This window comes from Synechococcus sp. JA-2-3B'a(2-13) (assembly GCF_000013225.1).
Lineage (GTDB): Bacteria > Cyanobacteriota > Cyanobacteriia > Thermostichales > Thermostichaceae > Thermostichus.
This window is the reverse complement of the sequence record NC_007776.1, coordinates 340,989-395,964: the sequence shown is the minus strand read 5'-3', so window position 1 is coordinate 395,964 and position 54,976 is coordinate 340,989. Positions and strand designations below refer to the sequence as shown.

The window sequence follows — 54,976 nt, the reverse complement described above, 5'->3', positions numbered from 1 at the left end:
TAAGGGACGCTGTTCAAACCTGAAGAGAGGGGATCCGAGGGGGCATACCTCTGTCGCCAGCGCTGGTAGGGGCTGACCGGTTCGGGAAAATGTTGCGTAGCGATAACCTCTGCCTTGTCGAGTGCAGTAGCAGTGTGGAGCACTTTCTGGGCTGTCGAGAGAGTAGAGGCAAGTGTTGACGATTCTGACAACTGCAACTGTGAAGAGGGCGAAAGGACGACCACCGGGCATGGCTCAGCTTGTGCCCAAGCCCCCGGCGCAAAAACCCAGGCAAGCCAGCAAAAGAAGATGGCACACCGCATGGGAAGATCCCTCCATAGGCCCAACCCAGTCGTCTCTCAGGCCATTTTCTGAAGAGGCAGGACTGAGAGCGCAGCTCCCATCTTGCCGATGCCGACTTGAAGGCCGGGTGCTCGGGATCCCCTTGGCTGGGTGATCTGGATCAGCAGACCCACTCTTGACCCAAAAGTGCTGCGAGGCCCCCAGCTCATCCGCACCGCTAGAGCAACTGACTATAGGGGTGTATGGTCATTTCAATTCAAACTTCGATTCAAACTAGGACATTGCACCCACACCTCAAACAGTGAATGATTGAATGCACGAGGCCAGAAGGCTTTTCAAGGACTCCGTCCCGCTGGCGCGATCGGTAGTCCAGGCGTCTCACCCTAAACTGAAACGACCATAAAGCGCGGTGTCCCAAGCGAGATTTCAGCGGCAGGGCAGTCAACTGCTGAAAAAATGTGCTTTGAGTGCCAAAGTTTTGGCTTGTTTCCGCGAACGGTGCCCAAGGGCAAGGAGCATGTCATGAAACCGCGGATTTGCCAGGATAGTCTGCGCTGCTGACCCGTATATAGGCGTGCCAAGCCAAGTCCAGCAGGCCATCCAACACCGCTGCAGCCACTGCCGGGCCTCCTTTGCGTCCCTCAGTGCGGATGTGGGGCACCATGGAATCGGCTAGCTCCTGCTTGGCTTGCACCACGTTCACAAACCCAGCCGGCGTGGCGATGACCAGAGCAGGGGCCACCTCCTTCTTTCTAATCAGCTGCACCAAGGTGGAGAGGGCAGTCTGGGATTGGCCAATCACAAAGATCGCCTCAGGGTAGCGTTGGGCCAGAGTTTCCAAGCCCCAAGCGGAGCGGGTCTTGTCCCTTTGGGGGCGGGTAATGGCTTCGCTGCTGCAATAGATGGGGTTGGAAAAGGTGTTCTGAACAGCCCAGGCAATGCCCACCTGCACCATCGGCTCATCGACCACAATGGTGGTACGCGCTGCCAAGGCCGCCGCCCCAGCCTGTAAGGCTTCGTTACCAAAACGGATGAGGTTCAAGTACTCAAAGTCGGCAGTAGCATAAATAACCCGACGAACCACCTCATACTCAGCAGGAGAAAGCTCGTGCTTGCCCACCTCCTGGTCGATGATCATCAAACTCTCTGCATCGGTTACGTGCCACTCCATCGATCCCAGACCCCGCCCGCTGTTTACCTCCGTAATGACAGGATTGTACCTGCAGAGGCTCCAATGGGTGGGAAAAACCATCGCTCAACCTGGGGGCCAGCCCATCCCCCGACCGCCCAGAACGTGAATGTGGAGATGAAAGACGGTTTGCCCGCCGTCTTCTCCTTCGTTGATCACCAATCGGTAGCCTTTATTTAAACCTGCCTCGGCAGCCACCCGCTGAGCGGTCAGCAGGAGATGTCCCAGCAATGCCTCATGTTCGGGCTTGGCCTGGGAAATGCCGGGGATGGGCTCTTTGGGCACCACCAAAATGTGGACAGGGGCTTGGGGGGCAATATCTTTGAAGGCCAGGGCTCTATCGTCTTCGTAAACGATTTGTGCAGGGATCTCCCTGCGGATGATCTTGCCGAAAACTGTGTCGCTCATGGGTGCTCACAAACCAGTTCTGCCCCTAGCCTACCTGCTAACCGCGCCTTCTCCTACCCAGGTGGCGAGAGTGGCGCTCGGCATCTACTGCTTCAGCAGCCATTCAAATTCCTGCCGCAGTGATTGAATATGCCCCACTCGCGAGACCAACAGCGCATCTCGCCCGGCATCGCGAAAACGAGAGCGCCACATACTGACCAAATCGGGGTTGCTGCACCAAAAGCGGATAACAGCGTCGACCAACTGATCCAAGTCCCAGCCGCGCCGGGCCGGCACTTCCTCCACGGATCCCAGCAACGCATCGAGGGTGCAGGAGCTGGTACCCAGGTATTCCACCCCACAGGGCCGCTGGGCCAGCTTCTGTTGCTGATGAAAGAACTGTAGAGCAGGGGCAATGCCGATGATCTCGAAGGTGTAAACCATGTTGCTGATACATTTATGCTGAACACTGCTGAACATCACTGTTCAACTATGCAGCGATAGCATTCTGTTTGTTTCCAACCAGAATGGCGGTATCCCGCAAAGCTTTGAGTAGAATACCCAAAGCGCAGTTTCCGTGTCGTCTTACTACCAATTTTCTGCTTTGCTTTGGCTACCATGTTGGCAGACTCGAAAGTAAACAGAAAGATCAACTGGTAGTAATCCGTACTGAACATATTATACATTATTTTCAGTATAGTTGAGCTTATTATTGACTAGAGTCATGCTCCGCAACGCTGACGCGACTGGGCTCAGTCCTAACTTTTTGCGAAAATAAGGGTTCTCAAAAAATGGGGTTCAGCAGTCTCTCGACCGGTTTGAAGTCGGGATCCCTTCCCAACTGCCGTCGATCTCTGATTAGGCATTGATTATACCCAACTTGGGCAAGCTGCCAAGCCGGAAAAAACGCTGCCCTGCTGACGCGAGCGGCAGATAGAGACCTTATTGAGGGATCACGGCGACAGCGCTATTGCCTTGGTGTCCGGTGCATTTAGCTAGACCGCCGGGGAGCCCCGCCCTCTGTGCATCAGCGTGAGTGCGGGAGTATGTCACTGCTGCAGGGATCCTACCCAAGTCGGTATTGCGTCTTGGGTCTTTTCTTGAGTGGGGGGGAGTTGAAACTGGATGCGCGGCTGCCCTACCCCATAGGTGAGGGTGTAGCTCCACTGCAGGCAGCGCAGCCACAGGCGGGGGTAACGCGCTTCTAGCCAGGGCTGCAGGCGACGCAGCAGATTTGGAAGCCAGCCCCTGAGCAAAGCAGAGGTCAAGGCCAGGCCGGTATAGCTGAGGTAGGTGGGTAGCCACTGGGCAAAGCCTTTGGCCCCTACGGCCTCCCAGATCCACAGCAGCAGCCGTGGGTTTTGCAGGGCAGCTTTGATGGCCATGCGGTTAAAGGCCAGCCAGCCAGCCCGGTCTTTGATGAAATCGTCCACCACCTCCGGCGGCTCGGTGGCGAGAATGCCGAAAAAGCTGTTGAGAGTGGCATTGATGCGCTCGGGGGGCAGCACCTTGCCGGTGGGCACCATCATCCCCCGCGAGAAGAGCCAGGTGACGGCGGAGTTGCCCTGGTAGGCCCGGATCTGGGCTAAGTCTGCAGCCCTGAGCAGGTCGTGGCGCAGCGCCGTATCCAGCAGATCGCACAGGCGGGGGCAGTTGCGCACCAGGGATCCAAAGCCGGTAAAGCTAAGGGGCGATTGCATAGCCGCCGCATCCCCTATGAGCAGTATCCGGTCAAAGGGTTCCGAAGACTCCGCCCCGCTGCCGCGAACAGGGTGCCGGGGCTGGCCAAATCGTCCGGGGATATAGCCGAAGGTCGCTTTTTTCCACTGCAGGCGCTCCGGGTCGCAGCGGCGGTATTCCGGCAGAATGGTGAAAAAATCTTCGTACAGTTCCAGCAGGGATCCGGGGTTTTCCGGATGCACCTGGTGGTAGTGGAACAGATAAAAGGTAAGATCTTCGCCTGGGCCGGGGAACAGCTCCCAAATGAGTTGCCGACCGCGGCTGATGTCCCCGTGGCTGGCCAGAATGTCCCCAAACTGGGGATCCCATACCCCTGGCTCAAACCCCCCCGCAATGGTAGCCCCCACCGTGGGGCAGACGCTATCAAAAGCCCGATGGCGGTAAAGCTGCTGGGCAATGGGAGAGACTGTTCCCATAGCATCCACCACAAGGCGGGATCCCAGCCGAAACTCCTCGCCGGTGGGCAAATCCTTCAAAACCAGCGTGACGCCTTGTTCGCCAACATAGGCCCGCTGAAACTCGGTGCGCTCGTAGATAGCTCCCCCGCAGGAAGTGAGAATTTGGCCACAGAGCTGCAATAGCTTTTCCGCGTCAATGGCCAGATTGAGTACCGTCGGCGTGTGCAAAACGGGAGCGCGAACCGGGCTATTGCCGTCAAAAAACTTGTTGAACCCATCCGTGTATTCCCGCAGGATCAAGCTCTCCATCTGCTCGGCGCTCAAAAGGCCCAAATCCACCAGGGTTTGCAGCTCCCGCCGGGAGATGTTCCACTCGCGGTTCATGCGGCCAAAAGGGAGTCGCTCCACCAAGGCCACGCGGTAGCCCAAGCGAGCCATGGCCGCTCCATAGATGGCTCCCAGCGCTCCTCCCACGATGGCCAGATCCCACTCCACCGGGGCCGGCTCAGGGCCAGGCTGGCGAAACAAGACCGGCTGAGCAGGGCGGTGGGCTGCGTGGCAATGTTGCACTTCTTCCCGCCAGCGCTTTTCCCACCAGTACACCCGCTGCAGGTCAAATTCTCCATTGGGGATCCGCCGAAAATACTTCACCGTTTGCGGGTAGAAAGGCTCAAGCTGATCGAAGATGGATCCCCGGTTCAGGTCGATCTGGGGCAACTGCGGGTAGCGGTGGGGAAATTGGCTTTGGATGGCCTGTTCCAGCTCTCCCAGCCAGCGAGCTTGGCGGGGGAAGGGCTGTTCCGACCACTGGAACACCTTGAGATAGGTAGTGTTCAGCCCCGACCACAAGAAAAGGGCCAGCTCAGCGCCGGATCCCTGTAGGCGCAGGCCCGTGGGGGTAAGAACCTTCTGGCTGCCTTGGGGCAGGGGGATACACTCCTGTAGCCAGCGCAGCACTTGAGCACTATCGGGGCAAGGGATCTCGCGGTAGTAAAGGGAAGTAAGCACGGCGCCGAGATAAGAAACCGAGCAAATCTTTACCCATTGTGACATGAGGGGATCCCTCCCTTTGCCGATCCCAGGGATCACCCCCTACCCAGGTTTCCCCCCAGCTGCAGATCTGCAGGGGTGTTGCAATTGGTGAGCATCCTCTCAAGGGACTCCGTCCCGCTGTCGGGAACGGTCAGGGGCAGGATGGCTGTTGGCACCTGGGACAACCAGCCCTGAAAGGATCTTCCTCCTGCCTGCAAGAAACTCTCCAGAGAACCTAGCTGCGCCAGGCGATAGAAGCCACACAGGGGCTCCCAGCCCCGCTGACTTTTGGGCAGGGCGGCCACCGTCTGAGGGGGCAGGGTGGCAAGGCGCTGTCGCCAATCCCCAAGAACCTGCTCCTGCAAGCAGGGCAGATCGCAGGCCAGCAGCAGGATCCACTCCGGGGGAGCAGCCAAGGTTTGTAGCCGCCGGATCCCCTCTTGAAAGGCCAGCAGCGGGCCTCGGTGTTGCTCTGCAACGCTGTCGCGGCTGTGAACGTTTTCCCGCCAGAGGTGCCAACCGGGATCCACCACCGGCGCATAGCGCTCCGGCCAGGGGGTGAGGATGTAAACCGCGTCGGCGCAGGCTGCTGCCACCTGAGCCACCCGTCGCAGCAGGGGGATCCCATCCCAAAGCACCAGGGCTTTGTCGGATCCCATGCGGCGGCTGTTGCCCCCGGCCAAGATCAGAGCCACGACCGCAGGCGGGGAATCTTCAGGCATTTTGGACATCCAGTTTTCCACAACGAGCAGCAGGTATTTGTGGAGGAATAGGATAGGGATCCCATCCTCTCCTCACTTTGGCCGCTATGTCTGAGCCCTCTGGTCGTCTGGTTTGGAACCACTCTACCCATATCTCAGGGTTGATCCCTGTTTTGGAACGCCTGACCCGGCAGGCGGGCATTAAAACCGTGACGCCGGGCGCTCTGTCCTGCAGCCGTGGGCGGATCCCCCAGTTGCAGTTGCGGGTTTCGGTGCCGATCCGGGGCGGGTACAAGCTGGTGGCCCGCAAGGGAAGCAGCGTGCAAGAGGTGTTTGTGGTAACGGATCTCAGCCAAACCGAGCTAGAGGCGGCTATTCTCCGCTGTTTGTAGTCAACTGTTTGTAGTCAACCGAGCCTCGTTATTGCTCCGCAACGCTGTCCCGACCCAGAACTTCGTCCTGCTGGGGCAAATGGCACATCAGTTGAGGATGAGTTAGCTATGTCTCGTGCTAGTCTCAAGCCCGCCCGTATCAGCGCTGTTTTGCCGGGATCCCTGGCAGCAGAAGTGGGCATCCAACCTGGAGAGGCCCTGGTCAGCATCAACGGCGAACGCCCCCGCGATCTCATCGACTACCGCTTCCTGATCGCTGAGGAGTGTGTAAGCCTGGAGATCTTGAATAGCCAAGGGATCCCGCGCACAGTTGAGCTGGAGAAGGGGATCGACGAGGATCTGGGGCTGGAGTTTGAAACGGCCCTGTTCGATGGCCTGATCCAATGCGCCAACGCTTGTCCCTTTTGCTTCATCGACCAACAACCTCCGGAAATGCGGGCAACGCTGCACCTCAAGGACGACGACTACCGCCTCAGCTTTCTCTACGGCAGCTACCTCACCCTCACCAACTTGCCTGCTGCCGAATGGGAGCGCATCGCTCGCCTGCGCCTTTCTCCCCTCTACGTGTCAGTGCATGCTACCGACCCGGAGCTGCGCAGCCGCTTGCTCAAAAACCCGCGGGCTGGCCTGATTTTGGAGCAGTTGGCCTGGTTTCGCCAGCATCGCTTGCAACTGCACGCACAGGTGGTGGTCTGCCCAGGCTGGAACGATGGGGATCACCTCACCCGCACACTCCTCGATTTGGCCGCCTTTCGCCGGCCCGTAGACGGGATCCCCACCGTCCTCTCGGCAGCAGTGGTGCCGGTGGGGTTGACGCGCTTTCGCCCCCCTGGTGATGAGCTGGTTCCTGTCGATGCGGCCAAGGCCCGAGAAGTGATCCGGCAGGTGGAAACTTTGCAGGTCGGGTTTCGGCAAACATTGGGATCCACCTTTGCCTGGCTGGCCGATGAGTGGTATCTGCTGGCCGGGCGGGAACTGCCACCGGCAGAGCACTATGAAGATTACCCGCAGCTGGGGAACGGGGTAGGCTCCCTGCGGCTTTTCCTCAGCCAGTTCGAGCAGCTCAAACTGCCGCCTGAGCTCCCTTCTCCCCTCAAGGTTCTGTGGGTGGTGGGCAATGCCGTAGAGCAAGCCTTCCAGCCTGTGGTGGAGCAGATGAACCGCATCCGCGGGCTGCAGTTGGATCTTTTGCCTATTGCCAGCCAATTTTGGGGACAAACCCTGACGGTAACCGGGCTGCTGACGGGGCAGGATATCTTGGATGCCCTGAAGTCTGTGGAAAACTTGGCGGACTATGATGGGCTATTGCTACCCCAGATCGCCCTCAAGGACGGGGAGCGCTTTTTGGACGATCTGACCTGGCAAGAGGTGCAGGCCCAGGTGGGGATCCCGGTGGTGCGGGTGGACGGCGGGCCGGCAGGCTTGGTGCAGGCGGTGCAACAGCTAGAACAGGGCTATGCCTACGGCACCCTGTGTTGTTCCGCAACGCTCGGGCGAAGGGAAACTGCACCGCTGACGCGACCAAGAACAGCTTTGAGCCGAGGATCCTGAGGCGATGCAGAGGTTGCGGCGAGGATTGTTTCTGCTGCTGGGGGTGGGGCTGGGGATCCTGGCCATCACGGGCTTGGCGGCTTTCTACGTAGATCTGGCTTGGTTTGCCGAGCTGCATGCTCTGCCGGTACTGTGGACGCGGGTAATTGCCCGCTGGGGGCTGGGCCTGGGCGCTTTCCTCTTTGCCCTGGCGGTGACGGGATCCAACATCTGCTCCTGCTGGCGGGGGGCAACCTTGGCTGGGGCCTGGGCGATTGCCACAGGTTTGAGTGTTTTCTTTGCTGGGTCTCTTTCCAATCACTGGTTCACGCTGTTGCTCTGGCTGAACCAGGGGCCCGTCGGGGAGTCGGATCCCATTTTCAACCGCGATCTCGGCTTTTTTCTCTTCAGCCTGCCTTTCTGGGAGACGCTGCAGCATTGGTGCTTCAACCTGGTGCTGCTCACCTTGATTGCCGTTGTCCTCATCTACTTGGTAGAGCTGGGGCTTTCCGAGCAACGGCTGACCTTGGCCCTTTCTCTCTATGCCCAGCGGCACTTGCTGATCCTGGGGGGATCCCTGTTTCTCATTCGCGCCTGGGGCCATTGGCTGGAGCGCTACGAGCTGCTCTATTCCACCCGCGGCGTTGTGTTTGGGGCCGGTTTTGCCGATGTGCATGCAACCTTGCCGGCCACGACCTTGATGAGCGGGGTGGCAGGCCTGACGGCGGTGGGATTCTGGGCTTTGGCTCGCCAGGGGATCCGCCTCAACCTTCCTTTCCTCAAGTCCTGGTGCCCTTCCTGGGCCAGCTCTCTCCTGGCGCCGGCCATCCTCTGGGGGGCCTACCTGGGGTTTGGGCTGCTAACCACCCAACTTTATCCCCAACTGGTGCAAACTTTCTTGGTCACCCCCAACGAGCTGGAGCTGGAGCGCCCCTACATCGAGGACAACATCCGTTTTACCCGTGCTGGCTTTGGCCTGGCCGATGTCGAAGTCCAACCCTTCCCGGAAGGGGGAGCCCTCACCTGGGAGATCCTGCAGCAGAATCAATCCACCCTGAGCAACGTGCGCCTCTGGGATGCGGATCCCCTATTGGCCACCTACCGCCAACTGCAAGAAATCCGCCCCTACTACCAATTTCCCTATGTGAATGTGGATCGCTACCGCATTGGGGGAGAATTGCGCCAAGTTATGCATGCCGCCCGCGAGCTGGACTTTGCCCAGGTACCCCCCGCCGCCCAAACCTGGGTTAACCGGCGGTTTTTCTACACCCACGGCTATGGCCTCACCCTCAGCCCGGTGAATGTGGTGACCCCTGAAGGCCTGCCGGATTTTTTCCTATCGGATATCCCGCCGCGGGTTTCTCCCCGCTACCCTGAGGTGGCCTCCGTCTTGCGGGTGGAGCAGCCGGCCCTCTACTATGGCGAGCTGACCACCACCGATGTTTTCGTGGGCGCTGAGGCGCGGGAGTTGGACTACCCTGCAGCAGAGCGCTATGTGTACAGCAGCTACCGGGGCAGCGGTGGCGTGCCCATTCCCCACCTCTGGCAGCGGTTTCTCTACGCCTGGCATTTTGGCGATCTGCGCATCCTTCTCAGCCGCGAGCTATCTTCTGCCACCCGCTTTCTCTATCGCCGCCAAATCCGCGAGCGCATCCGTCGGGTGATGCCCTTTTTGCTCTACGACCGGGATCCCTACCTGGTCATTCAAGGCGGCAAGCTCTACTGGTTTTTCGATGCCTATACCACCAGCAGCCGCTACCCCTACTCGGAGCACCTGCCCGGCTTTCCCTTCAACTACATCCGCAACTCGGTCAAGGCGGTGATGGACGCCTACAACGGCAGCATCGATTGGTACATTGCCGACCCTCGGGATCCCCTCATCCAAGCCTACGCCCGCATCTACCCCACCCTCTTCAAGCCTCTGGAGGCAATGCCGGAGCCGCTGCGGCAACACATCCGCTATCCCCAAGACCTCTTCCGCCTGCAAGCGCAGCAGTTTGCCACCTACCACATGACGGATCCCCGCCTCTTCTACAACCGCGAGGATCAATGGCAGATCCCCGGCCAGTTCCGCAATCGACGGCGCATTCCCATGCAGCCGCAGTATCTCATTCTCACCTTGCCGAGGGATCCCCAAGGGGTTGCAAACCACACTCCTGAGTTCGTCCTCCTCTCCCCCTATGCCCCTGTTAACAAGCAGAACATGGTGGCTTGGATAGCGGCCCGCTGCGACGGGGAAAACTACGGCAAGCTCCTGGTGTACGAGTTTTCCAAGCAACGGCTCATCTATGGCCCGGAACAGGTGGAAGCACGGGTCAATCAGGATCCCTTAATCTCCGAGCAAATTTCCCTCTGGAACCAGCATGGGTCGCGGGTGAACCTGGGCACGCTGCTGGTCATTCCTATCGAGACTTCTTTGCTCTATGTTCAGCCCCTTTACATCGAAGCAGAACAGGGCCGCTTGCCTCAGCTCACCCGGGTGATCGCTGCCTACGAAGACCGGGTGGTGATGGAACCGACTCTCGGCCAGGCCTTAGAAGCCCTCTTTCTGCCGAGGGGCAGCCGATAGAGAAAGGGATCCCCTCCTCATTTTTGAGGCAGGTAGTTGACGAAACTTAACGGATGTTTTAAGTTTAGGTTGTCAATCTTCGCGCTTCCTTAGGGAAGTTTGTCCTCATGACTACTGTTATCCAACGTCGCTCAACCAGCAACGTGTGGGAGCAGTTCTGCGAGTGGGTCACCTCCACCGATAACCGCCTTTACATTGGCTGGTTTGGGGTGCTGATGATTCCCACCCTCCTGACTGCCACCACCTGCTTTATCATCGCCTTCATTGGGGCTCCGCCGGTGGACATCGACGGCATCCGCGAGCCCGTTTCCGGTTCCTTGCTGTACGGGAACAACATCATTTCTGGGGCTGTAGTGCCCTCTTCGGCAGCCATTGGCCTGCACTTTTACCCGATTTGGGAAGCCGCCTCACTGGACGAGTGGCTGTACAACGGCGGTCCGTACCAGCTGATTGTGCTGCACTTTTTGATTGGGGTGTTCTGCTACATGGGACGCGAATGGGAGCTGAGCTACCGTTTGGGGATGCGGCCCTGGATTGCGGTGGCTTACTCGGCGCCCGTGGCAGCGGCCACAGCAGTGTTTTTGATTTACCCGATTGGGCAGGGGTCGTTCTCGGATGGGATGCCCCTGGGGATTTCGGGGACCTTCAACTTCATGCTGGTGTTCCAGGCAGAGCACAACATCCTGATGCACCCGTTCCACCAGCTGGGCGTGGCTGGCGTGTTTGGGGGTGCGCTGTTTAGTGCCATGCACGGGTCGTTGGTGACCTCGAGCCTGATTCGGGAGACCTCGGAAGAGGAGTCTCAGAACCTGGGGTACAAGTTTGGGCAAGAGGAAGAGACCTACAACATTGTGGCGGCGCACGGGTATTTTGGCCGGTTGATTTTCCAGTATGCGTCGTTCAACAACAGCCGGAGCCTGCACTTTTTCCTGGCGGCTTGGCCGGTGATTGGGATTTGGTTTACGGCGCTGGGGATCAGCATCATGGCGTTCAACCTGAACGGGTTCAACTTCAACCAGTCGATTGTGGACAGCAACGGTCGAGTGGTTGGGACGTGGGCTGATGTGCTGAACCGTGCCAACCTGGGGATGGAAGTGATGCACGAGCGGAATGCGCACAACTTCCCGCTGGATTTGGCGGCGGTGGAGGTAGCGCCTGCGGTGCGTGGCTGATGGCCTGACCTGACGCTTCAACAGCATTGGTGGATCCCCCAGCTTGGTCTGGGGGATTTTTTTGTGGTTTCCCTAGCAACAAGAATGAAGTTTCGCCTACCCTCCAAGTGAAGAGCATGCCTCTAACCCCCAAAACCCTGAACTTTGCTGAATTTACTGAGCTTTAGGCGGTTTGGCAAAAGTCATTGAGAGGGATATAGTAGACCAAGTTTCCCCCTGATCCTTGAGTCCACCGCAACGGTTGCCGGGAAGTGAAGGGGGAAAGCGCTCGGGGGGTATTCCTCAGGGCTTTGCGGGATACCGCCTTCCTGCTCAGAGATAGGCAGGATGCGATCGCTTCTTTCCTGAACCATGTTCAGGAGAGTTCAGCGTGAATGTATCAGGAACGGTTCGAGCCGCAGGGATCAGTGGGTGGCGCTCAGTTCCTTGGTTGGGCAGCATTGCAGAGCAGCAGGGCATCTGGATCCCAAAGGATCTGCCCATCAAGAGCCATTCTCCCCAACACCGGCATTCCTACTTGGGCTTCCAGGCGCGGGATCAAAGTTGCATCCAGCTTTTCCAAGGCTTGGGGATCCCTAGTTTCGGTCAGGGATCCAACCAGCACCCATCCCAAACCACGGGCCCTGGCTTGGCGTAACAGGGCGGCAAAAGCAGCAGCTTGGCTCAGAGCGGTCTCCCGCTGCAGCGTCAGCAGCAAGCTCAACCCCCACGCATGGGCCAGATCCGCCCAAGTTTGGCCTGGCCCTATGGGATCGGCAACGCTGCCCGGCAAAACCAGTAGGGGATCTCTCTCTCCTGCCCACTCGGAGATCTGTTGCCAGAGAGCCTTGAGCTGAGCTTCCGAAGGGGTGGGATCCACACTGAGCCGGCCCCAAGGGCGTTGAACCACCTGCTGCCAAGCGTCGGCCACTGCCGTAGCTCCTGGGATCCCCGGCCAGGTGTTGGCCACCATCACCTTCATGGCTCTGCCTCCCATAGGGCGAGAAACTCCGGCTGGATCTCGAAGCCAAACACCAAAGCCATATCCCGCAGCATGGAAACGGATCCCAGGTTCTGCTGCTTAAACCACCGCATCAACACAAAGATCTTCTGATAGACAAAGATCTCCAACGCTTCTGGGTTGTAAACAATACCCTCCCGAGGGTTGAATTGGTGGGGCACCATCATAGCCGCGTAACGGGCGAGTTCTCCTTGGCGCCAATTGAGAAAGTAGGGCATCCAGGGGTAGACTGTATCCCAACGAATAAACCACAGGCGCACCTCCGGGATCTCGGACAGCTCCCGTGGATCCTCAGGGCTGCGCGGCCAATCGATGGCGCATTGCACCTGCTGGGCAGCACGCACGGGATCGGCCATCAAGGTTTTCACCAGCTCATGGCCGGGGGTGAGATCCAGAGTTTGAATGGCCTTGGCAGGAAGGTAGAGGGTAATCGGCACGGCAACACAGCTATCTGGCTTGCAAATGCAGCTTATCTCAGCTCTGTTCCATCTTGCCTGCCACCGGGATCCCCAGGCGGGTGAGATCGAGGGCAAAACCTGCCGTTACCAAAAACACTTGGTCGGCCAGGGGAGCCAGCCTTTGGGTCAGTTCCCCCATCCGATCCCGAAACCGCCGCCCCAGTGGGTAAGCGGGCACCACCCCCCAGCCCACTTCTTCAGACACCAGGAGGATCTCCCCTCTATGGCTTTGCAAGGTTGCCAAGAAGGATTGCACCAAGGGATCCCATTCTGAAGAGGGACAGTCTAGGCCCTGCGCCACCCATCCCCCCAGCGAATCCACCAGCGCACAACAGGGCTGGGGCAACTTTTGCAGTTCTGCCCCCAAGTCCCTCCCGGTTTCCCAAGTTTGCCAACTGGAAGGCCGCCGTTGCCGGTGCTGTTGAACGCGCTCTGCCCATTCTGGATCCGTCTTGGGATCGGGTTTCGGCCCGGTAGCCAGGTAGATAACCGGCAAGCCCGAAGCCGCAGCCAAACCCTCTGCCAGCCGGCTTTTGCCAGAGCGCACAGGGCCACAGATCAGCACAATCGACATTACGCTGGAAATCCACTGACGCTTGAGATTAACCTAACAACAGCGCACTTGAACTTCAGGCTCAAAAGCTCGACCATGACAGATCCCAAGCCGATATCTCCGCCTGAACAAAAGGCTGCTTCGGCCTCTTTTCGATCTGCTCAACCGCTCTGGCTCAGCCTAGCGCTGGGGATCACCACTGCTCCCGTTTTGTTGGGCTTGGTCTTGGCAGATCGGGCCGGGAAATGGCTGGGATCCCTGAGCTGGGAAGATCCGGGTTGGTGGCTGGGGGAGCGGCTGCCCAACTTAGACAGCGCCCCGCTACAGGCCCATGAGCAACAACGCAAAAACTCTGCCCCGGTCGAGAACCCCTAGCTTCTCTGTCACTTTCGTATCATAGGAAAGCGAACTAGCAGCAGGAGTTAACAGCCTTTGCGTAGACCGGCCAAACCGTCTCAGGAGTTCGCCTCCACATTCTCGGGGGTGCTGTTCTGGCTGAGCGCGTTTCTCTTCACAACGGTGTTGAGTGCTTGTCTGGGCTACCTATTTGGTCAGCGAGCTCTATCGGGGGTTTCTTCTCCCGCCACCGGCGCCGGTCGGGCTTCTCCTTCCCGCGAAGTTCGGGATCCCCGTACTGTGCCTTTGCTGAACGAGGCTGAGGTAATTGCAGCAGCCGAAGCCAGCCTTCGTCCGTCCCCAACTCCCACCCCCCTCTTTACCCCAGCACCCACGCCGGTTGCAACTCCCACTCCAACACCCACCCCCAGATTGTCTCCTGAATTGGCGGCGGCCCCGTCGCCAACTCCTCGCCCCGCCACTCCATCTCCTCCAGCTCCCCGTCCGCGTCAGCAGGACGGAGTTCCTGCCCCGCCGGCGCCCACACCACCTCCGCCCCCCCTACCAATTGCCGCCAGTGGACAGGTCTCTATGCAGGTGCTTTCGGTTCGTCGCGAGGGAAGCCAAGTGGTTCTGAATGTAGCTATGCAAAACAACTCGGCAGAGACGGTGCGCTTTCTCTATAGCTTCCTGAACATTACTGACGACAATGGACGGTCAATCAACGCGCTCACCCAAGGTTTGCCGGGGGAGCTGCCCCCCAATAGCCAAGTCTTCCAGGGAACCATCCGCATCCCAGCCTCGAGCCTAGCCGGATCCCGATCCCTGTCCCTGAGTTTGGCTGATTACCCCAGCCGCCGCCACCGAGTGGGAGCCAGTGGGATCCCAGTGCCGCCGTAACACCCCTCTTCCTTTAGCTTCAGACCACAGATCCGGTCACGTAGCGTTGCGGAGCAACAGGAGCAACAAAGTTTGTACGGGGAACATGAGGTGGAGTTGAGAAGAGGTGCCTAGCCCAACCTTTGAACAGCCTGAGGAAATCCGAGCGCTTTTTGACCGCATTGCTCCCCACTATGACTCCCTCAACCAAACCTTGAGCCTGGGCCTCCATCAGGTTTGGAAGCGTATGGCCGTGCGTTGGTCGGGCGCCAGCTCAGGAGGATATGTGCTGGATCTGTGCTGTGGAACCGGTGATCTGGCTCTGCAGTTGGCCCGCCGAGTAGGACGAAGGGGACATGTGGTGGGCCTAGATTTCTCTCCCGCCATGCTGGCGATTGCCCGGCGTCGCTCCCGGCTCTTCCCTGGCTACTCCCTGGAGTGGGTTTTGGGAGATGCCTTGGCCTTACCTTTTCCCGACAGTAGCTTCGATGCCATTACCATGGGCTACGGCTTGCGCAATGTAACCGATATTCCCCAAGCCTTGCGAGAGATTAGGCGAGTACTGAAGCCAGGACGTCGTGCCGCCATTTTGGATTTTCACCGCCCCACAGGGATCCCTCTTTGCGAACAATTTCAGCGCTGGTACTTGAACACTCAGGTGGTCGCCCAGGCCAAAACTTTGGGACTGGGATCCGAATATGCCTACATTGATCCCAGCCTAGATCGCTTTCCCTCTGGAGAAGAGCAACGACAAATGGCCCTGCAGGCAGGGTTTGCCAGTGCCAAGTTCTACCCCCTAGCGTGGGGCATGATGGGGGTACTGGTGATTGAGAAGTTTCGTATTGTTTCCATTAATTCCATTAATTCCACTTCCCCGAAGGGAAGCGACTCTCCCCGATTATAACCCTTGTCCAGAGCGGGATCCAGGGGCCTAGATCGACAGGGTCTCGTTTAAGGACTCCGTCCCGCTGGCGCGAACGGCTGCAATTTCCCCTTATTTTTCTCCGCCGAGGGGCCTGAAACCCTTGTCCAGAGCGGGATCCAGGGGCCTAGATCGACAGGGTCTCGTTTAAGGACTCCGTCCCGCTGGCGCGAACGGCTGCAATTTCCCCTTATTTTTCTCCGCCGAGGGGCCTGAAACCCTTGCCCAGAGCGGGATCGACCGGGTCAACGGAAGAATCAGGGTTTGAGGCTTGTCGCCGACCCTGTCGCTAACTGGGTTGGTGTAGAAATTGATATGGATCCTCCTGCCCCCCTTGAGGTTGCTGGGGAGCTGCCTCTGAGAAGCGGAAGCAGGGGGCCAATGAGGGCAAGATGAGAGGCTAGGGAGCGACGACATAGCAATCTTGGGAGAGGCGCTCGTTGCCTCCCCACTTTGCCAGCTTGCTTCCGCCGCAGGCAGGTATGAAGACCGGGCTTGAGACCCGGTTTTTAGGTAAAACTCCCTGAGTAAAAGTTCTCAATAGAAACTACCAAAGTTACTGCAGGAGCTGGGATCCCAATTTGGGAAGCTTGCGAACCCTAAATGCCTGGGGACTTGCTGGGTGGGCTTTCTTCGGCTACTGCTTGCCTGCGTCGATCCCCGATGCCGCAATCACCACAGCATTCCGGTCGCTTGAAGTCGTCCCAATGGATGCAAGCCCGGCAGCCTTTCAGCATTTCCGGCCAGCGCTCCCGAATCAACAGTTGCCGCAGTTTGACTTCCCGTGACTCCTGAAAGGGGTGTTGGAATTGATCCATAGCTATTGGGTTTCCCAGCTCTCTTATCTGGTATAAAAGCAGATTTGAGTTTGGGATCGAGAAATATCAGTATAGCTTAAGGTTTGGGTGACCCAATCTTTTCTGCTGGTTCTAAGACAGCCGAGATAAATCAATCCACTTTTATCCATCACCTTAGGAAAAGATTTACCAAAAAATGTAAACAGTTTACACAAAACTTAGCCCATTTTTTCTCCGCTCAAAACAAAGGTGGGATCCAGTGCCAGCAGCATTTGAGTCCGACCGCGGTGTTCCAGGCGGTTCACCGCCGATTGAATCACCTCCACATGATGAGCCCGCACAGCGGCCAGGCCGGCAGAAAGGCCGTAGAGCCCATCCAAAGAGTTGGTCGTCGCCACGACCCGCCCGTTGGGGCTGAGATGGCTCCAGCAGGCTTCCAAGATCTCGCGTAGGGGGTGGCCTCCCTCAATGCAGATGCGATCCGGTGCCGGAGAAAGGTGTTGCAGACAATCGGGGGCAGTACCTTGAATCACCTGCACGTTGGTGAGGCCAAATTTCTCGCAATTGCTCTCGATTAGGCTGACTACCTCGGCATCTCGCTCGATGGCAATCACGCGAGCTTTGGGGCATAGAACAGCCGCTTCAATGGCAATTGTGCCGGTTCCGGCGCCGATATCCCACAGGCAGTGGTTCTCTCCCAGGCGCAACTGGCTTAGCACCAACACGCGCACCTCACGAGGGCTCATCGGGATCCCTGGGATGCGTTCAAAGGCAGAGTCTGGGATCCCTGGGGTGCGGTAGGGCCAAGAGAAGGCGGCTGACATGGGTAAAGTACCGTTGCAGAGGAAGTTTGTCTATACATATCCCTCAGCATAGAGCGAATGCTCAACAGGCCATCTCCAACCTGATAGGGGTGCCGCTTCTCCCGCCCAGTCATTGCCCAGATGGGCACCACAAACGCCCTCTGAGCTCAACGGAGTGGTTGGAGCAATTCCCAACCGGCAAAGCTGCAGTCCAAAACCAAAATGATCCTGCCCCCTTGAGGAATCGAGTTGGACACTAGGGAAGTTCTGGAGACAAGCGGGATCCCTGTTACCCGAGAGCTAGTTTTGCACTGGATGTAGCTGGCGCTGCCGAAAAAAGCTGTGGTTGGGATAATGATCGCTATAGGAGGATCTTAAGGAGGTTTGCTTGAACTGGAGCTTATCAAACCATTCATCCAAAGAATAAACCTTGCTCGCAGATACAGCCAAGTCTCATCGTTTGCTCGCAACAGGAATAGGACGTATAGGCTCAATGCGAATAAGACACACAGGTTTCCTAAAAAAGTGTAGGTTTGGATGATTTGATCGGTGCTCCAGCCAAAGTCGTAGTTTAGGCGGTTCATATCCCCCCTGGCATCTCCTTGGCCGCCCAACAAAGTTCCCCAGGGAACCTCGGCCAATCCCAGTCTGATGCTGTGCCATTCCCAAAAGCTTCTCCACAGGTTGCTGCTCGCGATCCCCAGCACGACAAATCGCAAAGAGTCCCATCGCCAACGATCTGGCAGGGGAAAATAAAAGCTGGCCATCAAAAAGGTGCTGAGATAAAATTCTCCTCCAACGCCGCTAAAGACAAACAACATCTCCCAGGTGCGATTGGGCATCAGCCAGGTCATGTAAAACTGCAATAGAGCAAGAAAGATGGCCAGCACCTGCAGCCACCCAATCCGCTCCTTGCGGGCTGACCAGAAGAGTAGAATCAGTAAAAAGAGGATTCCAAAATACACAAAGGGATCCCTCTGCGAGCTAACGCTTGTCCAGCCGATGGGCAGAGGCAAAGCCCGATACCCGCTCCACCAGGCGACGGTGGCATGGCCAAATTCGTGGATCCAAATGTGAAGAGGCAAATGCAACAACTGCAACAAGCCTATGTTGTTCACCATCAGGGCCACCGCAAACGCAGCCGGGTAAGCCCAGGCGTTGACTGCCCAGTTATCGAAGGAAAACCGATCCCAACGCTGCCGGGATCCCAGCTTTAGGCTCTGCCGCCAGAGCAAGCGTGAGCCGCGGAAAGCGCAAATCTCCACTTGATCCAGCCGTGGGATCCGCAGTTGCTTCAAGATCAGAAACAGTTGGGCAGCAGCAACTTGGGGGGAGAGCGCAGGCTGGTACAGGGATCCCAGCAGGTGGACGTGCAGGGTCTCGTCGGCAAAGTCTACTCGGGCACACCAGCGACGCCGCAGCAGCTCCATCCGCACAACCTGCACAATCGACTGGGCGTGTCCAGCTCGGGCCAGGGTTAGGAGATCCGGTGGCCTGGGCATCCCAAGATACCTCGCCGGAGAACAAGCAGGAAGAAGAAGGGGCGAGCCTCTACCCATCATCCCCCAGCCCTGCAGGCAAGAGCGGAATTGCGCTCCTTCCCAGGCTGCTCCGAAAGCAGGTTGGTATAGTTGCAGGTGTGGGGAGTGGATGGAAGGTCATGCCCGAATTTGGCAAGCCGGGGTCAAGGCAGATATGGGGGGCGATGCTGCTGTTGAGCTTGGCGGGGGCAGGGCTGTTTCCCCCGGAATCTGTCCAGGCTCAGGCGATTACAGCCCCAGGTTTATCGCGCATTGAGCGTTGGTACTACGACCCCCAGCAGGGGCGGCTGGAAGTTAACACCCAGGGCGAGGTGCGGCCTTTTCTGTTCGTGCTGCAGAATCCGCCTCGGGTTGTGCTGGATTTTCCCAACACCCGCTTCGGACGGGAGCCCCAGACCCAGACCTTTGCAGGCCGTGTCACCTCTCTGCAGATTAGCCAGCTTACGGATACCATTACCCGCTTTGTGCTGTATCTGCAGCCGGATCAGCCTCTCAGCCTCAACCAACTGCAACTGCTCACTGCCGGCCCCTCCCGCTGGGCTGTTCAACTCACCCAGGCCGGATCTCTCTCTTCTTCTCCCCCTTCATCTGTCGGCTTATTGGGAGGTTCCAGGGATCCCTTCCCGCCGTCCCCGCCTTTGCCGACACTGCCTCCCCGACGCCCGGCACCCACCCCATCTCCTCGCTCCGGCCATCAAATTTTAGAGGTATCCCCGCAAGCAGAAGGCTTTTTTATCCGTACCCAAGGCAGCCCCTCCACTACGGTGCGGCGCATCCTCGATCCGGATCGGGTAGTGGTGGATTTTCTCAACACCACCCTCAGCCCTGCCCTCACCCAGCGAGCTTATGTCATCAACCGTCTGGGGGTTTCGCGGCTGCGTATCGGGCAGTTTGAGCCCACCGTTGCTCGGGTAGTGCTGGATGTGGATTCCTCCGGTGGCGACTGGGAAGCCCGCTACGACCCACAGCGAGGTGGGATCTGGATCCAGCCTGCCGGGGGTGCTGCCCAGGCCAGCCTTTTGCCCGAGGTCAGCTCTGTCAACAGCAGTGGGCCGCTGGCCACGTTGCAATCGGTTCAGCTCCAGGGCAACCAGTTGATCATCAGCGCCGATGGATTCATGTTCTACCGGGCCGGCTGGGATCCCGAGAGTGGCGGCTACCGCATCAATGTGGCGCCGGCGCGCCTGCCCCAGTCTATGCCGGATCCCGGCTTGCCGGTTGGAGGGCCGGTGGAGCGGATCCGCTTTGTCCAGGAAGATGCCCGCACGGTCAGCATTCTGGTGCAGCCCGCCGAGGAGTTCAATGTCTTCGAGCCCAACCCCGGCCAGGGATCCCGCCGCATTACCTTGGAGCTGCGACCTCTGAATGCTCCTCCACCAATACCTCAGCCGCAGACGCCCGGCCCTGCCTCCCCTTCCACCCCCCAATCTCTGAACCGGACGGTCATTGCCATCGACCCCGGCCACGGGGGACGGGATCCCGGTGCCATCGGGGTAGATGGGATCCAGGAGAAGGACATCGTGCTCTCCGTTGCCCACCAGGTGCAACGACTGCTGCAGGAGCGGGGGTACGGGGTGGTGATGACCCGCACCGATGACCGGGAAGTGCTGCTGCAACCGCGGGTGGATATGGCCGTTCAGGCCAATGCTGCCCTGCTGGTGAGCATTCATGCCAACGCCCTGGATCGCTCCGGCATTCACGGCATCGAGACCTATTACCTGCGACCCGATAGCGCCGAGCTGGCCGCCATCTTGCACCGCAGCTTGGTCAGGGCCACCGGTGCTGCTGACCGGGGGGTGAGACGAGCCCGCTTTTTTGTGGTGCGGGAAACACCTGTGGGTATGCCCTCCGTGCTGCTGGAGTTGGGATACGTAACCAACCCAACCGAAGGGCGAAAATTGGCTACTGCCGAATATCAGGCTCTCTTGGCGCGGGCCATTGCCGATGGCATTGAGACTTTCTTGCGCAGTCGCTAGCCGTTGGCTGAGCTTGTTCATGTCTATCGGATCTCTCAATTGATCCTTAATTGAAATTGATCGAATTGACGATCCAGTTGGCCCAGTTGATCTCAGAGGGAAGGCAGGGAATCTGTCGCCGAGATTCTCGAAAGCAGGGTAGGATACAGCAGCTTAGGCCAAGGTGTTGAGGAGAACGGAGCATGCAGTGGGAGTGGAAATCAGAGCCAGATCCCAGTTGGCCAATTGGGGTGTTTGACAGCGGCTTGGGCGGGCTGACGGTTTGGCGAGCCTTACGCCGCCGGCTCCCCCAGGAACGGCTCATCTACTTCGGCGACACAGCGCGGTTGCCCTATGGGGAACGCTCGCCAGAGGAGATCCTGGCCTTTGTGCGGCAAATTCTGACATGGATGCAGGCACAGCCGGTGAAGCTGGTGGTGATGGCCTGCAATACCAGCTCGGCCTTGGCTCTGGACCACGTGCGGCAGGAGTTTGCCCTGCCCGTTCTGGGGTTGATCCTACCCGGCGCCCAGGCAGCACTGGCCCAAGGATCCCGCATTGGGGTGCTCGCCACGGTGGCCACGGTCAAGAGTCGCGCTTACTCAAGAGCCATTCAAGAGTACAGCGCTCTGGATCCCAAACGTTTTCCGTACCCCGTTTACTGTTGGGAGCAGGCCTGCCCTGAGTTCGTCCCTCTCATTGAAGCCGGATGGCTGGATAGCCCTGCTCTGCGACAGGCGGCTGAACGCTACCTGCAACCGCTGTTGCAACAGGGGATCGATACTCTTGTCTATGGCTGTACTCACTACCCCCTGCTGGATCCAATCCTGAAGCCTTTGCTGCCGTCCTCGGTCAAACGGGTAGATCCAGGGATGGCGCTGGTGGGATCCCTGGCCCGCGAATTGAGCTTATGGGGCTTGCGCCGCCCCTCGACCGCTGCCCAGGAGGAACCCCACCGTTTCTGTGTGAGCGGGGATCCAGAGCGATTTGCCCAGTTGGCCACTCCTTGGTTGGGCTTTCGGCCCCAGGTAGAGCGGGTGGAATTGCCGGCTTTCCTCCGTCCCTGAACGCCTCTCTTCTTGGGGAAAAGATTGGGGGCCCCTCAACGGGTCATCACCTGCAAGGGGAAGCGCTCCGCCAGCTCCCCCTCCACTTTGGGAAGCCATTCCTCTTGGAACACCCACACCTGCCCCTGCTGCACGCGGCCATCGGGGTTTTGCGTCAGCTCCAGCCAGTACATAAATTGGTTTCCCCGCAGCACCACCCCTTGGATGGCAAGGGCCAAGGTATAGCCCGGACTGCTTGCCAGAGCTTCTGGGGACGGGTAGCGAATCACCTCCACCGCCTGATCCAGATCGGCGGCGATCTCCGGCCCATAAACGTCGCGAATGGCTCGAAAGAGATCCTCTGCTGTCAGTCCTTGGGGGCGAAAGAACGTCATCCGCTCCGAGCGAATCGTCTCCCGATCCAGCGGGTTGATGATCCGTCCTGGCGGAGCCACCGAGGCCAAGAACGTAAAACGGGATCCATCCGGCTCCACTCGGTTGATGTTCAGGGTTTCGCCCGGACGGGGCCGCAGCACAGGATTGTCCCTCACCCAGGCCGCCACCTGATCCGGAGATTGCCCAGGGATCCCCCAAGCTGCCAACTGAAGGCCCGTCGCCCAACAGGCCATTGCCAAACCGGTTCCTTGCACCCAACTACCCCAGAGAGCCCTTGTTGGCTTTACACCCAAGACCGGCCAGCGATTGCAACGCACGTTCCCATTCCTCCGGGCAAACAACACAAAAACACCACAGTAGAATTAGAGAGACTAAGAGATAAATTGAGCGGGCATGGGCAGAACCATCCTCGATGCAAGCGCCCAACAGTCTTGCCCTTCCCCACTGTATCTGAAGATGTCGGTGCGCCTGTTGCGCCTGAGCGCGAGCATCACGGCCAATAGCTGCAAGGATCCCTCGGCAAGATACGCAGATCCCCGGCGGCTTATCCGCCAAAACGTAAAAAGTATCTTAAGATCAACGGTAAGCAAATCTCATACCCACTAGGTCAGCACCTCAGGAGGTAACCGATGGCTCTCGTTGCAATGCGGACGCTACTGGATCATGCCGCCGAACATGGCTACGGCATTCCTGCCTTCAACGTCAACAACATGGAGCAGATCCAAGCAATCATGCAGGCAGCCCATGAAACCAACAGCCCCGTTATCCTGCAAGCCTCTCGAGGGGCACGCAAGTATGCGGGCGAGAACTTTCTGCGGCACCTGATCCTGGCGGCAGTGGAGACCTACCCCCACATCCCCGTCGCCATGCACCAAGACCACGGCAATAGCCCGGCTACCTGCTATTCCGCCATCCGCAACGGCTTCACCAGCGTCATGATGGATGGATCCCTCAAGGAAGATGCCAAAACCCCGGCCAGCTACGAGTACAACGTGGCCGTTACCTCCGAGGTGGTGAAAGTGGCTCATGCAATCGGGGTGAGTGTGGAAGGGGAACTGGGCTGCCTGGGATCCCTGGAGACGGGCCGTGGGGAAGCGGAAGATGGCCACGGCGCGGAAGAGGCGCTCAGCCATGACCAACTCCTCACCGACCCCGACCAAGCGGTGGACTTTGTGGAGCGAACTCAGGTGGATGCGCTGGCCGTAGCCATTGGTACCAGCCATGGCGCCTACAAGTTCTCCCGGAAGCCCACTGGTGACATCCTCGACATGGAGCGCATTGCTGAGATCCACCGCCGCCTGCCCAACACGCACCTGGTGATGCACGGTTCCTCCTCGGTGCCCAAGGAGCTGATCGACATCATCAACGAATACGGCGGCTCCATTCCCGAGACTTACGGTGTGCCGCTGGAAGAAATTCAGCGGGGCATCCAAAATGGAGTGCGCAAAGTAAACATCGACACCGACAACCGCCTGGCCATCACAGCTGCCGTGCGCCGCGCTCTGGCCGAGAATCCGAAAGAGTTTGACCCCCGCCACTTCCTCAAGCCTTCCATCAAGGAAATGCAAAAAGTCTGTGCTGAGCGCTACATTGCCTTCGGCTGTGCTGGCCATGGCACCAAAGTTCCGGTGGTTACCTTGGATGAGATGGCAGCCAAGTATGCTTCTGGAGCTTTGGCGGCTCAGGTGAAGAAGACCGTTGCGGTCTAGTCCCCACATCCTGCAAGAACTCTAGAATGCTTGCCGGGGCGCTTCCAGGGTTTTCCTTGGAGATCAGCTAGGTCACTGGACTCAGATTGGACAAATAAGGGGATCCAGCTGGGATCCCCTTTTGCTTTGGAGGAACTTGATGCGTTTTGGGGGTCAGGCAGCTTTTGCCGCAGAACGTTTTTCCGTCTCAATTTGATGGTTCAGCAACGCCAAGCTTAGGCAGTCCAACAGTTCCAGGTCAGCCTCAGAGTAGCGCCGCTGAAAGAGCAGCTCATTGATGCGGTTCTCTTGGCCCAAGCTGAGGAAGCTGCTGCGGAACACCTGCTCCACGATTTCTTGGATGCTGGAGGGCAGAGTAACAGAGTCAAGACTTGTATTCATGGCTGGTTCTGTTTGAGAGATGGTTTTTGAAGGGAGAAGACTATCTTTGCCAAGAGGTGAGGTAGCGCTGCTCGATGTCCTGCAGGGAAAGATGGGAAGCCCTGGGCCGCGGCTCATTCACGGAGGAGACATCGTTCTGCCACTTGAGGGATACTCCCAGCAGTGCTCCCAAAGAGAAGCTCTCGCTCAATAGGGCTGCTATGCGGTAAGTACGGTAGTCCAGGGTTAGATCTTCACTGACTTGCATCTGTTTTTCCTCCGTATTTCTAACGTTCATGCCCCTATCATAGCCTCGAGATCAGTGGAAGTACAGAGAAACATCGAGGATTTGCGTAGGCAATTTGTACGTTTCTTCTACGCGATTTGGCGGATATCGGTGGGATCCCAGGGGTCTTTGGGGCGGGTTCAGGGTTGAGTCAGGGATCCCAGCCCAGCAGAGCACAGATGTCCGCAGCCAGGGTGGCGGCGTTGAAGGGTTTGCCGATGAGGCCATTGGCTCCAAGCTGAGCCAGAGAGGAGGGTGAAACTGGGAAATTGACATCCTCCCCGGCCTTTAGGCCGGAGATTCCTACCACGCTACGCATGGATGGCTCCTTGCGCAGTCGTCTCGGCGGGTTCCTGCTTCCGACCGCCCGTGCAGTTCGATCCACAGGCCATCCGGGCTGACACGGGTGGTTGATCCACCCGCATCCCGACCGCAGCGTCGGCCGTGTCCTGCCCTTCGTCTCGCAACAGCTGTATCCCGCGAGCAAGGATGTTGATGGCACCGACCAGAAAGGCCTCCGGCCCGCTGCCGCGAAAGGCCTCCGGCCCGCTGCCGCGAAAGGCCTCCGGCCCGCTGCCGCGATCGGCGTTATTCTCATAGCCGCACGCCACGCACTCGAACCAGGCTTGGGTCTGGCGGTTGTCTGATGAAACATGGCCGCAACATGGACAGGTGCGGCTCGGGTTCTGCGGCGGCACGACAATGAGCCTGCCGCCTTTCCAGGCCAGCTTGTACTCCAGCATGCAGCGGAACTCATACCACCCCTGGTCGAGAATGGCTTTGTTTAACGCTGACTTGGCGCGGACGTTCTTCCCAGGAGCATCTGCCGTCCCTGCCGCCAACTTGGACATATTCCGCACCCGCAAGTCCTCGATGCACACGATTGCCTGGCTTTTGCTAATCGCGGTCGAGACCTTGTGCAGGAAGTCGCGGCGGGCGTTGGCCATCTGAGAATGAATACGCTGGAGGCGGGCTTTTGCCTTCTTCCAGTTGTTGCTGAACTTGACTTTGCGGGAGAGCGCTTGCTGGGCCTTGCGCAAGCGCGCCTCGTGCCGCTTGAAGCTGTTGAGGGGCGCGTAGAACGTGCCGTCCGAGAGGGTAGCCAAGCGGGCAATGCCCATGTCCATGCCCACTGCGCCCCCCTGCGGAATAGGCCAATTAACCTCCTGCTCGGTCTGGATCGACACGAACCACTTGCCAGCGTGCTTGGATACGGTGACGTTCTTGACCTTGCCCACCACGTCGCGGCTGTTGCGATAACGCAGCCAGCCAAGTTTGGGCAGAAAGATGCGGCTGTTGGCCTGGTCCAGCTGGATTTGCTTGGGGTCGGGATAACGGAAACTGTCCGACCGGCCTTTTTTCTTGAACTTCGGGAAGCCGGCGCGCTGGGCGAAGAAGTGGCTGTGGGCTCGCTCCAAATCCTGGAGCGCCTGTTGCAGCGGATGCACCGGCGCATCCGCCAGCCACGCCGTATCTGCGCTGTGGCGCCACGCGGTGAGCAGCTGGCACAAGCCCGCATAGCCTAGCTTTTTCTGGCCTTGCTCGTGACGCTCCTTCTGCAACGCCAGTGCTTTGTTGTAGACGAACCGGCAGGAGCCAGCAAAGCGGCGCATCTGCCGTTCCTGCTGGCTGTTGGGCAGCAATTCGTACTTGAAGGCTTGAAGTCGTTGCACCGCTCAATCGTATTCTTGACCTATGCGTGATGACAACGATATTCACATGGCCGGCACTGCGTTTTTAAAGGGCGTCGGCTATGGTCGGCGCTATCCTTCCCTGCCCTGAAGGACGGGGCTTGCCGCGCCTTTTGGTCAACTCAAGACAATTGGGCAGCAACGGCTTTCAGCAGGCGTTTCTGGTCAACGGGCTTCGTCAGATAGGCATCGGAGCCAAAACATAGCCCCTGTTCAATCTCTTCGGGAGAGATTTTCGAGGAGAGAAAGACGAAGGGGATGTGAGCTGTAGACTGATCCCATCTCAGGGCATCCAGCACCCCATAGCCGTTCAGCTTGGGCATCACCACATCGCACAACACCAAGTCGGGCATCAGGGTGCGCACCATCTGCAAGCCCTCTTCTCCATCGGTGGCCGCCACCGTGTCGTACCCCGCTCTTTGCAACACCTTCTGCAGGTAGGTACGGATGGAGGGTTCGTCTTCAATCACCAGGATGCGTTTGGACATAACTTTGTAAAAAATTAAACAAAGACCTGGCCCAACCTGTCGGGCCTACTGTCCGCCTTCCCGGAGCCAGAGAGATCCGAGTTGATGCAAGAACAAGTCGAAGAACTACAGCTGCAGCATAGGGAAACTCTGGAAAAAAAAACTCCGCCAAATCGCTCATTCTGGGATCTCCCTGCTCTGCAAAAATCCTGATAGAGTGCGGAACAACTTTCCTCATCCGCAGATTTGCGGTTATGCCAGAAACCCCCCTCCTCCTTTGGGAGAAGTGAAGGCAGCCTATTCCGAAGTCAGTTGACGTTCCATCAGGCGGGTGAGGGCGGCGGTGGGGGTGGTCTGCCCTTGCAACAACAGATGCACTTCCTGGGTGATGGGCACCTGAATGCCGTGCTGGGCAGCGATCTCGACCACGACGGGAGCGGTGTAAACCCCTTCGGCGGTGCCCTCGATCTCCGCCAAAATCTGCGACAAGGGTTGGCCCTGGCCTAGCCCGTAGCCCACTCGGTAGTTGCGGCTCAAGCGGCTGTGGCAGGTGGCCAGCAGATCCCCCAACCCCGACAGGCCGTTGAAGGTTTCTGCCCGTGCCCCCAGCTTGGATCCCACCCGGATCATCTCTGCCAGGCCGCGGGTAACCAGAGCCGCACGGGCATTGGCCCCCAGTTGCAAGCCATCACACACGCCAACAGCGATGGCGATAACATTTTTCAGGGTGCCGCCTAGCTCCACTCCCAGCGGATCGCTGCTGGTATAGAGGCGGAACCGCTCCGAGGAAAGGGCATACTGCACCTGCACAGCGGCCCAGGGATCCCGGCTGGCCACCACTGCCGCTGCCGGCAAGCCTTGGCGGATCTCCGCCGAAAGATTAGGCCCCGAAAGCACTACCAGAGGCTGCTCCGGGAAAGTGGCCCCCCAGATTTGGGTAGGGGTCAGAAGCTGCAGTGGATCCAACCCTTTGGTGGCCGAGACCAAAATTGCCTGCGGTGGGATCCCCACCTGGCGCACCGCTTCCACCACAGGGCGTACCCCCGCCATAGAGACGGCTGAGATGAGGATTTGGGATCCCTGGAGCACTTCTGCCAAATCCAGGCCCTTGCGGCGATTCCAAACCCGCACCCGGTGCCCTTGCCCCTGAGCCAGCATCGCCAGGGTACTTCCCCAAGCCCCGGCTCCCAAAATGGCAACGCTTTGCGGGGATGTTGGGCTTTGGCCTTCTGCGCTAGTGTTCATCTAATCTGTTCACCCGCAGACTTTCTCTTAAGCTTTCTTCGTAGGATGCCTCTCAAAAAGCCTGCGCCGGCAAAGGGAAGACCGGCGACAAAGGTTAGTATGGGTGGATACCAAATCATGGGTTAGCTCGAGAGCAGACGACATGGCAGAAGCAGGGATCCCCCGCCTTCCTCCTGAGGTAGCCGCCAAGATGGGAACCTGGCAGCACGGGTATGCCCTTACCAATGGCATTCAACTGCACTACGTCACCCAAGGGGAAGGGGAGCTGGCGATCTTGTTGCACGGTTTCCCGGAGTTTTGGTACTCCTGGCGGCATCAGATTCCGGTGTTGGCGCAGCGGTTTCGCGTGGTGGCACCCGATATGCGCGGCTACAACGATTCCGACAAACCGGATCACGGCTATGACCTGGATACCCTTACCGAGGATATTCGCGGCTTGCTGAGCCACTTTGGGGCCCGAAGAGCGGTGGTCGTAGCCCACGATTGGGGGGGAGCCATTGCCTGGCACTGGGCGCAATTTTTTCCTGAGGAGATTCGCAAGCTGGCCGTCCTCAATTCTCCCCATCCGGCCTGCTTTCGCCGTGAATTCTTGAGCAACTTGGATCAACTGCGCCGCAGTTGGTACCTGTTCTTTTTTCAATTGCCTTGGCTGCCAGAGTGGGTGCTGCAGTGGGATTTGGGAGATTGGGTGCGCCGCATTTTCCAGGAAACCTCGGTGCGCAAAAGCGCCTTCACCCGCCACGACCTCAAGCTCTACCAAGAGGCCCTCTCCAAACCCAAGGTTCTCACCTCTGCCCTCAACTACTACCGCCAGCTGTTTAACCTGCCCACCTTGCAGAACCTGTTTTTGCAGCCCATGCGGCAGATCCTCGCCCCCACCCTGCTGATTTGGGGAGAAGAAGACTTTGCCCTCAGCCGCGAGCTAACCGAGGGGATGGATCCCTTTTTCCCCAACGGCCTGCGCAAGGAGTACATCCCCGAATGCGGCCATTGGGCGCAGCAGGAAGCTCCGCAAACGGTCAATCGGCTGCTGATGGAGTTTCTCTAGCGGGCCGGGCTTGGGATCCGCTCTTTACCATCTTCAAGGGTTGACCCTAGAATAATCCACTGAGTTTATGGGAGAACCGGCATGGCCCTGGAGTATCCATCCCATCTGCGCTACGTGGACACCCACGAGTACATCCATGTTGAGGATGATATTGCGGTGATTGGGATCACGGCTTATGCCGTCGATCAACTGGGGGATATCGTTTTCGTGGGCTTGCCCGAAGAAGGGACAGAGATTGAAAAAGGGGAAAGCTTTGGCTCGGTGGAATCGGTCAAAGCCGTCGAAGATCTCTATGCCCCTCTTTCTGGAGAGGTGGTGGCCGTGAATACAGCGGTGGTGGAGAGCCCCGAAAGCCTTGCCGACGATCCCTATGGCGATGGCTGGCTGATCAAGGTGCGCATTGCCAACCCCGAAGACTTGGAAGACACCATGAGTGCCGAAGCCTATGCCAGCTTGGTAGAGGGATCCTAAACTCCAGCAGTTGGCCCTGAACTACAGCAAAGTCTCTCGGTTACCCCCCTCAGCTTTGGCTTGGTAGAGGGCCTTGTCGGCAGCAGCCAGCAGACTTTGTGGGTCAGTTCCCTCTCCCAGCTCCAGCAGAGAGGCGATGCCCACACTGCAGCTTAGGGAGATGGTCTCCGTCCCCGCCTGCACCAACAGGGTCTGGACAGCCTGCCGCAAGCGTTCTGCCAGCCCTAGGATCTGCGAGTTCGGGATCCCGCGCACCAGCAGGGCAAACTCATCGCCCCCCAAGCGGGCCACCAGATCGTCTTGGCGAACGTGAGCTTGCAATCGCCGCGCCACCTGGATTAAGGTTTGATCCCCAGCCCAGTGCCCCCAGCGGTCGTTGATTTGCTTAAACCCATCCAAATCCAGATAGAGCACGTGGAGGGGAATGCGATGGCGAAGGGCAAAGGGGATCTCCAGCTCCAGTTGCTTCAGGAAAAAACGTCGGTTATACAGACCGGTTAGCGGGTCATAGAGGGCAGCAGTGGCCATTTGCAAAAAGAAGGCTTCTTCTGCCGCGTCGTAGTAGGCAAACTTGAGGGTGCTGGCCCCCACTTGAATGCGATCTCCATCCTTCAGGAGAACGCGGCTGACGCGCTCGCCGTTAACATATGTGCCGTTGAGGCTCTCCAGGTCGGTGAGGACATAACCCTCACTTTCTCTTTCCAGCCGACAGTGCTGCCGGGAGACGGCGTGATCCAAGAGCTGAATGTCCGCGCGGTGGCTGCGCCCCAAAACTCCACCCCTCGCCAAGGGAAACGTCATGCCCACATTGGCGCCGCTGAGCACCGTCAGAAAGGCCGCAGTTGCCTCAGGCTGGGGTCTGCGCTCGTAAAACTCCAAGGGGATCTGAGTGGTTGGCTCCTCTGGCAACTGAGAGAGAGGGTCGAGAGGCATGGAGAGGCCCAACGAATTGTGCGGGTTAGCAGTAAGCACTCGTTATATCCGTATTATGTCGGTTTTCCCCAGGCCGTGTTTGGGTGAGCGAGGGATGTCTCGCCGGTTCTGATCTGTAAACTTGCGGAACTCTGGAGTTTATCGTATACCATCGCACGCGGTGAGGCCCTCAGTTGAGAGCTACGCGAGGATTCCATCCCGCCTGCGCGGTTGTATCGGCCAGCTGTGGGAAGAAGCTCAATGGCAAACCCCAATTTCCCCAGGATCCCAAGTATTTTTCGGGATAACTCAAAAAACGGGTTCGGTTTGCCCCTCGTTCCCTGATTTCGAGAAGAGGCTCTCTCCTCTATGTCCTACAGATCCTCTGACTTCTGAAGAGTTGCCGAGGCGGCCTAGAATGGGTCTGGGATCCCTGAGAGGAGGAGTGGGGCATGATCAGGCCCAATTCTGCCCATCTATTGACTCCGGATTTTCGCCTCAGCCTGTCGGTGTTGGCTTTGGCGGTGCCGCTGTTCTGGCTTTCGTTTTGGGCGGGGCTAGGGGTGGGCCTGTTTGGCCTGTTTTTGATGGTGCAGACCTCTCTGATCGGTCTGGCCTTTACCAGGACGGCGCTGCAGGTCTACAGCGGCTCCAAGCGCATCCGCGAGTTTCCCTACAGCGAGTGGCAGGATTGGCAAATTTTCTGGCCGCCGCTGCCGGTGTTGTTCTTTTTCCGAGAAACCAAAAGCATTCATTTTTTGCCGATGCTGTTTAACCCTGCCGAGCTAAAGATGTGTTTGGAAGAGCGGGTGGGTCATCTCCACGCCCAACATCGGTCTCAAGGATCCCCGCCGATTGCTGGTCCGGGTAGCTCCCGCCGATGAGTGGCTCCGCCTTGTGGGTTTGGCAGCAGGCAGAGAGATGGCGCTGGCTGGAGTGTCAGCTTTTGGCGGAGTGGCCTCACGCTTTTGGCTCTCGCCAAGGTCATCCCCATCCCCCGTCTCAGTTGGCCGCCCGGCTGCAACTGCCCCCTGAACAGGCCGCGTGGGGCCATCAGGTGCATGGCTGCAACTGGGTTTGGGCAGATGGGATCACCGAAACCTTTGGACACAAACGAGAGCAGGACTGCTCTGTTGGTCAAGAGATCTCTACCCGTTCTCAGGCAGATGCGGTCATTGCCCGCCGCCAAGGAGATTCTGCCTGGGTCTGCACCGCTGACTGTGTGCCGATTTTGGTGGCCAGTCGAGAATGGGTGGCGGCCATTCACGCCGGGTGGAGAGGCACTGCTGCGGGGATCTTGTCCAAGGTGCTGCAGGAGTTTTTACAGGCGGGGATCCCTGCTGCTGGGATCCGCGTGGCCATCGGGCCTTCCATTTCGGGGTCGGTCTATCAGGTGTCAGAAGCGGTGGCGGAGCTGGTGCTGAACAGTTTACCCCCGGGGCTGGATGCCCGCGCCGCCCTGTTGCCCGATCCTCTGCCTGGCAAGGTTCGCCTGGATCTGCGCTGGGTCAACGGTGCCCAAGCCCAAGCCAAAGGGATCCCCCCTGAACACATTGCCGTCAGCCCCCATTGCACCCTCAGCCAACCCCAAGATTTCTTTTCCTACCGCCGCGATGGATCCCTGAAGGATGAGCAGGGCCGTCATTGCGTGCAGTGGTCGGGAATCGGCCTGCGGTCGTAGGCAGACTTGACCCAGTTCTGCCCGGAGGAACGGGAAGTAGTGGCTATAATTGCGCTCAAGACAGGGCTGATACATTTACGCTGAACACTGCTGAACATCACCGTTCAACTATGCAGCGATAGCATTCTGTTTGTTTCCAAACAGAATGGCGGTATCCCGCAAAGCTTTGAGTAGAACACCCAAAGCGCAGTTTCCGTGTCATCTTACTACCAATTTTCTGCTTTGCTTTGGCTACCATGTTGGCAGACTCGAAAGTAAACAGAAAGATCAACTGGTAGTAATCCGTACTGAACATATTATACATTATTTTCAGTATAGTTGAGCTTATTATTGACTAGAGTCATGCTCTATCTAACTACTGGAGATCCCATGGTTTACCGCGCTGTTTTCTGGGGATTAGCTGGGATGGCTTTGGCTTTCTCTCTCGCTTTCCTTGAGGAGGCTAACGCTCAAACCTCGCTGACTGGCATCAACCGTGACAGCGTACTGCAACTGAACCTTGGGTCGGGACGCAGCCTCCCTCGGGTACCTGTGGGCGGTTCAGGTTCTGAGGAGGGCCGGGATCCTGCTGCTCCTTCGGCGCAAATGTGGGCAGAGTGGCATATTCGCGCCAATGTCTGCACCGGAAACCTCTCCACAGAAGAACTGGCGGAGCTGTTTCCATTGGTGAATCAAGCTCTAGTGGATGCCGTTTGCCGGGGAGGAAGTTAAAGGTTGCCCAGGCTGGCGGTAAGGTGAAGAAGGAGCCTCTAGGTCGCTGCTGCATGGATTTTGAGAAACTTTTGGAGGAATGGGTTGCAGCCTTTGCCCAAGTGGCCGAAGAAAGTTTGGCCTCTTTGGAGACTGCCCTGATGGAGCTGGCAGAGCACTTGGCTGTGCCTTTACAGGAAACCCTTAGGCAGTGGGAAGCCCTCTGGAATCTGGAGGAGGAAGTGGAGCTGGAGCCTGAGCCAGAACCCTTTGAGGAAACCCTCAACCCTTCTGGCGAATCTTTCACCACCAGTCGTTTCTTCGTCAGCCCGATAGGATTTGGGGGTGTGGTTGTTTACACTTACGTGGCTTCGCCGCCAGAATACATCGGGGATCCCACCTGCCGCTACAATGCCCATTCTCCAGAGTTGCGCTGCGCCGTCAACCCCTGCGGCCCCTGTGAGGGCTGTCCCCACTACGAGCCTCGGAATGAGCCCCGATGAAGGGTGACCGCCTGATTGTTGCGCTGGATACTCCTTCTCAAGAGCAGGCTTTGGAGTGGGTGGACTCCTTGCCGCAGGTGCTGTGGTGGAAGGTGGGTCTGGAGTTGTTCACTGCTGCGGGTTCTTCCATCCTGCAGGCTCTCAAGGAAAGGGGCAAGCGCATTTTCCTGGATTTGAAGCTGCACGACATTCCCCACACGGTGGGGAGGGCTACGGAGGTGGCCGTCGGCTATGGAGTGGATCTGCTCACCGTCCATGCCGCCGGTGGCAGTGCTATGTTGCGCTCAGCCGTGGCAGCCGCCCAGGGCAGTTCTTGTCGGCTGTTGGCGGTTACCCTCTTAACCAGCATCAGCCCCCCGCAGGTGCGACAGGAACTGGGCATCGAGATGGATCCCGCCGACTATGTGTTGCATTTGGCCCGGCTGGCTCAAGCTCAAGGCTTTACTGGACTGGTTTGCTCTCCTCAGGAGGTCTCGCGGTTGCGCCAAGCTTTGGGGCCGGAGGTTTTGCTGGTTACTCCCGGGATCCGTCTGGGCCAAGCCAAGGCGGGGGATGGAGACGAGGATCAACAGCGCATCTGCACGCCCGACGAAGCTCTGCGGGCAGGAGCCGATTATCTGGTGGTGGGCCGCCCCATCACCGCTTCTCCCGATCCCGTGGCCGCCTTGCGGCGCTTCCAAGCCTTGTGGGATGCTGCTAGCTGAGAGGGTGGGGAGATGGTTTGGCCTGATGTTGTCCTGGTGGTTCTGTGATGCAACGATACCATAGGCTTGTCCGGTGGATCCCTGAAAAAAGGCCGGCTGGATCCGGCAGGAGGCGTTGGCTAGGAGTCGGTTTGTCGGTGGTTTTGGGCCTGGTCAGCACTCCTGGGCGCGTTAGGGGTGCGGAGCATTTCGTTCCGGCAAGAGGGGAAACTTGCCTGGCTGCTCCTCAGGTTTGGGCTGAGGCTCTAACGGAGCAGTTGCCTTTGTTTCTCAATCTGGCCTTGAGCCGCTCCCGCTCTGAGTTTCAGGTTGTGCTGGTGGGGAAGCCGGAGGTTGAAATGCTCTCTCCAGGGTCTCCGGCCCGCTTACGCCAACAGGAGCTGGCTCCGGTTTTGCCGGACACCGCAACTGCTTCTCCAGAAGCTTTTCGGCTGTATTTCACCACGTTGGAGCGCCGCTTGGTCTTGGCAACCCCTGCGGAAAGCAGCGCCAACCCCTTGGCCGGTCGGCGTAGCGAAACTCTGCAACTGGCCTACGAGGCTTATGTCCTGCGGGCTAACCCTGGGGATCCCTGGCGGTTGGTGCGTCTGCAGGTAACCGGATCGGGGATCCCCATTCGCGATGTCACGAATGGACTCACTGCCCAGGCCATCCGCCGCTGGCAACAGTCGGGTTGCCCCTTGACGGGCGATCTAGAGTTGACTAGACCTTCTCTCTAGCGGCGCGGAGCGCTTTGCGTCAGCATGAGTGCGGGAGTATGTCACGCGGGGAGATTCTCTTTTGGAAGTAACGAAGGGGCACTTTTTCTCCCCAACCGGCCAAGAGTAGAGGGCGTCGGATGTTCTGCTGCCGGTCGAGGGCCCACCCCGTGTAGGGATAGTGCTCTGCACTGCTCATGCGAACAGGCTAGGGTGTACCCATGAAGTTTCCCCCCGCCACACCCCGCCCGGGCAGGCGGCTGCCCCGCGGCTCATTTCCCCACCTGGGGTCGTCCAACAGGGACAACCATCGCCGTCGGCGTTTGGTTGGTTTTGGTTTCATGGGCCACTGGCTGCTATGGGGAGGGATGGGCCTTCTTTTGGGGCAGCGACTCCGCTCTTGGGGGCAACCGGCTCCTCTGCAGTGGTGGCGCGTTTTGCCGGTGAGCAGTTCTGAGGGATCCCTGACTTTTGTCCAACCGGAACTGCCTCTCTACCACTCGTTCGCGTCAGTGGTGCGGAGCACTTTTGCAGACGGGCTACTGCCCTGGTTGGCTCAGGGAACCGGGATCTCGGCTGAAGGGATCCTGCACATCTTCTCAGCTATGGCCTGCTTGGCCATTCTGCTGTTGTGCTGGAGCTGGGGCAACTTCTGGAGTGCCGGTCTATGGGGACTCAGCCCCTGGGTGTTGACCCAAGGGTTGGAGCCAGGCAGCGAGATTTTGGGCAGCCTGGTTTTGCTTTGCAGTTGTGGTGTTGGGCCGGGATCCACCTTGCGCTGGTGGGGTCTGGCCTTAGCTTGTGCCCTGTCTTATAAGGTTTGGCCCTTGGCTCTGCTCTGGGCGGGGCTGTGGACGAGCCAGCAGTGGCCACGGCAACCGTTGCGTTCGCGTCAGCGGCTCGGAATATCAGGACTGCTTTTGCTGCTGCTGGTGATGGGGCTTTCCTGGCTGGGACGGTTTAATTTGCCGGCTACCTCTGCTGAGGTGATTCCCCATCCTCTCAGCTCCCAAGGTGGCTTGGCCGTTTTGGCTACTTTGATGCTGCCCTTGGGGTTGAGCTTGGTGCGGCTGGGCTGGCCTTGGGCGGAACGGCAACAAGCCCTGCTCAGCTTGGCCGGCTTGGGCCATGTCCTCTGGGTGGGAGTGCTGGCAGCAGTGTTTTGGGATCCCCAAGTGAACACCCTGCAGCAAAGTGCTCGCTGGGGTTTGGTGGTGCTCCCCTTCCTATGCCTGAGCGCCGGCGGCGTCTTGGCTGAGATCCCCTACCGGAGCTGGCGGCGGGTTTTGGGATCCCTACTCCTGGGCAGTTCTTTCTTGTTATCGTGGCAGGCATTGGCCTAAGGTATTCTTTCTCTTGCTTGCCATGACCCAGACCTCGTCCGCATCGGCACCGCGTAGCACTTCGCGGCCCTTGTTGCAAACCCTTTTTGCCCAACGGGCTCAGGCTGTGATCCCTTCTCCTTTCGGGGCGGAGATCCCAGGGGCGGTGCCAGTGGTTACCAGTTTTACCTTTGGGCTGGCGGATCCGCGCCTGTTTCCCAAGGCCGACTTGGCGCGGGCCACGGCGGAGGTGTTGGCAGAGGATGGGGACAATGCCCTCAATTACGGCGGCACGTTTGCCGGGCTGATCGACGTGGTGCTGCAGTTGATGCGGGATAGAGGGGTAGAGGCCCAGCCGGAAAACCTACTGATCGGCTATGGCTCTGGGCAGATCCTCGGCCTGTTGCCTCAGGTCTTCGTGGAGCCGGGGGATGTAGTCATTGTGGAAGGGCCCACCTTCATGGGGGCTGTCAGCCGTTTTGCGGCGGCAGGAGCGCGTCTGATCTCGATTCCGGTAGATGGGGAAGGCATGGTGGTGGATCGCCTGGAAGAGGTGCTGCGCGATCTGGCTCGCCAAGGGATCCGCCCCCGATTTGTCTATACCATTCCCACCTTCCAAAACCCCAAAGGCTGCACCCTCTCTGGGCCACGGCGGCAGAAATTGGTGCAGTTGGCAGCTGAGTACGGTGTGGTGGTGGTGGAGGACGAGGCCTACTACGACCTGCGCTTTGCCGGGGATCCCTTGCCCAGTTTGGCTGCGCTGGATCGGGAAGGCTGGGTTCTGCACGTGGGCACCTTCTCCAAGATTGTGGTGCCGGGAGTACGGGTGGGCTGGGCCTGTGGTCACCCTGAGATCATCCGCCGCTTGGAGATGTTTCGCAGCGAGGGATCCCTGGGGCCCTTTCTGGGCCGGGTGGTGGCCCGCTATTGCGGGGAGGGCCGTCTGCAAAGCCACATTCAACTCCTCACCCGTCGCTACCGAGAAAAGTGCCAGGTGATGCTGGAGGCCATCGCTCAATATTTTCCGCCCGAAGTCAAGGTGGAGGCCCCTGGGGGTGGATTTTTCGTTTGGTGTGAGCTACCCCCTTTCCTAAGCGCCAGCACCTTGTTGCAGGCTACCCGTGCCCTGGGGGTCACCTTCCTGCCGGGCACCCACTGCTTTGCCGACGGCCAAGGAGACCATGCTCTGCGCCTGGCCTTCAGCTATCAACCCGAGGAGCGCATTGTCAGTGGGATCCAGACCATTGGGGAACAACTGTACAGACTGATACACTCTTGCGCCAGCGGTGCGGAGCAGCAAGGGAAGGAGCTCTCCAAAAGCATGGATCCTTGAAGCCCAGAGCGCAGATTTCCCGCTCACCTGCCCCCCACAGCCTTGGCCACGCGCCGGAAAAATTGCCCAACGCCCTTCACCAGGTTAGGTGCAGCTTCTGGACGAGCCGGGATCCCTGCCATGAGGGTGTAGTAGTCATCCAAGAGGGTGTGCTCTTCTGGAGAGACCGTGTTGTCGGCCATCATCAGGTTGCCGATTGCTCCCAAAAGTTGCATGCGCTCGGTTTCGCTGGCCTGGGCTAGATAATCGGCCATCCAGCGCTCGGTTTGCTCCATCGGGATGGGCTCTTGGATCAGCTAGAAATCGCAGGAGCCCCGCACTGTACCCGTAGGGTCGGTGTCGAGAGGAAAGTCCGCCTCCATGGTTATAATTGTACTGCGGACACCAGAAACGGTTGTTTAAGGCACTGGTAACGGTCGATTGGGGGTGCTGTAAACCACCCCAGAGGCTCGTGGTTGGCTTGCCAACTGCAGGGCTACCGAAAGCCCGCCCTGTACTGCGAAGGTCAGGGTCGGGTAGTTTACTTCTCGCAGCTCGGTATCGTGCTCCAAACCATAGCGGCGCAGCAGGGATCCCAAGTAGGCCAATTCCTGGGGTTCCAAATGCCCATCGGCCCAAGCAGAGCCGGCCACAATTTTGAGCATGAGCTGATGTTGAGTTGTGGGGTTCATGGTGGGATCCCTTGCTGAGAACTGTTGTCGCTACGCGACACTTCTGCGAACGTGTCAGGGGGCCAGAGACCTTAGAGGCTGCAGAGTTGAGGGGATGAACAGCTTAACTATAGCCAGACCTTGGGTGAGCCATCTGCGTTCGCGCCAGCGGTGCGCAGCCCTTTTTGCGGCTAGGATCGTTATCTGTATTCACGGACACTGAGCTACCGCGATAGCGGGACGGAGTCCTTTTTCTCGCCCATTCTTGCAATGCTAAGCGCCTCTCCTTGCCAATTGGATCTTGCCATTCCGGCCCCAGGTCGGCTGTACCGCGGCAGCGGCATTCTGGAAGCTGTGCCCCTTGCGGTACTGGGATCCCGTGTGCTGGTGATCGGGGGGGAACGCTCCTTGGCTGTGGTTGAGTCCCCTCTGCAGCGCAATTTCGCGCGGGATCCCGCCCTCCAAGTTCACTGGACTACCTACGGGGTAGATTGCAGCGAGTCGGAGCTGGCGCGTTTGCAGGCGCTAGCCATGGCGGAGTCCACAACCGGCATCTTGGGGGTAGGCGGGGGCAAGGCTCTGGATACGGCCAAGCTGGTGGCCCACCGGCTGCGGATCCCCGTGGTTACCGTGCCCACCTCTGCTGCCACCTGTGCCGCCTGGAGTGCCCTATCCAATATCTACTCCAACAGCGGCGCTTTTCAGCGGGATGTGGCCTTGGATCAGGCCCCAGCCGCCTTGATCTTGGACTACGACCTCATTCGTCAGGCTCCCCCTCGCACCTTGGTAGCCGGGATCGGAGATGCCTTGGCTAAGTGGTACGAGTCTTCCGTCAGCAGCGGCAGTTCAGAAGATGCCCTGGTGATTGGCGCTGTGCAGCAGGCCCGCGTCCTGCGGGATTTGCTCCTCCAGCAATCGGCGGCGGCCTTGAGGGAGCCGGGCGGAACCGCTTGGAAGCAGGTGGTGGATGCCTGCATCTGCCTGGCGGGGATCGTCGGCGGCATGGGTGGGGCTAAGTGTCGCACCGTGGCCGCCCACGCTGTCCACAACGGGCTAACCCACTTGTCGGGGCACCGGGCCACCCTGCACGGCGAGAAGGTGGCTTTCGGCATTTTGGCCCAGCTCCGCCTAGAAGAGATCCTGCAGGGAAGCCAGTTGGCGCTGGCAGCACGTACCCAGTTGCTGGAGTTCTACCGCCAGGTGGGGCTGCCCCTCAACTTGCGGGATCTCAAGCTAGGTCACTTGGGATCCGCCGACCTGCTGCATGCTGCCCAAGTGGCCTGCCAGCCAGGATCCGACATCCACCACCTGCCCTTCCCCGTCAGTCCAGAAGCCCTGTTGGTGGCCCTTACCACCACAGACCTGACCAGCTCCAGCCCTGTTCTCCCTCGGCTGTAAGTCCTGGCAGAGGATATCTGTCTGCTATCCAACTCCGCCGGTACGGGCCTGGGTCGGCATTGTGGGCAGGCGGGCTTCGCCGTAGGCTCCAGAGGTGGCGCCCACCAAGATCAAGGCTCCGCCCATCCAAGTCCACCCATCCGGGATCTCGGCAAACACCCAAAACCCGATTAGGCTGGCCCAGAGCAGACGGGAGAAATCCAGAGGCAGCAGCATCGTCACCTCAGCCAGCTTGTAGGCCTGGGCGAGGGCCACCTGGCCAATGCTGCCCAGTAGCCCCATGGCCACCATCCACAGCCACTGCTCAGGAGAAGGCCAGGTCCAAACCCAGACGGCAGCCAGAAAGGAAAGGGGGGTCTGCAGCAGGCCCATGTAGGCCGTAATCGTGAGGCTGGACTCGGTGCGGGAGAGGATCTTGAGCACGATGGTCACCCAGGCAAAGAGTGCTGCCGCCCCCAAGGCCAGCCCTGTTCCCAGAGAAAACTCTCGGAAGCCTGGCCTCAACATCACCAAAGCCCCGGCAAACCCCAGGCCCAATCCCAGCCAGCGGGACGAGCGCATCTGCTCGCCCAACACCCATACCGCCATCGTGCCGGCAAACAAAAGTTGAACAAAGCTCAGCGCCGTAGCTTCTGCCAGAGGCAACAGGCTGGCTGCCCAAAAGGAGAGCAACATCCCCACCGTGCTGATCGCCGAGCGCAGGAGGTAAAACTCCATCTTGGCGGTGTGCAGAGACTGGATCCCAGCCCGCAACACCAGCGGCGACAGGGCGAGAAACCCGAATAGGTTGCGCAAAAACACAATCTGAAAGGGGTGAAGGGCGGGAGTGTTGAGCCGGATGATCGCGCCTAAACAGGCAAAGCAAGCAGTGGCCAGCAGCTTCAGGGCAACTCCTTGCCAGAGCCTTATTTTTCCCCACTCTGCAAAGCGGCTCAGCTGGTGGCGATACCACATCTCCAAAGTCACAGCTCACACCCAAATGGTTTAGGCACTAAGTTTTCAGCCTTGAACTCTCAGCTTAAACGGACTTCCAGGGATCCGAACTGCGCCCCTGGGCACTCCTTGCTGCCCACCGGCCCCCCTGATTCCCAGGGGGAAAAAGATGGGGATCCCAAGACATGGCCATTTCAAGTAGCCATGAAACAACTCACCCCGTCGCTCCATAGCTCCCCTCTCTCTTTGGGAGAGGGGCTGGGGGTGAGGGCGTGGAACCTCTAGGTTTGCTTGAGAATCTCTTTCAAGTAGCCGATGACCGTTTCCGGCTTGAGATGGGCCATACAGGGATGACCCTCCACCAGGCAGGTTTCGTTTTTGAACTTGTTCTCTGCGCAGACCCGGCACTTGTAGGCGGTTTGGGTGAGATAGACGTGGGGCAGACGAGGAGCCCACAGTCGCACCGGGCTGGCCCCATCCCCATCGGCATCGTTGCCAAACAGGGCAATGGTGGGACAGCCCACTGCCGCCGCGATGTGCATCGGCCCCGCATCCACGGAGATACACACCCGCGCCCGCTTCAGGGCCCCCGCCAGCTCCATGAGGCTGGTTTTGCCCCGCAGGTCAACCATTCCCGTTTGGGCCAGCAGTTCGTCTTCGCTGCTGCCGCCGTGGTAGAGGGATCGCTGCAGCTCCGGCGCGCTGCCGATTAGCCCCACCTGCAGGCCCTGGCCTTGGCACCACTGGATCACCTGCCGCCAGTACTCCAGAGGCCACATCTTGGCGCGGCGGGTAGTGGTGATGTGCACCAAAACCTCTGGCACCGGAAAACCGGGATCCCGGCTGGGCAGCTCCAGGCGGAAAAAATCCGTCTCCACGTACGCCAGGCGACAGAAGATTTCGGCGATGTAGTTGCTGGTGAGGATCCCTTTGTAGCGCTGCAGAAACTCCAGGCCGTTCCAGTCGTCATCCTGGAGCATGCGCTGTACCGGGTCGGAGCCGGGGTCCAACTTGCGGCGAAAATCCAGAGTCAAGCCGGCCCCGGCAATGTACTGGGGGCGCAGGGCCGTTACCGCCACCAGGTTGAGCTCGCTAAACTCGTCGCAATTGATGGCCAAGTCGTAGGGGCCGGCCTGGGTCACCCGTTCTCGCACAGCAGCGGTCAGGGCCTCGAGGTAATCGGGACGACGGCTGTAGAGAGGAAAGCTGAAGTCGATGTAGGGGCAGTGGAGCTCAAAGTCGCGGGTAATCTCGCTGCCAAAAAAATCCAGCACACAGCCGGGGTATTTTTCCTTGAGGCCCCGCAACAGCGGGATGGTAACCACAAAATTGCCCACCTTGCTGGAGGAAAACACCGCCAGGTGGGGATGTTCCCGCAGAGGTTGGTTGGCAAACCGTTGCATAAGGCTGGGATCCCCAGGAAGATATCAACCCCGCTGGAGGTGGTGCGGGTGGTGCAGACAGAGCACTTTTGCTAGGCTAGCATTCCTCTGTCCTGTGCTTTGATGGCCATGCTGGGATCCCTGGGCCTCAGGGGAGACTGGCTTGGCTGCCATCCCAGATGACCACCACAGCAAAGCGATCCAGAAAGCCATCTGTCGCATTCATCTGGCGCAGACTAAAAGCATCTTCGGCGGAAATCACCAGGTCGTAGCCCAGGGTGCGGATGGCACGAATGCGGTGAGGCCGTTCCCCGATGCGGTTCACCAGTGAGCGGGCCTGCTCTTCCGAGGTGGCATAGGCAGCTGTGCCCTCGCTGCCCACAAAAGCCGCGTTGAGGTCTTGGCCAAGAGTAACGGGGGTATAGACTTGATTGCCATCGGGATCAAACAAGCGCATTGACTGGCTAGGCAAGAAATCCAAGCCTCGTGCATCCACAATCAACCCTGTCACTTGCGGTTCCCGCCGCTGGGATCCCGCCTCCAGACCCGTTCCGCCCCCTGGCCCTTGGCCTGTGCCCACCCCTGAGCCAGGACTGGCTCCGCGCACCCCACTCTGGCCGCTGCCCGGCCCGATCACTTCCCCCTGCCGGGATCCAGAGCCACTGCCGCCAGGGCTGGTGCCGAACTGCCGCAACAGATCCAGATCGAAAACCGGGCCTTCTGCCACTTCTCCATGGCCGGGTTGGGCCGGCTGGACTTTTGGATCGGCTTGATCTGTTTGTGGGAGCGGAACAGAATCCTGGGTTACTGGACGCCAGGGCGTTGCTTCAGAAGCGGGCAGGGTAGGGGATCCCCCTTGCAAGCGGTAAAGGGGAGGAAACAGCGTTTGGGCATCCACAGCTTCCACCGGCAAGACCGGCCCCGCCAGCAGGATCCCCAGTGCTGCCCAGCTCACTTGGATCCGTATGCCTTGAATCCTATACTTCCACCACCTCATGCCCACACCTCTTGGCCTCAAAACCTGCGGCCCGCTCGGCAACCGCTCATCCTCCCTCATGCTACCCAGGCAGGGCCGGTTCGGCAGGGGATCCCGCGCAGTCTTCCCCTTGGCTTGAGAGCAGCTGGGGCTCCTGGCCTCTCCCTAAAGGTGGGTCGGAGAACAAGAGATTGATCCCCAGCGATCCCCAGGGTCTTGACCGACAGGCAAAAATACGCAAACATGGGTTCATCATTCTTGATGATCCCCGTTGATCCCCACCTGTGGTCATCAGCGGCTGGAGAGCCCGAGGCAAGCCGATACATCAGCAGGTTCAAGTTGTCCTCAGAACCACAAGCTGGGATCGGCCCATAGGACAAAAGCTGGAGCATTGCACGAAGCCCGATTTGTCGAAGACAGGAGACCCCGACCATGCCACAAGAGCGGATCCCGTTGGAAGAAATGACCATCCGGCAGTTGCGGGAAGAAGCTGCCCGCTATCAGATCCCCAAGTACAGCCGCATGACCAAAGACCAGCTGATTGAGGCCATTCGAGAGGCCCAAGTCAAAGCTGGCCGCCCTGTCGATGCCATGCCGGAGCCCAAGGGGCAAGAATCGGTCACCCAAACGAAGTTTAGGGGTCAAGAGGTTGCCGGCAAGACGGATCTGGCCGATGTGGACAAAGGGCTGGGGGATCTGCCGGAGGGCTATGGGGAAAGCCGCATCGTTTTGCTGCCGCGGGATCCCCAGTGGGCCTACGCCTATTGGGATGTGCCCAACGAGGCTAAAGAAAGCAAGCGCCGCGAGGGCGGCCAACAGTTGGCGCTGCGCCTCTACGATGTGACGGATATCGATTTCAGCTACCAGCCGGCCCACAGCATGCAGGAGTACCCCTGTGACGAGTTGGCGCGGGAGTGGTATTTGCCGATCCCGGTGAGCGATCGTTCCTACATTGTGGAAATTGGCTACCGGACGGCAGATGGCCGCTGGCTGATGTTGGCCCGCTCGGCGGCGGTGATGGTGCCGCCAGTCTTTCCCTCCGACTGGTTTGAAGAGCACTTCCTGACAGTGCCCTTCGACATGGCTCTGCAGGGCCGCACCCTTTACCAGCTCAGCGAGCCCTACAAGCGCAGCGCCACCGGCATGGGCGTGGTGGACTACAAAGGCGATGAGCCGCAGCAGGGTGCCACGGTCGATCCCTTCCTGGAAATGGTGGGTGGCTTTGAGGCGATGCGGGTGGCGGGATCCCTGTTTGGCAGCCACCAGATGGGCAGCCGCCAATTGGTGCCCGAGCAGGCCATCAGCTCGTTTATCATCCCCTCGGGTGTGGGCATGATGGGGATGGCCATGGCGGAGGTGCCCGCTGCTCCCTGGATGGCTTCAGGATCCGGCCTGGGCCTGTTCTCGGGGGCTTCCGAAGTGCTGCCGCAGCGCTCTCGCAAGTTCTGGTTGGTGGCCGATGCCGAGCTGATTGTCTATGGGGCCACAGAGCCGGATGCCACCGTTACCATTGGCGGGCGCAAGATCCAGCTCAACCCCGATGGCACCTTCCGCTTCCACATGGCTTTCCCAGACGGCAACATCGACTTCCCCATCTTTGCGGTGGCTGCCGATGGCGAGCAAAACCGGGAGATCCACATGACCTTCGACCGCCGCACCCTCTCCCGCCGCACCAACACCAAAGAAGAGGCCATCGAAGAGTTGTTGCCCTGAAGGATCCAACCTTTCCCTTCTTGCCCCCTGGAGCTGGCCGGGGGGCTTTTTTCCCTGGGCTGGAGAGCTTGACTCCAGCCATCAAAACAGGGGATGCCAGTCCTAGGAGAGCATGACTCTAGTCAATAATAAGCTCAACTATACTGAAAATAATGTATAATATGTTCAGTACGGATTACTACCAGTTGATCTTTCTGTTTACTTTCGAGTCTGCCAACATGGTAGCCAAAGCAAAGCAGAAAATTGGTAGTAAGACGACACGGAAACTGCGCTTTGGGTATTCTACTCAAAGCTTTGCGGGATACCGCCATTCTGTTTGGAAACAAACAGAATGCTATCGCTGCATAGTTGAACAGTGATGTTCAGCAGTGTTCAGCGTAAATGTATCAGGTCGATCACCCGGATCAGTTGTTTCAGCTTCTCCATCACCCGTCCAGAGCGAAGCAGGTCTTCCGCCTGTTGGATCCCTTCTGGCAAGGATGGGGCGTGGCCGAGGAGCCACAGATAGCTACCCCCATTCCAGAGAACGGCTGGGGTGAGTTCACAGGGATCCCCGCTGAGCACCTGCTGCATCTGTTGGAGCAGCTCTTTCTCGCCGGAGAAGGGAATCTCCGGGCCTGCCAAGTGGCAATCTCTGGCCTTCAAGAGCAGCCGTTTCCCGCCCTGGTTGAGAATGGCCGCCCGTTCCCGCGGCAGGTCGCAACTGCCTTCCAAACCTTTGACGGTGGTAAATTGCCGGATCTCCCGCAGGGCAAACAGCTCCAGCATCGTGGCCTCGGTGGGAGGATGCACATAGCCGGCCACCAGGTGAAAGGGGCCTTGGTAGGGCGTCCAGACCAGTTCCAAGGTGGCCAAGGGGGGGCGCTTGCCGATTTGATCCCGGTAGTCCATCAGAGCCTGAGCCTGGGGAAAACAGGTGGGCAAATACAAAAATCCCAGCCCGGTTTGTTCCAGCAGTTGCCCCACCCGCTCCAGGGATAGCCCTCGCCAATCCACCCCCAAGCTCCGCCACACCGCTTCCAAGGGCAGCCCATACTTGGTGGGACAGAAGCCAGAGCCATGCAGCAAAACGGCTGACCCTGCCGCCGCCAGCAGCAAAGCCACCAGCACCCCCAGCGGCGCAGTCCGCGAGCGGCCATCGTAGGGATGGCCAAAGATGATCAAGGGATGGGGCAAATCCCGTTGGGGCAGAAGAGGGCCGTCTTCTGCGTAGGCATCCAACATACCGGCCAGCTCTTCGGCAGTGGGGCGCTTGATGCGGTGGGCAATTAAAAAAGCCCCGATCTGGGCGGGAGTGGCCTCCCCCCGCAGGAGCATTCGAGCAGCGCTGGCGGCCTCTGCCCGGCTGAGATCCTGGTGGGTGTGGGTGCCGCTGCCGATTTTTTTCAACAGCTCGCGAAACTCTTGGCTCATAGCATCGGCGGTCGGGAGCGCTGGGCTACCCAAGTAGGGGGAGATAACGGCGGAACACTTGCAACTACCGATACAGGTATTTGACAACTTACAGAAATTTCTACAAAAAATCCCTACAGAACTGACAACAGCCCGGCAGAGGGCTGAGGGAAATGGGGATCTGTACCGGAAGCAGGCTCAACCTCAGACTGCCTGATAAGCTGGGCGGCCAACTGCAAAAACCGGCGAATGGGAGGGATCCGATAGCGATCGCTGGTGGTAACCATAACCACCTGTCGCCTCAAGAGGGGGGGCTCGGTGGGTCGCACCTGCAAATCCGGATCGGCGCAGCAGTCCACCAGGGCCGACTCCGGCAGGAGGGCAATGAGCTGCCCCTGTCGCACCACCCCCCGAAAGGCATCCAAGGTGTTCAGTTCCAGGGCTGCTTTCAGGGGAAGCCCCTGCCGGGCCAGATGGGATCCCACCAAGGAGCGCATGGCATAGCCATCCTTGAACACAGCCTGGGGATACTCCGCCAGCACCTTCCAGGGGATCCGCTCGTAGCGGCTGAGGGGATGGGTGGCGGGCATCAATACTTGAATTGGCTCGGAGTACAGTGGCTCCACCACCAGCTCTGCCCCCCGCGTCATCAGGGGGTTCTCCATCACCAGGGCCACATCCACCAGCCCATCCCTGAGCACCTTTAAGGCGCGGTCGCTGCCCAGAGCGGTAACCCGCAACTGCACCTCTGGATACTCCCGGCAAAACTGTTGCAGCACCGGCGGCAGTTGATGGGCGATCAGAGAATGGATCCCAGCAATGCAGAGCTCGGTTTGCTGGCCCTGCAGCCATTCTCGAATGCTTTCCTGAGCCCGCTGCCATTCTTGACAGATGCGACGGGCATGGGGCAAAAGCCGTTCCCCAGCTACGGTTAGAGCCACCGGGCTTTTGCGATGCAACAGCGGAGCGCCCACCGCTTCTTCCAGGGCCTGGATCTGGCGGCTAATAGCCGATTGGGTCAGACCGCTGAGGCGAGCAGCGGCCAAAAAGCTGCCCGTTTCCACCACGTTCAAAAAGGCTTGCAACAACTCCAGCCGCACCTGGGATCCCTTGATGATGTAGCCTGCCGTGGTGGCATCCTAGCTGGGGAAGCGGTAGGCTTTTGTAAACACCGTTACAAGTTGTTTGTTGGACTGGGGATCCCCAAGCCAGGAGGAGAAGCAGATGGGTTGGGATCCAGCCTTGCTGGAGGGGCTGCTCAACTCCGCCATTCCCCACCTTTTCCCCGCTGCCCAGGTGGTCATCCGCCACAAGGGAAGGTGTATCTACTCAAGGGCGGCAGGCCATCTCGACCCTGAGACCCGGCGCCAACCGACAACCTCGGCCACCCGTTTTGACCTGGCCTCGCTGACCAAGCTGTACACCGCCACCGCCTGCATGGCCCTGGTGGAAGCCGGAGCGTTGCTGCTGGATCAACCGGTCAGTCTCCTGTTGCCGGAGTTTCAGGGATCCCGCCCCATTGCCCCCTATGAAGATCCTCTGCAGCCGGGGAAATGGATTGCTGTGGAACCGGAATCCTTAGGCCAGCTTGTTGCAACAGAACAGGTGACGGTGCGACAGTTGCTGGCCCACACCGCCGGTTTGCCCGCCTGGCGGCCCCTGTTTCGACAGCCCGATGCCGAATCGGCCCGGCACATGGCCCTGCACACCTTTTTGGCCTACAGGCCGGGATCCCGCAGAGTCTACAGCGATCTTGGATTGATCCTGCTGGGGCTGGCTTTGGAACGTCTGAGCGGAACCCCTCTGGATCAGATCTTGCATGCCCGGATCTTGCGGCCTCTGGGCCTGAGCCAAACTCAGTTTTATCCAGGGGATCCCTTTGACCCATCCTCTGTCTCTGGCTCTTGTGCCCCCACCGAGCTGTGTCCTTGGCGAAAGCGCCGCCTGCAGGGGCAGGTTCACGACGAAAATGCCGCCCGCCTGGGCGGGATCGCCGGCCATGCCGGACTGTTTGCCACGGCAGAGGAAGTAGCCGCTTTCGGAGAGAGTTTTTTGACGGGATCCCTGTTGCAGCCGCAGACGGTGAGGGAAATGACCCGCGAGCAGTTGCCTCAGCAAGGGGATGCCCACCGCTGTCACGAGCGCCGGGGTTTGGGGTTTGCCTTGCGCTCTCCGGATCCCTTGGCCAGCAGCTCCCCGTTCAGCCCCAGCGCCTTCGGCCACACCGGCTTCACCGGAACCTCTCTGTGGATCGATCCAGAGCGGGAGCTGGTGGTGACGCTGCTCACCAACGCCGTCTACCACAGTCGGCAGGAGAACGGGTTCCAGGCTTTCCGGGTTGCCTTCCATCAGGCCATCCTAGAGGGGCTTTCTTGATCATTGAGTCCCTGACCGTTCCCGCTAGGGTGCCGTAGGCATAACCGAGGCTGAGGTGGACGAGACCTTTTACCGACAGTTGGCAGACATGCTCTCCCGCGGGCCGCTGGTGGTGGCCACGGTGGTCCGCACCCAGGGATCTGTGCCTCACCAGGCGGGGGCAAAACTGGCCGTGGGATCTGATGGCACCCTGTTGGGCACCATTGGCGGTGGAGCTGCCGAAGCGGAAGTCATTGCCCGAGCGCAAACCCTTTTGCAGACCGCTGTTCCCGTTGGCGATGGCGATGGGGAGTCCTCGCCGGCTGGGATGCAAGTTTCCCTTGACCTCAACAGCCCTCCCCTGGGCGTTTGCGGGGGACGGATGCACATTTGGCTACAGCGATGGCAGGGATCCCTTGCCCAAACGTTGGTGGCCCAGATCCTCCAGGCTCTGACCCAAGGGCCAAGGGCTTGGCTGATCACCCCCCTCGATCCCCAGGGGTTCCCCTACCTCAGGCTTGGCGACAGCAATGTGGAGCACTTTGCCTCCCTGCCATCCCGCCCACAGCTCCTCGCGGGATCCTGGGTCGAGCCCCTCCTCCCTTCCCCCACCCTGCTGATCGTCGGAGCGGGCCACTGCGGCCTGTCCCTGGCCCAGATCGCCCATTTGGCCGGCTTTCGCATTTGGGTTCAGGACGATCGCCCGGACTGGGTAACCCCTCAGCGCTTTCCCGTTGCCGAGCGGCTGTGCTCAGAACCCTTTGCCCAACTTATCCCCCATCTGCACAGGATCCCGCAGCTCTACATCGCTCTTGTGACCCGCAGCTACAGCCTCGATTGCCAAATCCTGCGGGCCATCTACCACTCCGGCCTGACCCCCCACTACCTGGGGATGATCGGCAGCCGCAAGCGGGTGCAAACCGTACTGCGAACCCTGGCCCAGGAAGGGATCCCGGAGACCGCCGTCAGCTAGAAATCGCAGGAGCCCCGCACTGTACCCGTAGGGTCAGTGTCGGGAGGAATGCGGAAGTTATGATAGAACCATGACCCAAGTCCTGACCGTCCCCTGCAAGCTCAAGGTGTCCCAGTCGCAAGCCGCAAAGTTGGATGCGACAATGGATGCCTTTGTGCAGGCGTTGAACTGGGTCAACCAAAACACACCAGAAAAAGTAGTCAACGCAGTCAAACTCCAGTCCCTTTGCTATTACCAGATTCGCGCTCGGTTTGGCTTGTCCAGTAACTTGGCTCAGCAGGTCTGCAGACGGCTGGCCGGTGCCCGTAAAGTTGCCCGACAGAAAAACCGTCCGGTCAAAGCGTTCAAGAGAGGCTTTGCGACCTACGATGCCCGTATCTTTTCGTTTCGCGAGAAAGACTGGACGGTGTCGCTGACCACGGTTGGGGGTCGAGAGCGCTTTGAGCTGGCGATTGGCCGTTACCAGAGAGAACAGTTGGCAGGCTCCAATCCCAAATCTGCCACTCTGGTCAAGCGCAAAGATGGCTCCTACTCCATTCAAATCTGTGTGGAAACGGAGCCATCCCCACCGCAAGGCACGGATAGAGTGCTGGGCGTGGATTTGGGAAGGACGGATATTGCTCATACATCGGAAGGAGATAACTGGAATGGACAGCAGTTGAACAAAGTCCGAGACCATCACTCGCGGTTGAGGGCGGCACTCCAACGCAAAGCCAGTAAGGGCACCCGCAGTTCGCGGCGCAGATGCAGAGAACTGTTGCAACGGCTGTCTGGCAAGGAGAGGCGCTTTCAGGCGTGGGTCAATCATCGCATCTCCAAAGCTATTGTCTCTAGGGCAAAGACCACAAACAGCGCTATTGCTCTGGAAGACTTGACAGGGATCCGGGAAAGGGTCAATCAACAGCCACGCAGCAAAGCTGAGCGCCGCAGAACCAATAACTGGGCATTCTACCAGCTTAGGATGTTCGTGGTCTACAAGGCTGCCATTGCCGGAGTACCTGTGGTGCTGGCTCCGCCTGCCTACACGTCGCAGACCTGCCACCGGTGTTTGCACATCCATCCCGATCCTACGCAATCCTATCGCAGTGGAAAGAAGTTTAAGTGTGGACACTGTGGATGGGAAGGGGATGCGGATTTGAATGGTGCGAATGTGATTGCGCTTTTGGGGGCTGCTGTAAACCAGCCTAGAGGTTCGTGGTTGGCTTGCCAACTGCAGGGCTACCGAAAGCTCGCCCTGTACTGCGAAGCAGTCAGGGTCGGGTAGTTTACTCGGCTCTTTGCCCCCATTGGCCTGGAGATCCACGCCGAAACCCCCGCCGAGATTGCCATCAGCATCACCGCCCAGCTCATCCAGGTGCGACGGGGATCCCCGAAGAGAATGCCCGGCGAAACTCAAGGTGTAGGCTTGCCGGTTAGCCGGAGGACAAGCTAGGCTAGAAAAGCGCCGCGGGGTAGAGCAGCCTGGTAGCTCGTCGGGCTCATAACCCGAAGGTCACTGGTTCAAATCCAGTCCCCGCTATGCCTGAGAGACGGTTGGTTAAAGCAGTGTCCGCACATCCACCACCTTGCCGCTGACTGCCGCTGCTGCCACCATGGCCGGGCTCATGAGCAGAGTGCGCCCGCTGGGGGATCCCTGGCGGCCCTTGAAGTTGCGGTTGGAAGAAGAGGCGCTGATCTGGCGCCCCACCAGCCGATCCGGGTTCATCGCCAAACACATGGAGCAACCGGGATCCCGCCACTCAAACCCTGCCGCCTCGAAGATCTCCCGCAAGCCCTCCTGTTCTGCCTCCTGCTTTACCCGTTCTGAGCCGGGCACCACAAACGCCTTCACCCCTGGGGCCACCCGCCGCCCCTTGGCAATCTTGGCTGCCTCCCGCAGGTCGCTCAAGCGGCCATTGGTGCAACTGCCGATGAAGCAGACATCCACCGGTGTCCCTACAATGGGATCCCCCGGCTGCAAGTCCATGTAGGCATAGGCCTCTTTGGCCAGTTCCCGCTCGCTTTCCGGCAGATCTTCTGGGGCAGGGATCCGCTCATCCACCCCAATCCCTTGGCCGGGGGTGATCCCCCAAGTAACCGTCGGCGCAATGTCTGCGGCTTGGAATACCACCACGTCGTCGTAGCGGGCATTGCCGTCGCTGGCCAGACTTTTCCACCAGGCTACCGCCTCTTCCCAATCGGATCCCTGGGGGGCAAACTCTCGCCCCCGCAAATACTCAAAGGTCACCGCATCGGGGTTGACGTAGCCGCAGCGGGCCCCTCCCTCGATGGACATGTTGCAGAGGGTCATGCGCTCTTCCATGCTCATGGCTTCAATGGCGCTGCCCCCATACTCGTAGGCGTAGCCCACCCCGCCTTTGACCCCCAGCTTGCGGATGATGTGCAGAATTACATCCTTAGCGTAAACTCCCGGCCCCAACTTGCCGTGGATCTCAATGCGGCGCACCTTGAGCTTGGACAAAGCCAAAGTTTGGGTGGCCAATACGTCTCGCACCTGGCTGGTGCCGATCCCAAAAGCAATGGCCCCAAAGGCCCCGTGGGTAGAGGTGTGGCTGTCCCCACAGGCGATGGTCATCCCCGGCAGAGTTAACCCTTGCTCCGGGGCAATCACATGCACGATCCCCTGCCGACCGGAGCCGCTGTTGTAGAAGCGGATGCCGTATTGCCGGCAATTGCGCTCCAATTCCTGGATCATCTCCTCTGCCAAGGGATCCGCAAAAGGCCGTGCCCGGTTGTCGGTGGGAATGATGTGATCCACGGTGGCCACCGTCCGCTCGGGAAACAGAACCGGCAGATGACGCTCCCGCAGCATGGCAAAAGCCTGCGGGCTGGTCACCTCGTGGATCAGGTGCAGGCCGATGAACAACTGCGTCTGCCCAGAGGGCAAAATCCGCACCGTATGGGCATCCCACACCTTATCGAATAATGTCCTCTCGCTCATCTTTCTCGGCCCGCAGCCAAGTCCTGTAAACTTTCAATGTGCTACTTGGGGAAAAGCTTGTCAAGGCACAGGCCTCCGTTATCTCTGGGCAACGCTGCTGAGCTGAGCGAGATGCAGCCCTTCTTTGAACATCCCCAGCCGGCAAAGGCGGGTCGGAGTCCTCAAGCCAGAAAACCTGTTGCCAGCCCTTCAAACGGGATCCCTGAAGGCCGGCCAAGGCAAAAAGCGATAGCCCGCCCCTTCAATGGCGGCGACGATATCCGGCAGGGCCTCTGCAGTGTGGGGCCAGCGATCGTGGAGCAGCAAAACCAGGGGCTGATCGGAAGCCTGGATCGCCGGCAACTGAGCTCGAACACGCTCCAAAAGTTGGGCTGCGCTTTGGCCCGCGTAAGCATCTTCCGGGCTCATGTTCCAGTAAAGAACTCGATATCCTGCCTGCTCCAGAGAGCGACGCAAAGCAGAATCTAGGCGAAAACCTCCCGGTGGGCGAACAACCAGTTGGGGATCCAAGTTCAGCGTTTTGAGCAGTTGGGTTGTCTGATCCACCTCAGCATAAAACAGCTCGTTGCTTCCGTAGAGACGTTGATAATCGTGGGTAAAAGTGTGATTGGCTATGGTGTGGTGATGGGCCTGGATCAATTGAGCCAATTCAGGAAATCGGGAAACGTGGGTGCCGATAACAAAGAAAGTGGCCGGGATCTGAAGATCATCCAAAACCTGTAAAAGTCGGGGGGTAGACTGAGGCCAGGGGCCATCGTCAATGGTCAGAAAGGCAGAACGAGGCGGCACCTCCAGTAAAGGCCCCAGCATTTCTTCCAAGGGCAGTTGCAAAGGTTGAGTATTTTCTGCCGGATCGAGAAAGTCGGGATCCGGGATCCAGCTATGCTGCAGAAACACCTCCACACGAGGGGGAGCAGGGGTAATCAACAGTCGCCCCGTCTGCTCATTTTGGTTGCCCCAGCTCAGTCGATAGGGCAGATCCGAGGCAATCTCGACGGTTGTTGTACGGGTAATGACTCCGTAGGGGATGTCAATCAAATAGTGCCCGTTCACCTCTTCTTGATGGATCCAGGCTGCAGAAGGAGCTGATAGATAAATGAGCAAATCTTGGGGATTGGCGCCGCGCACCACCCGAATGCTTTCGATGGGGAGAATGAGGTTGTATTCCGAGGTGGCCGTCAGGTTCAGCTCAAAAAGAGGCTGGGCCTCTACCGTGCAGTAGTAGATCAGTCCAACCAGTAGGAAGGCTAGGCAAAATATCAACGCTTTCAACGCTTTCAGAGAGTGCATAGGAATGGCTTAAGCCTTCGCAACCAATTTTATAGGACAGAAGCTACCTGAGCTCGATAGAGCCCATCAATTTAACCGGAAGGCCCTGCTGGGCTTCTGGGTGCCGAGAGCAGCCGCTCTTCCCATTTACGTGCAGGCGAGGCCCGTCGGATGTCCCGCCAAATGGCTGTGGCAGCTAAGGTACCATCGGCAACCGCAATCGACACTTGGTTCAGGCCCTGCTTCAAATCGCCCAGCGCAAACAGCCGCGGATGATCAGTGCGACACCACTCGTCGGTTAGCAGGTTTTCCCCTTGCCATTTCAAGCCGGGGATCCCTTTCAAATAGGCATTGTGGTATCTGGCGCCCATCGCCACCAAGCCGGTAGTTGCTTCGATGTAAGTGCCATCTTCCAACTCCACACCCTGCAATTGATGGTTTTCTCCAAGAAAGCGGCGAATAGGAGATTCGTAGAGGGGGTAGCCATGATCCGCCAGTTTTTTGCGCATGTCGGGGCCGACCGAGCAGAGGCCGTGGGTCAACACCGAGATATAGGGTGTAAACCAGTTGAGGACAAAAGCTGTATTGATCCGATCTTCCGAATTGACGATCAACACTGACTTTTGATCCCGCATTTCATAGCCGTCGCAGATCATACAGACATGCAGTGAATAGCCCGCGTAGTCGTAAACATTCTGCATATCCGACAACTGAGGCAGCTCGTCCATAATGCCGGTTGCCGCGATCAAATATTTGCTCCGAAAAACGGGGTAGAGGCTGTTCATTTTTCCCACCTTGACTTTGACCGCAAAGAGGTCTCCCTCATCGGTGGCATCTTCCACAAAACCGCGCAGGTAATCTACCCCCAAGCTGAGGGCATGCTCTGTTCCCTGTCGCAACAGCTCTCGTCCGGGAGTGGTCGGAGGCAATCCCAGATAATTGCGCAAATCCTGCATCCAAAAAGAGCGGCCTCTGCCCTTCTCCACCACCAGGCAACTCAGTCCGTAACGGGCCAGATAGATTGCCGCCGACAACCCCCCTGCTCCCCCTCCGGCCACAATCACGTCATAGATTTTGTTCAAAGCAACTTCTAGATTCCTGCTGCTCAGTTTCATAGACGGGATCCCCTCACCAGACTTCTGCTGGGTGGCCTCAAGTTGTCGGTTGCGGCCCGAAAAATCTTAAGAAGCTCCAGACGTTCCGCAGAGCTGCAGATCATACTTGGTCCATCGCGTTTCTGTTGAGATGTGATCGAGCTAAGGGAGCAGTCCCAGCAACCGTCTAGAATGGGGACTGAACTCCCCCTTAGGAGAAAAGCCCTATGCCAGGTATCTTAGCGGCCATTGCCCTGATCTTTGTCGGCTACCTGTTCAACTCGGTCAAAATCATCAGCCAGGGGTATGAGGCATTGGTGGAGCGTTTGGGCAGGTTTCATCGCAAGCTGACCCCAGGATTGCACTTTATTCTTCCCCCTATCGATAGGATTGTGTTCCAGGAAACCATCCGCGAGAAGGTGTTGGACGTGCCTCCTCAGCAGTGCATCACCAGCGACAACGTCTCTTTGATGGCCGATGCGGTGGTCTATTGGCGCATCACCGACATGATCAAGGCCCGCTATGCGGTGGAGGACGTGCAGCGGGCTTTGGTTAACCTGGTGCTGACGGCTCTGCGGGCAGAAATTGGCCGCATGGATTTGGATCAAACCTTTTCCTCCCGCGCCGAGATCAACGCCCGCCTTTTGACAGAGCTGGACGAGGCCACAGATCCCTGGGGGATCAAGATCACCCGCGTGGAAG

The 54,976-nt window shown here is 58.9% G+C and carries 55 protein-coding genes, 1 tRNA gene and 2 pseudogenes (2 of these 58 only partly in view); 27 read left to right on the top strand and 31 right to left on the bottom strand.

Translation table 11 applies throughout. From position 1 onward, the window contains the following. From CYB_RS01800 to CYB_RS01775, 7 genes and pseudogenes are all read right to left on the bottom strand, one after another. Positions 1-143: the 5' portion of a hypothetical protein gene (locus CYB_RS01800; RefSeq protein ID WP_148202679.1), read on the bottom strand. 169 nt of this gene lie to the left of the window's left edge; only the first 143 of its 312 coding nucleotides appear in the window; the start codon lies at positions 141-143; its stop codon lies beyond the left edge, outside the window. 659 nt (positions 144-802) lie between these two features. Beyond that, the gene (locus CYB_RS01795; protein WP_011432044.1) at positions 803-1,453 is read right to left on the bottom strand and encodes a precorrin-8X methylmutase; all 651 of its coding nucleotides are present in this window, start codon (positions 1,451-1,453) and stop codon (positions 803-805) included. Positions 1,454-1,537: 84 nt separating this feature from the next. Continuing rightward, a complete protein-coding gene (locus CYB_RS01790; protein WP_011432043.1) occupies positions 1,538-1,879 on the bottom strand; it encodes a histidine triad nucleotide-binding protein in 342 nt (113 codons plus the stop codon). Between the two features lie 84 nt (positions 1,880-1,963). Beyond that, positions 1,964-2,302 carry a hypothetical protein gene (locus CYB_RS01785; protein ID WP_011432042.1) on the bottom strand — a complete coding sequence of 113 codons (339 nt, stop codon included), beginning with the start codon at positions 2,300-2,302 and terminating at the stop codon, positions 1,964-1,966. 46 nt (positions 2,303-2,348) lie between these two features. Continuing rightward, positions 2,349-2,532 (bottom strand): annotated as a pseudogene (locus CYB_RS15615) (hypothetical protein); the annotation flags it as partial. Positions 2,533-2,907: 375 nt separating this feature from the next. After that, on the bottom strand, positions 2,908-5,049 hold the full coding sequence (locus tag CYB_RS01780) for an FAD-dependent oxidoreductase (protein WP_049749553.1): 2,142 nt from the start codon (positions 5,047-5,049) through the stop codon (positions 2,908-2,910). Positions 5,050-5,081: 32 nt separating this feature from the next. After that, entirely contained in the window at positions 5,082-5,759 is a 678-nt protein-coding gene (locus CYB_RS01775) for a molybdenum cofactor guanylyltransferase (RefSeq protein ID WP_202943706.1), read from the bottom strand. A 77-nt stretch (positions 5,760-5,836) separates the two neighbouring features. On the opposite strand from CYB_RS01775, the gene CYB_RS01770 reads away from it, so the two are divergent. The 4 genes from CYB_RS01770 to psbA all read left to right on the top strand — a co-directional run bounded on the left by CYB_RS01770 (position 5,837) and on the right by psbA (position 11,392). Beyond that, positions 5,837-6,121: a DUF2103 domain-containing protein gene (locus tag CYB_RS01770; RefSeq protein WP_011432039.1), complete on the top strand. Its 285-nt coding sequence runs from the start codon at positions 5,837-5,839 to the stop codon at positions 6,119-6,121. A gap of 108 nt (positions 6,122-6,229) precedes the next feature. Beyond that, positions 6,230-7,672 carry a TIGR03279 family radical SAM protein gene (locus tag CYB_RS01765; protein ID WP_011432038.1) on the top strand — a complete coding sequence of 481 codons (1,443 nt, stop codon included), beginning with the start codon at positions 6,230-6,232 and terminating at the stop codon, positions 7,670-7,672. 4 nt (positions 7,673-7,676) lie between these two features. Beyond that, complete coding sequence (locus CYB_RS01760; protein WP_011432037.1) at positions 7,677-10,220, top strand: UPF0182 family membrane protein; 2,544 nt, start codon at positions 7,677-7,679, stop codon at positions 10,218-10,220. Between the two features lie 107 nt (positions 10,221-10,327). Next, complete coding sequence (gene psbA / locus CYB_RS01755) at positions 10,328-11,392, top strand: photosystem II q(b) protein (protein WP_011432036.1); 1,065 nt, start codon at positions 10,328-10,330, stop codon at positions 11,390-11,392. Between the two features lie 418 nt (positions 11,393-11,810). On the opposite strand, the gene CYB_RS01750 is transcribed toward psbA, so the two are convergent. The 3 genes from CYB_RS01750 to cobU are packed head-to-tail and all read right to left on the bottom strand — an operon-like array spanning position 11,811 to position 13,424. Beyond that, on the bottom strand, positions 11,811-12,368 hold the full coding sequence (locus CYB_RS01750; protein ID WP_238376853.1) for a hypothetical protein: 558 nt from the start codon (positions 12,366-12,368) through the stop codon (positions 11,811-11,813). Beyond that, complete coding sequence (locus tag CYB_RS01745; protein WP_011432033.1) at positions 12,350-12,829, bottom strand: CRR6 family NdhI maturation factor; 480 nt, start codon at positions 12,827-12,829, stop codon at positions 12,350-12,352. Before CYB_RS01745 ends, CYB_RS01750 begins: the two co-directional genes overlap by 19 nt. A 37-nt stretch (positions 12,830-12,866) precedes the next feature. Next, positions 12,867-13,424 carry a bifunctional adenosylcobinamide kinase/adenosylcobinamide-phosphate guanylyltransferase gene (gene cobU / locus CYB_RS01740; protein ID WP_011432032.1) on the bottom strand — a complete coding sequence of 186 codons (558 nt, stop codon included), beginning with the start codon at positions 13,422-13,424 and terminating at the stop codon, positions 12,867-12,869. Between the two features lie 75 nt (positions 13,425-13,499). Here cobU and CYB_RS01735 point away from each other — a divergent pair, with 75 nt between their 5' ends. The 3 genes from CYB_RS01735 (at position 13,500) to ubiE (ending at position 15,522) form a co-directional block, all read left to right on the top strand. Then, positions 13,500-13,778, top strand: coding sequence for a hypothetical protein (locus CYB_RS01735; RefSeq protein ID WP_041436124.1), 279 nt, complete (start codon positions 13,500-13,502; stop codon positions 13,776-13,778). A 57-nt stretch (positions 13,779-13,835) separates the two neighbouring features. Further along, on the top strand, positions 13,836-14,639 hold the full coding sequence (locus CYB_RS14655) for a hypothetical protein (protein ID WP_148202678.1): 804 nt from the start codon (positions 13,836-13,838) through the stop codon (positions 14,637-14,639). Between the two features lie 106 nt (positions 14,640-14,745). Next, positions 14,746-15,522 (top strand): bifunctional demethylmenaquinone methyltransferase/2-methoxy-6-polyprenyl-1,4-benzoquinol methylase UbiE, encoded by a 777-nt coding sequence (gene ubiE / locus CYB_RS01725; RefSeq protein ID WP_011432029.1) that lies wholly within the window; start codon positions 14,746-14,748, stop codon positions 15,520-15,522. Positions 15,523-16,139: 617 nt separating this feature from the next. On the opposite strand, the gene CYB_RS01720 is transcribed toward ubiE, so the two are convergent. From CYB_RS01720 to CYB_RS01710, 3 genes are all read right to left on the bottom strand, one after another. Further along, entirely contained in the window at positions 16,140-16,358 is a 219-nt protein-coding gene (locus CYB_RS01720) for a hypothetical protein (protein WP_011432028.1), read from the bottom strand. Between the two features lie 197 nt (positions 16,359-16,555). After that, positions 16,556-17,161 carry a precorrin-6Y C5,15-methyltransferase subunit CbiT gene (cbiT, locus tag CYB_RS01715; protein ID WP_011432027.1) on the bottom strand — a complete coding sequence of 202 codons (606 nt, stop codon included), beginning with the start codon at positions 17,159-17,161 and terminating at the stop codon, positions 16,556-16,558. A 353-nt stretch (positions 17,162-17,514) separates the two neighbouring features. Further along, positions 17,515-18,642, bottom strand: coding sequence for a hypothetical protein (locus CYB_RS01710; RefSeq protein WP_148202677.1), 1,128 nt, complete (start codon positions 18,640-18,642; stop codon positions 17,515-17,517). 158 nt (positions 18,643-18,800) lie between these two features. Between CYB_RS01710 and CYB_RS01705 the strand changes: the two genes are divergently transcribed. Both CYB_RS01705 and murI read left to right on the top strand, forming a co-directional pair. Next, entirely contained in the window at positions 18,801-20,657 is a 1,857-nt protein-coding gene (locus tag CYB_RS01705) for an N-acetylmuramoyl-L-alanine amidase (protein ID WP_041436120.1), read from the top strand. A gap of 182 nt (positions 20,658-20,839) precedes the next feature. Next, on the top strand, positions 20,840-21,703 hold the full coding sequence (gene murI, locus CYB_RS01700) for a glutamate racemase (protein ID WP_011432024.1): 864 nt from the start codon (positions 20,840-20,842) through the stop codon (positions 21,701-21,703). A gap of 35 nt (positions 21,704-21,738) precedes the next feature. On the opposite strand, the gene CYB_RS01695 is transcribed toward murI, so the two are convergent. Further along, positions 21,739-22,332 carry a hypothetical protein gene (locus tag CYB_RS01695; RefSeq protein WP_011432023.1) on the bottom strand — a complete coding sequence of 198 codons (594 nt, stop codon included), beginning with the start codon at positions 22,330-22,332 and terminating at the stop codon, positions 21,739-21,741. 375 nt (positions 22,333-22,707) lie between these two features. Between CYB_RS01695 and fba the strand changes: the two genes are divergently transcribed. After that, positions 22,708-23,787 carry a class II fructose-bisphosphate aldolase gene (gene fba, locus CYB_RS01690; RefSeq protein ID WP_011432022.1) on the top strand — a complete coding sequence of 360 codons (1,080 nt, stop codon included), beginning with the start codon at positions 22,708-22,710 and terminating at the stop codon, positions 23,785-23,787. 153 nt (positions 23,788-23,940) lie between these two features. On the opposite strand, the gene CYB_RS01685 is transcribed toward fba, so the two are convergent. The 6 genes from CYB_RS01685 to CYB_RS01665 form a co-directional block, all read right to left on the bottom strand. Next, on the bottom strand, positions 23,941-24,168 hold the full coding sequence (locus tag CYB_RS01685; protein WP_011432021.1) for a hypothetical protein: 228 nt from the start codon (positions 24,166-24,168) through the stop codon (positions 23,941-23,943). Between the two features lie 40 nt (positions 24,169-24,208). Continuing rightward, positions 24,209-24,415 carry a hypothetical protein gene (locus CYB_RS01680; RefSeq protein WP_011432020.1) on the bottom strand — a complete coding sequence of 69 codons (207 nt, stop codon included), beginning with the start codon at positions 24,413-24,415 and terminating at the stop codon, positions 24,209-24,211. A 169-nt stretch (positions 24,416-24,584) separates the two neighbouring features. After that, the gene (locus tag CYB_RS15110) at positions 24,585-24,752 is read right to left on the bottom strand and encodes a hypothetical protein (protein ID WP_187147258.1); all 168 of its coding nucleotides are present in this window, start codon (positions 24,750-24,752) and stop codon (positions 24,585-24,587) included. Continuing rightward, positions 24,745-26,106 (bottom strand): RNA-guided endonuclease InsQ/TnpB family protein, encoded by a 1,362-nt coding sequence (locus CYB_RS01675; RefSeq protein ID WP_011432018.1) that lies wholly within the window; start codon positions 26,104-26,106, stop codon positions 24,745-24,747. Before CYB_RS01675 ends, CYB_RS15110 begins: the two co-directional genes overlap by 8 nt. 140 nt (positions 26,107-26,246) lie before the next feature. Beyond that, a complete protein-coding gene (locus tag CYB_RS01670) occupies positions 26,247-26,612 on the bottom strand; it encodes a response regulator (protein WP_011432017.1) in 366 nt (121 codons plus the stop codon). A gap of 276 nt (positions 26,613-26,888) precedes the next feature. After that, a complete protein-coding gene (locus CYB_RS01665) occupies positions 26,889-27,836 on the bottom strand; it encodes an NAD(P)H-dependent glycerol-3-phosphate dehydrogenase (RefSeq protein WP_011432015.1) in 948 nt (315 codons plus the stop codon). Positions 27,837-27,978: 142 nt separating this feature from the next. On the opposite strand from CYB_RS01665, the gene CYB_RS01660 reads away from it, so the two are divergent. After that, positions 27,979-28,884, top strand: a complete 906-nt coding sequence (locus tag CYB_RS01660) for an alpha/beta fold hydrolase (protein ID WP_011432014.1) — start codon at positions 27,979-27,981, stop codon at positions 28,882-28,884. 81 nt (positions 28,885-28,965) lie between these two features. Next, positions 28,966-29,355: a glycine cleavage system protein GcvH gene (gene gcvH, locus CYB_RS01655; protein ID WP_011432013.1), complete on the top strand. Its 390-nt coding sequence runs from the start codon at positions 28,966-28,968 to the stop codon at positions 29,353-29,355. A 21-nt stretch (positions 29,356-29,376) separates the two neighbouring features. Here gcvH and CYB_RS01650 read toward each other — a convergent pair whose 3' ends face one another. After that, positions 29,377-30,288 (bottom strand): diguanylate cyclase, encoded by a 912-nt coding sequence (locus tag CYB_RS01650; RefSeq protein WP_148202676.1) that lies wholly within the window; start codon positions 30,286-30,288, stop codon positions 29,377-29,379. Positions 30,289-30,719: 431 nt separating this feature from the next. On the opposite strand from CYB_RS01650, the gene CYB_RS01645 reads away from it, so the two are divergent. The 7 genes from CYB_RS01645 to CYB_RS01615 all read left to right on the top strand — a co-directional run bounded on the left by CYB_RS01645 (position 30,720) and on the right by CYB_RS01615 (position 37,198). After that, positions 30,720-31,151, top strand: coding sequence for a DUF3119 family protein (locus tag CYB_RS01645; protein ID WP_011432011.1), 432 nt, complete (start codon positions 30,720-30,722; stop codon positions 31,149-31,151). Next, on the top strand, positions 31,148-31,948 hold the full coding sequence (pgeF, locus tag CYB_RS01640) for a peptidoglycan editing factor PgeF (RefSeq protein WP_011432010.1): 801 nt from the start codon (positions 31,148-31,150) through the stop codon (positions 31,946-31,948). Before CYB_RS01645 ends, pgeF begins: the two co-directional genes overlap by 4 nt. A gap of 764 nt (positions 31,949-32,712) precedes the next feature. Then, entirely contained in the window at positions 32,713-33,141 is a 429-nt protein-coding gene (locus tag CYB_RS01635) for a DUF6464 family protein (RefSeq protein ID WP_369791761.1), read from the top strand. Continuing rightward, on the top strand, positions 33,138-33,845 hold the full coding sequence (gene pyrF / locus CYB_RS01630; protein ID WP_011432008.1) for an orotidine-5'-phosphate decarboxylase: 708 nt from the start codon (positions 33,138-33,140) through the stop codon (positions 33,843-33,845). Before CYB_RS01635 ends, pyrF begins: the two co-directional genes overlap by 4 nt. Positions 33,846-33,982: 137 nt before the next feature. Continuing rightward, positions 33,983-34,564, top strand: a complete 582-nt coding sequence (locus tag CYB_RS01625) for a hypothetical protein (protein ID WP_238376960.1) — start codon at positions 33,983-33,985, stop codon at positions 34,562-34,564. 347 nt (positions 34,565-34,911) lie between these two features. Next, positions 34,912-35,886 (top strand): hypothetical protein, encoded by a 975-nt coding sequence (locus CYB_RS01620; RefSeq protein WP_011432006.1) that lies wholly within the window; start codon positions 34,912-34,914, stop codon positions 35,884-35,886. 22 nt (positions 35,887-35,908) lie between these two features. Then, complete coding sequence (locus CYB_RS01615) at positions 35,909-37,198, top strand: PLP-dependent aminotransferase family protein (protein ID WP_011432005.1); 1,290 nt, start codon at positions 35,909-35,911, stop codon at positions 37,196-37,198. Between the two features lie 23 nt (positions 37,199-37,221). Here CYB_RS01615 and CYB_RS01610 read toward each other — a convergent pair whose 3' ends face one another. Further along, a complete protein-coding gene (locus CYB_RS01610) occupies positions 37,222-37,473 on the bottom strand; it encodes a hypothetical protein (protein WP_187147256.1) in 252 nt (83 codons plus the stop codon). Positions 37,474-37,596: 123 nt separating this feature from the next. Next, the gene (locus CYB_RS15105) at positions 37,597-37,869 is read right to left on the bottom strand and encodes a TerB family tellurite resistance protein (protein ID WP_041436116.1); all 273 of its coding nucleotides are present in this window, start codon (positions 37,867-37,869) and stop codon (positions 37,597-37,599) included. Positions 37,870-38,118: 249 nt separating this feature from the next. On the opposite strand from CYB_RS15105, the gene CYB_RS01600 reads away from it, so the two are divergent. After that, a complete protein-coding gene (locus CYB_RS01600; RefSeq protein ID WP_011432004.1) occupies positions 38,119-39,246 on the top strand; it encodes an iron-containing alcohol dehydrogenase family protein in 1,128 nt (375 codons plus the stop codon). A gap of 24 nt (positions 39,247-39,270) precedes the next feature. Here CYB_RS01600 and CYB_RS01595 read toward each other — a convergent pair whose 3' ends face one another. From CYB_RS01595 to CYB_RS01585, 3 genes are all read right to left on the bottom strand, one after another. After that, the gene (locus tag CYB_RS01595; protein ID WP_238376852.1) at positions 39,271-40,212 is read right to left on the bottom strand and encodes a DMT family transporter; all 942 of its coding nucleotides are present in this window, start codon (positions 40,210-40,212) and stop codon (positions 39,271-39,273) included. A 248-nt stretch (positions 40,213-40,460) separates the two neighbouring features. After that, positions 40,461-41,582: a glycosyltransferase family 9 protein gene (locus CYB_RS01590; protein ID WP_011432002.1), complete on the bottom strand. Its 1,122-nt coding sequence runs from the start codon at positions 41,580-41,582 to the stop codon at positions 40,461-40,463. Positions 41,583-41,709: 127 nt separating this feature from the next. Then, positions 41,710-42,516, bottom strand: coding sequence for a hypothetical protein (locus tag CYB_RS01585; protein WP_148202674.1), 807 nt, complete (start codon positions 42,514-42,516; stop codon positions 41,710-41,712). Positions 42,517-42,969: 453 nt separating this feature from the next. On the opposite strand from CYB_RS01585, the gene CYB_RS01575 reads away from it, so the two are divergent. Next, entirely contained in the window at positions 42,970-44,250 is a 1,281-nt protein-coding gene (locus tag CYB_RS01575) for a DUF4912 domain-containing protein (protein ID WP_011432000.1), read from the top strand. Between the two features lie 372 nt (positions 44,251-44,622). Here CYB_RS01575 and CYB_RS01570 read toward each other — a convergent pair whose 3' ends face one another. Beyond that, a complete protein-coding gene (locus CYB_RS01570; protein ID WP_011431999.1) occupies positions 44,623-45,663 on the bottom strand; it encodes an anthranilate phosphoribosyltransferase family protein in 1,041 nt (346 codons plus the stop codon). A gap of 113 nt (positions 45,664-45,776) precedes the next feature. After that, on the bottom strand, positions 45,777-46,742 hold the full coding sequence (locus CYB_RS01565; protein WP_011431998.1) for a LysR family transcriptional regulator: 966 nt from the start codon (positions 46,740-46,742) through the stop codon (positions 45,777-45,779). Positions 46,743-46,866: 124 nt separating this feature from the next. On the opposite strand from CYB_RS01565, the gene CYB_RS01560 reads away from it, so the two are divergent. From CYB_RS01560 to CYB_RS01545, 5 genes and pseudogenes are all read left to right on the top strand, one after another. After that, the gene (locus CYB_RS01560) at positions 46,867-48,018 is read left to right on the top strand and encodes a serine hydrolase domain-containing protein (RefSeq protein ID WP_011431997.1); all 1,152 of its coding nucleotides are present in this window, start codon (positions 46,867-46,869) and stop codon (positions 48,016-48,018) included. Between the two features lie 55 nt (positions 48,019-48,073). Then, positions 48,074-48,970 (top strand): XdhC family protein, encoded by an 897-nt coding sequence (locus CYB_RS01555; protein ID WP_049749550.1) that lies wholly within the window; start codon positions 48,074-48,076, stop codon positions 48,968-48,970. A gap of 70 nt (positions 48,971-49,040) precedes the next feature. Beyond that, complete coding sequence (locus CYB_RS01550) at positions 49,041-50,234, top strand: RNA-guided endonuclease InsQ/TnpB family protein (RefSeq protein ID WP_011431995.1); 1,194 nt, start codon at positions 49,041-49,043, stop codon at positions 50,232-50,234. 15 nt (positions 50,235-50,249) lie between these two features. Continuing rightward, a pseudogene (locus CYB_RS15610) lies at positions 50,250-50,402 on the top strand (hypothetical protein); the annotation flags it as partial. A gap of 13 nt (positions 50,403-50,415) precedes the next feature. Then, a tRNA-Met gene (locus tag CYB_RS01545) sits at positions 50,416-50,489 on the top strand. An 18-nt stretch (positions 50,490-50,507) separates the two neighbouring features. On the opposite strand, the gene leuC is transcribed toward CYB_RS01545, so the two are convergent. From leuC to CYB_RS01530, 3 genes are all read right to left on the bottom strand, one after another. Beyond that, complete coding sequence (leuC, locus tag CYB_RS01540) at positions 50,508-51,911, bottom strand: 3-isopropylmalate dehydratase large subunit (protein WP_011431994.1); 1,404 nt, start codon at positions 51,909-51,911, stop codon at positions 50,508-50,510. 189 nt (positions 51,912-52,100) lie between these two features. After that, a complete protein-coding gene (locus CYB_RS01535) occupies positions 52,101-53,201 on the bottom strand; it encodes a polysaccharide deacetylase family protein (protein ID WP_011431993.1) in 1,101 nt (366 codons plus the stop codon). A gap of 71 nt (positions 53,202-53,272) precedes the next feature. Then, complete coding sequence (locus CYB_RS01530; RefSeq protein WP_011431992.1) at positions 53,273-54,295, bottom strand: NAD(P)/FAD-dependent oxidoreductase; 1,023 nt, start codon at positions 54,293-54,295, stop codon at positions 53,273-53,275. Between the two features lie 206 nt (positions 54,296-54,501). On the opposite strand from CYB_RS01530, the gene CYB_RS01525 reads away from it, so the two are divergent. Next, positions 54,502-54,976, top strand: the beginning of a protein-coding gene (locus CYB_RS01525) for an SPFH domain-containing protein (protein WP_011431991.1). It continues 491 nt past the right edge of the window; the window shows 475 of its 966 coding nt (coding positions 1-475); it begins with the start codon at positions 54,502-54,504; the stop codon falls past the right edge of the window.

What these genes read in the sequence shown, in the direction of transcription:
- CYB_RS01775 (WP_202943706.1), bottom strand. Translation starts at nt 5,759, where the DNA reads ATGTCCAAAATGCCTGAAGATTCCCCGCCTGCGGTCGTGGCTCTGATC.
- CYB_RS01575 (WP_011432000.1), top strand. Translation starts at nt 42,970, where the DNA reads ATGCCACAAGAGCGGATCCCGTTGGAAGAAATGACCATCCGGCAGTTG.
- fba (WP_011432022.1), top strand. Translation starts at nt 22,708, where the DNA reads ATGGCTCTCGTTGCAATGCGGACGCTACTGGATCATGCCGCCGAACAT.
- CYB_RS01650 (WP_148202676.1), bottom strand. Translation starts at nt 30,288, where the DNA reads ATGCCTCTCGACCCTCTCTCTCAGTTGCCAGAGGAGCCAACCACTCAG.
- CYB_RS01635 (WP_369791761.1), top strand. Translation starts at nt 32,713, where the DNA reads ATGGATTTTGAGAAACTTTTGGAGGAATGGGTTGCAGCCTTTGCCCAA.
- CYB_RS01785 (WP_011432042.1), bottom strand. Translation starts at nt 2,302, where the DNA reads ATGGTTTACACCTTCGAGATCATCGGCATTGCCCCTGCTCTACAGTTC.
- CYB_RS01780 (WP_049749553.1), bottom strand. Translation starts at nt 5,049, where the DNA reads ATGTCACAATGGGTAAAGATTTGCTCGGTTTCTTATCTCGGCGCCGTG.
- CYB_RS01720 (WP_011432028.1), bottom strand. Translation starts at nt 16,358, where the DNA reads ATGGATCAATTCCAACACCCCTTTCAGGAGTCACGGGAAGTCAAACTG.
- murI (WP_011432024.1), top strand. Translation starts at nt 20,840, where the DNA reads ATGCAGTGGGAGTGGAAATCAGAGCCAGATCCCAGTTGGCCAATTGGG.
- CYB_RS01620 (WP_011432006.1), top strand. Translation starts at nt 34,912, where the DNA reads ATGGGCCTTCTTTTGGGGCAGCGACTCCGCTCTTGGGGGCAACCGGCT.
- CYB_RS01750 (WP_238376853.1), bottom strand. Translation starts at nt 12,368, where the DNA reads ATGGGAGGCAGAGCCATGAAGGTGATGGTGGCCAACACCTGGCCGGGG.
- CYB_RS01560 (WP_011431997.1), top strand. Translation starts at nt 46,867, where the DNA reads ATGGGTTGGGATCCAGCCTTGCTGGAGGGGCTGCTCAACTCCGCCATT.
- CYB_RS01795 (WP_011432044.1), bottom strand. Translation starts at nt 1,453, where the DNA reads ATGGAGTGGCACGTAACCGATGCAGAGAGTTTGATGATCATCGACCAG.
- psbA (WP_011432036.1), top strand. Translation starts at nt 10,328, where the DNA reads ATGACTACTGTTATCCAACGTCGCTCAACCAGCAACGTGTGGGAGCAG.
- CYB_RS01770 (WP_011432039.1), top strand. Translation starts at nt 5,837, where the DNA reads ATGTCTGAGCCCTCTGGTCGTCTGGTTTGGAACCACTCTACCCATATC.
- pyrF (WP_011432008.1), top strand. Translation starts at nt 33,138, where the DNA reads ATGAAGGGTGACCGCCTGATTGTTGCGCTGGATACTCCTTCTCAAGAG.
- pgeF (WP_011432010.1), top strand. Translation starts at nt 31,148, where the DNA reads ATGAGTGGCTCCGCCTTGTGGGTTTGGCAGCAGGCAGAGAGATGGCGC.
- CYB_RS01765 (WP_011432038.1), top strand. Translation starts at nt 6,230, where the DNA reads ATGTCTCGTGCTAGTCTCAAGCCCGCCCGTATCAGCGCTGTTTTGCCG.
- CYB_RS01705 (WP_041436120.1), top strand. Translation starts at nt 18,801, where the DNA reads ATGCCCGAATTTGGCAAGCCGGGGTCAAGGCAGATATGGGGGGCGATG.
- CYB_RS01615 (WP_011432005.1), top strand. Translation starts at nt 35,909, where the DNA reads ATGACCCAGACCTCGTCCGCATCGGCACCGCGTAGCACTTCGCGGCCC.
- CYB_RS01670 (WP_011432017.1), bottom strand. Translation starts at nt 26,612, where the DNA reads ATGTCCAAACGCATCCTGGTGATTGAAGACGAACCCTCCATCCGTACC.
- CYB_RS01710 (WP_148202677.1), bottom strand. Translation starts at nt 18,642, where the DNA reads ATGCCCAGGCCACCGGATCTCCTAACCCTGGCCCGAGCTGGACACGCC.
- CYB_RS01645 (WP_011432011.1), top strand. Translation starts at nt 30,720, where the DNA reads ATGATCAGGCCCAATTCTGCCCATCTATTGACTCCGGATTTTCGCCTC.
- CYB_RS01685 (WP_011432021.1), bottom strand. Translation starts at nt 24,168, where the DNA reads ATGAATACAAGTCTTGACTCTGTTACTCTGCCCTCCAGCATCCAAGAA.
- CYB_RS01600 (WP_011432004.1), top strand. Translation starts at nt 38,119, where the DNA reads ATGCTAAGCGCCTCTCCTTGCCAATTGGATCTTGCCATTCCGGCCCCA.
- leuC (WP_011431994.1), bottom strand. Translation starts at nt 51,911, where the DNA reads ATGAGCGAGAGGACATTATTCGATAAGGTGTGGGATGCCCATACGGTG.
- CYB_RS01590 (WP_011432002.1), bottom strand. Translation starts at nt 41,582, where the DNA reads ATGCAACGGTTTGCCAACCAACCTCTGCGGGAACATCCCCACCTGGCG.
- CYB_RS15110 (WP_187147258.1), bottom strand. Translation starts at nt 24,752, where the DNA reads ATGCGTAGCGTGGTAGGAATCTCCGGCCTAAAGGCCGGGGAGGATGTC.
- CYB_RS01570 (WP_011431999.1), bottom strand. Translation starts at nt 45,663, where the DNA reads ATGAGCCAAGAGTTTCGCGAGCTGTTGAAAAAAATCGGCAGCGGCACC.
- gcvH (WP_011432013.1), top strand. Translation starts at nt 28,966, where the DNA reads ATGGCCCTGGAGTATCCATCCCATCTGCGCTACGTGGACACCCACGAG.
- CYB_RS01790 (WP_011432043.1), bottom strand. Translation starts at nt 1,879, where the DNA reads ATGAGCGACACAGTTTTCGGCAAGATCATCCGCAGGGAGATCCCTGCA.
- CYB_RS15105 (WP_041436116.1), bottom strand. Translation starts at nt 37,869, where the DNA reads ATGAACCCCACAACTCAACATCAGCTCATGCTCAAAATTGTGGCCGGC.
- CYB_RS01530 (WP_011431992.1), bottom strand. Translation starts at nt 54,295, where the DNA reads ATGAAACTGAGCAGCAGGAATCTAGAAGTTGCTTTGAACAAAATCTAT.
- CYB_RS01665 (WP_011432015.1), bottom strand. Translation starts at nt 27,836, where the DNA reads ATGAACACTAGCGCAGAAGGCCAAAGCCCAACATCCCCGCAAAGCGTT.
- cobU (WP_011432032.1), bottom strand. Translation starts at nt 13,424, where the DNA reads ATGTCGATTGTGCTGATCTGTGGCCCTGTGCGCTCTGGCAAAAGCCGG.
- CYB_RS01535 (WP_011431993.1), bottom strand. Translation starts at nt 53,201, where the DNA reads ATGCACTCTCTGAAAGCGTTGAAAGCGTTGATATTTTGCCTAGCCTTC.
- CYB_RS01680 (WP_011432020.1), bottom strand. Translation starts at nt 24,415, where the DNA reads ATGCAAGTCAGTGAAGATCTAACCCTGGACTACCGTACTTACCGCATA.
- CYB_RS01735 (WP_041436124.1), top strand. Translation starts at nt 13,500, where the DNA reads ATGACAGATCCCAAGCCGATATCTCCGCCTGAACAAAAGGCTGCTTCG.
- CYB_RS01610 (WP_187147256.1), bottom strand. Translation starts at nt 37,473, where the DNA reads ATGGAGCAAACCGAGCGCTGGATGGCCGATTATCTAGCCCAGGCCAGC.
- CYB_RS01660 (WP_011432014.1), top strand. Translation starts at nt 27,979, where the DNA reads ATGGCAGAAGCAGGGATCCCCCGCCTTCCTCCTGAGGTAGCCGCCAAG.
- cbiT (WP_011432027.1), bottom strand. Translation starts at nt 17,161, where the DNA reads ATGTCAGCCGCCTTCTCTTGGCCCTACCGCACCCCAGGGATCCCAGAC.
- CYB_RS01760 (WP_011432037.1), top strand. Translation starts at nt 7,677, where the DNA reads ATGCAGAGGTTGCGGCGAGGATTGTTTCTGCTGCTGGGGGTGGGGCTG.
- CYB_RS01550 (WP_011431995.1), top strand. Translation starts at nt 49,041, where the DNA reads ATGACCCAAGTCCTGACCGTCCCCTGCAAGCTCAAGGTGTCCCAGTCG.